Annotated in this window: 53 protein-coding genes, 1 tRNA gene and 2 pseudogenes (2 of these 56 only partly in view); 30 read left to right on the top strand and 26 right to left on the bottom strand. The window is 61.6% G+C overall.

What is annotated here, in order from left to right:
* A protein-coding gene (locus BDK61_RS08300; protein WP_004961919.1) for a bis(5'-nucleosyl)-tetraphosphatase crosses the window boundary here: on the bottom strand, positions 1–29 show its 5' end (the start). The gene continues 403 nt to the left of window position 1, outside the view; the window shows 29 of its 432 coding nt (coding positions 1–29); the start codon lies at positions 27–29; the stop codon falls past the left edge of the window.
* A 95-nt stretch (positions 30–124) separates the two neighbouring features.
* Here BDK61_RS08300 and BDK61_RS08295 point away from each other — a divergent pair, with 95 nt between their 5' ends.
* On the top strand, positions 125–457 hold the full coding sequence (locus tag BDK61_RS08295; RefSeq protein ID WP_007190485.1) for an uS10/mL48 family ribosomal protein: 333 nt from the start codon (positions 125–127) through the stop codon (positions 455–457).
* A 55-nt stretch (positions 458–512) separates the two neighbouring features.
* The gene (locus tag BDK61_RS08290) at positions 513–1,784 is read left to right on the top strand and encodes an amidohydrolase (RefSeq protein WP_121302982.1); all 1,272 of its coding nucleotides are present in this window, start codon (positions 513–515) and stop codon (positions 1,782–1,784) included.
* A 5-nt stretch (positions 1,785–1,789) separates the two neighbouring features.
* Here BDK61_RS08290 and BDK61_RS08285 read toward each other — a convergent pair whose 3' ends face one another.
* The gene (locus BDK61_RS08285; RefSeq protein WP_082229903.1) at positions 1,790–2,242 is read right to left on the bottom strand and encodes a type IV pilin; all 453 of its coding nucleotides are present in this window, start codon (positions 2,240–2,242) and stop codon (positions 1,790–1,792) included.
* A 240-nt stretch (positions 2,243–2,482) separates the two neighbouring features.
* Positions 2,483–3,901 (bottom strand): geranylgeranyl reductase family protein, encoded by a 1,419-nt coding sequence (locus BDK61_RS08280; RefSeq protein WP_004961934.1) that lies wholly within the window; start codon positions 3,899–3,901, stop codon positions 2,483–2,485.
* 185 nt (positions 3,902–4,086) lie between these two features.
* On the opposite strand from BDK61_RS08280, the gene BDK61_RS08275 reads away from it, so the two are divergent.
* Both BDK61_RS08275 and BDK61_RS08270 read left to right on the top strand, forming a co-directional pair.
* Complete coding sequence (locus BDK61_RS08275) at positions 4,087–4,419, top strand: 2Fe-2S iron-sulfur cluster-binding protein (protein WP_004516873.1); 333 nt, start codon at positions 4,087–4,089, stop codon at positions 4,417–4,419.
* 195 nt (positions 4,420–4,614) lie between these two features.
* Entirely contained in the window at positions 4,615–5,217 is a 603-nt protein-coding gene (locus tag BDK61_RS08270; protein WP_004961939.1) for a DUF7110 family protein, read from the top strand.
* Between the two features lie 81 nt (positions 5,218–5,298).
* Here BDK61_RS08270 and BDK61_RS08265 read toward each other — a convergent pair whose 3' ends face one another.
* Both BDK61_RS08265 and BDK61_RS08260 read right to left on the bottom strand, forming a co-directional pair.
* Positions 5,299–5,916: a stage II sporulation protein M gene (locus BDK61_RS08265; protein ID WP_121302981.1), complete on the bottom strand. Its 618-nt coding sequence runs from the start codon at positions 5,914–5,916 to the stop codon at positions 5,299–5,301.
* 55 nt (positions 5,917–5,971) lie between these two features.
* On the bottom strand, positions 5,972–6,607 hold the full coding sequence (locus tag BDK61_RS08260) for an IS6-like element ISH14 family transposase (protein ID WP_011224772.1): 636 nt from the start codon (positions 6,605–6,607) through the stop codon (positions 5,972–5,974).
* 146 nt (positions 6,608–6,753) lie between these two features.
* Between BDK61_RS08260 and BDK61_RS08255 the strand changes: the two genes are divergently transcribed.
* Together BDK61_RS08255 and BDK61_RS08250 are read left to right on the top strand one after the other, a co-directional pair.
* Positions 6,754–7,731 (top strand): phosphoadenosine phosphosulfate reductase family protein, encoded by a 978-nt coding sequence (locus BDK61_RS08255; protein ID WP_004961944.1) that lies wholly within the window; start codon positions 6,754–6,756, stop codon positions 7,729–7,731.
* 702 nt (positions 7,732–8,433) lie between these two features.
* A complete protein-coding gene (locus tag BDK61_RS08250) occupies positions 8,434–9,624 on the top strand; it encodes an MFS transporter (RefSeq protein WP_049938807.1) in 1,191 nt (396 codons plus the stop codon).
* Here BDK61_RS08250 and BDK61_RS08245 read toward each other — a convergent pair whose 3' ends face one another.
* Both BDK61_RS08245 and BDK61_RS08240 read right to left on the bottom strand, forming a co-directional pair.
* Positions 9,625–11,646: an AMP-binding protein gene (locus BDK61_RS08245; protein WP_121302980.1), complete on the bottom strand. Its 2,022-nt coding sequence runs from the start codon at positions 11,644–11,646 to the stop codon at positions 9,625–9,627.
* 144 nt (positions 11,647–11,790) lie between these two features.
* Positions 11,791–12,660: an SDR family oxidoreductase gene (locus tag BDK61_RS08240; protein ID WP_121302979.1), complete on the bottom strand. Its 870-nt coding sequence runs from the start codon at positions 12,658–12,660 to the stop codon at positions 11,791–11,793.
* 246 nt (positions 12,661–12,906) lie between these two features.
* Here BDK61_RS08240 and BDK61_RS08235 point away from each other — a divergent pair, with 246 nt between their 5' ends.
* The 3 genes and pseudogenes from BDK61_RS08235 to BDK61_RS08225 form a co-directional block, all read left to right on the top strand.
* The gene (locus BDK61_RS08235) at positions 12,907–14,256 is read left to right on the top strand and encodes an ABC transporter substrate-binding protein (protein ID WP_004961961.1); all 1,350 of its coding nucleotides are present in this window, start codon (positions 12,907–12,909) and stop codon (positions 14,254–14,256) included.
* Between the two features lie 9 nt (positions 14,257–14,265).
* The gene (locus tag BDK61_RS08230) at positions 14,266–15,210 is read left to right on the top strand and encodes a branched-chain amino acid ABC transporter permease (RefSeq protein WP_004961965.1); all 945 of its coding nucleotides are present in this window, start codon (positions 14,266–14,268) and stop codon (positions 15,208–15,210) included.
* A pseudogene (locus tag BDK61_RS08225) lies at positions 15,210–16,043 on the top strand (branched-chain amino acid ABC transporter permease); the annotation flags it as partial. The gene BDK61_RS08230 and the pseudogene BDK61_RS08225, both read left to right, overlap by 1 nt.
* A gap of 26 nt (positions 16,044–16,069) precedes the next feature.
* Here the strand turns inward: BDK61_RS08225 and BDK61_RS08220 are convergent.
* A complete protein-coding gene (locus BDK61_RS08220) occupies positions 16,070–16,921 on the bottom strand; it encodes an IS5-like element ISHma10 family transposase (protein WP_121302978.1) in 852 nt (283 codons plus the stop codon).
* Between the two features lie 53 nt (positions 16,922–16,974).
* Between BDK61_RS08220 and BDK61_RS08215 the strand changes: the two are divergent.
* The 3 genes and pseudogenes from BDK61_RS08215 to BDK61_RS08205 form a co-directional block, all read left to right on the top strand.
* A pseudogene (locus BDK61_RS08215) lies at positions 16,975–17,301 on the top strand (branched-chain amino acid ABC transporter permease); the annotation flags it as partial.
* A gap of 1 nt (position 17,302) precedes the next feature.
* Positions 17,303–18,058, top strand: a complete 756-nt coding sequence (locus BDK61_RS08210) for an ABC transporter ATP-binding protein (RefSeq protein ID WP_121302977.1) — start codon at positions 17,303–17,305, stop codon at positions 18,056–18,058.
* Positions 18,051–18,788 (top strand): branched-chain amino acid ABC transporter ATP-binding protein, encoded by a 738-nt coding sequence (locus tag BDK61_RS08205; protein WP_121302976.1) that lies wholly within the window; start codon positions 18,051–18,053, stop codon positions 18,786–18,788. Before BDK61_RS08210 ends, BDK61_RS08205 begins: the two co-directional genes overlap by 8 nt.
* Positions 18,789–18,813: 25 nt before the next feature.
* Here BDK61_RS08205 and BDK61_RS08200 read toward each other — a convergent pair whose 3' ends face one another.
* Positions 18,814–19,518: a helix-turn-helix domain-containing protein gene (locus tag BDK61_RS08200; RefSeq protein ID WP_007190498.1), complete on the bottom strand. Its 705-nt coding sequence runs from the start codon at positions 19,516–19,518 to the stop codon at positions 18,814–18,816.
* A gap of 107 nt (positions 19,519–19,625) precedes the next feature.
* On the opposite strand from BDK61_RS08200, the gene BDK61_RS08195 reads away from it, so the two are divergent.
* Positions 19,626–20,210 carry a GNAT family N-acetyltransferase gene (locus BDK61_RS08195; RefSeq protein ID WP_121302975.1) on the top strand — a complete coding sequence of 195 codons (585 nt, stop codon included), beginning with the start codon at positions 19,626–19,628 and terminating at the stop codon, positions 20,208–20,210.
* Positions 20,211–20,232: 22 nt separating this feature from the next.
* Here BDK61_RS08195 and BDK61_RS08190 read toward each other — a convergent pair whose 3' ends face one another.
* Entirely contained in the window at positions 20,233–20,706 is a 474-nt protein-coding gene (locus tag BDK61_RS08190; protein ID WP_004961980.1) for an FKBP-type peptidyl-prolyl cis-trans isomerase, read from the bottom strand.
* A gap of 130 nt (positions 20,707–20,836) precedes the next feature.
* Here BDK61_RS08190 and BDK61_RS08185 point away from each other — a divergent pair, with 130 nt between their 5' ends.
* Positions 20,837–22,519 (top strand): acyl-CoA mutase large subunit family protein, encoded by a 1,683-nt coding sequence (locus BDK61_RS08185; RefSeq protein ID WP_121302974.1) that lies wholly within the window; start codon positions 20,837–20,839, stop codon positions 22,517–22,519.
* Positions 22,520–22,601: 82 nt separating this feature from the next.
* Positions 22,602–22,991 carry a methylmalonyl-CoA epimerase gene (gene mce / locus BDK61_RS08180; RefSeq protein ID WP_121302973.1) on the top strand — a complete coding sequence of 130 codons (390 nt, stop codon included), beginning with the start codon at positions 22,602–22,604 and terminating at the stop codon, positions 22,989–22,991.
* Between the two features lie 19 nt (positions 22,992–23,010).
* On the opposite strand, the gene BDK61_RS08175 is transcribed toward mce, so the two are convergent.
* Positions 23,011–23,658 carry an NUDIX hydrolase gene (locus BDK61_RS08175; RefSeq protein WP_121302972.1) on the bottom strand — a complete coding sequence of 216 codons (648 nt, stop codon included), beginning with the start codon at positions 23,656–23,658 and terminating at the stop codon, positions 23,011–23,013.
* Positions 23,659–23,742: 84 nt separating this feature from the next.
* Between BDK61_RS08175 and BDK61_RS08170 the strand changes: the two genes are divergently transcribed.
* Positions 23,743–24,711, top strand: a complete 969-nt coding sequence (locus BDK61_RS08170) for a sugar phosphate nucleotidyltransferase (protein ID WP_004961990.1) — start codon at positions 23,743–23,745, stop codon at positions 24,709–24,711.
* Positions 24,712–24,739: 28 nt separating this feature from the next.
* Here the strand turns inward: BDK61_RS08170 and BDK61_RS08165 are convergent, their stop codons facing one another.
* From BDK61_RS08165 to BDK61_RS08150, 4 genes are read right to left on the bottom strand one after another with little or no spacing between them, the layout of a single operon-like run.
* Entirely contained in the window at positions 24,740–25,459 is a 720-nt protein-coding gene (locus tag BDK61_RS08165) for a diphthine--ammonia ligase (protein ID WP_121302971.1), read from the bottom strand.
* Between the two features lie 35 nt (positions 25,460–25,494).
* Positions 25,495–26,616: a DUF373 family protein gene (locus BDK61_RS08160; RefSeq protein WP_121302970.1), complete on the bottom strand. Its 1,122-nt coding sequence runs from the start codon at positions 26,614–26,616 to the stop codon at positions 25,495–25,497.
* Between the two features lie 41 nt (positions 26,617–26,657).
* On the bottom strand, positions 26,658–27,653 hold the full coding sequence (sppA, locus tag BDK61_RS08155) for a signal peptide peptidase SppA (RefSeq protein ID WP_004961999.1): 996 nt from the start codon (positions 27,651–27,653) through the stop codon (positions 26,658–26,660).
* Positions 27,653–28,426, bottom strand: coding sequence for a proteasome assembly chaperone family protein (locus BDK61_RS08150; protein ID WP_004962003.1), 774 nt, complete (start codon positions 28,424–28,426; stop codon positions 27,653–27,655). The genes sppA and BDK61_RS08150 overlap by 1 nt, the downstream gene beginning before the upstream one ends.
* Before the next feature lie 51 nt (positions 28,427–28,477).
* Between BDK61_RS08150 and BDK61_RS08145 the strand changes: the two genes are divergently transcribed.
* A complete protein-coding gene (locus tag BDK61_RS08145) occupies positions 28,478–29,389 on the top strand; it encodes an RsmB/NOP family class I SAM-dependent RNA methyltransferase (RefSeq protein WP_007189852.1) in 912 nt (303 codons plus the stop codon).
* A complete protein-coding gene (locus BDK61_RS08140) occupies positions 29,386–29,886 on the top strand; it encodes a DUF7122 family protein (RefSeq protein WP_121302969.1) in 501 nt (166 codons plus the stop codon). The genes BDK61_RS08145 and BDK61_RS08140 overlap by 4 nt, the downstream gene beginning before the upstream one ends.
* A gap of 32 nt (positions 29,887–29,918) precedes the next feature.
* On the opposite strand, the gene BDK61_RS08135 is transcribed toward BDK61_RS08140, so the two are convergent.
* Complete coding sequence (locus tag BDK61_RS08135; RefSeq protein ID WP_121302968.1) at positions 29,919–31,727, bottom strand: ABC transporter ATP-binding protein; 1,809 nt, start codon at positions 31,725–31,727, stop codon at positions 29,919–29,921.
* A gap of 148 nt (positions 31,728–31,875) precedes the next feature.
* On the opposite strand from BDK61_RS08135, the gene BDK61_RS08130 reads away from it, so the two are divergent.
* The 4 genes from BDK61_RS08130 to BDK61_RS08115 all read left to right on the top strand — a co-directional run bounded on the left by BDK61_RS08130 (position 31,876) and on the right by BDK61_RS08115 (position 35,146).
* On the top strand, positions 31,876–32,172 hold the full coding sequence (locus BDK61_RS08130; protein WP_121302967.1) for a PqqD family peptide modification chaperone: 297 nt from the start codon (positions 31,876–31,878) through the stop codon (positions 32,170–32,172).
* Positions 32,153–32,590, top strand: a complete 438-nt coding sequence (locus BDK61_RS08125; RefSeq protein ID WP_121302966.1) for a lasso peptide biosynthesis B2 protein — start codon at positions 32,153–32,155, stop codon at positions 32,588–32,590. Before BDK61_RS08130 ends, BDK61_RS08125 begins: the two co-directional genes overlap by 20 nt.
* Positions 32,591–33,014: 424 nt before the next feature.
* Complete coding sequence (locus BDK61_RS08120; RefSeq protein ID WP_121302965.1) at positions 33,015–33,929, top strand: phosphoenolpyruvate carboxykinase (ATP); 915 nt, start codon at positions 33,015–33,017, stop codon at positions 33,927–33,929.
* Entirely contained in the window at positions 33,923–35,146 is a 1,224-nt protein-coding gene (locus BDK61_RS08115) for a nucleotidyltransferase domain-containing protein (RefSeq protein WP_121302964.1), read from the top strand. Before BDK61_RS08120 ends, BDK61_RS08115 begins: the two co-directional genes overlap by 7 nt.
* Positions 35,147–35,223: 77 nt before the next feature.
* Here the strand turns inward: BDK61_RS08115 and BDK61_RS08110 are convergent, their stop codons facing one another.
* The 3 genes from BDK61_RS08110 to BDK61_RS08100 form a co-directional block, all read right to left on the bottom strand.
* Positions 35,224–36,789, bottom strand: coding sequence for a DUF790 family protein (locus BDK61_RS08110; RefSeq protein ID WP_121302963.1), 1,566 nt, complete (start codon positions 36,787–36,789; stop codon positions 35,224–35,226).
* Between the two features lie 78 nt (positions 36,790–36,867).
* Positions 36,868–38,139 carry a TIGR00341 family protein gene (locus BDK61_RS08105; protein ID WP_121302962.1) on the bottom strand — a complete coding sequence of 424 codons (1,272 nt, stop codon included), beginning with the start codon at positions 38,137–38,139 and terminating at the stop codon, positions 36,868–36,870.
* A 137-nt stretch (positions 38,140–38,276) separates the two neighbouring features.
* The gene (locus BDK61_RS08100; RefSeq protein ID WP_121303917.1) at positions 38,277–39,611 is read right to left on the bottom strand and encodes a DEAD/DEAH box helicase; all 1,335 of its coding nucleotides are present in this window, start codon (positions 39,609–39,611) and stop codon (positions 38,277–38,279) included.
* Between the two features lie 149 nt (positions 39,612–39,760).
* On the opposite strand from BDK61_RS08100, the gene BDK61_RS08095 reads away from it, so the two are divergent.
* The 4 genes from BDK61_RS08095 (at position 39,761) to BDK61_RS08080 (ending at position 43,880) form a co-directional block, all read left to right on the top strand.
* A complete protein-coding gene (locus BDK61_RS08095; protein WP_121302961.1) occupies positions 39,761–40,846 on the top strand; it encodes a right-handed parallel beta-helix repeat-containing protein in 1,086 nt (361 codons plus the stop codon).
* A gap of 95 nt (positions 40,847–40,941) precedes the next feature.
* Positions 40,942–41,012, top strand: a tRNA-Pro gene (locus BDK61_RS08090).
* Positions 41,013–41,298: 286 nt separating this feature from the next.
* The gene (locus BDK61_RS08085) at positions 41,299–41,616 is read left to right on the top strand and encodes a hypothetical protein (protein ID WP_148709129.1); all 318 of its coding nucleotides are present in this window, start codon (positions 41,299–41,301) and stop codon (positions 41,614–41,616) included.
* A 422-nt stretch (positions 41,617–42,038) separates the two neighbouring features.
* Positions 42,039–43,880: a hypothetical protein gene (locus BDK61_RS08080; RefSeq protein ID WP_121302959.1), complete on the top strand. Its 1,842-nt coding sequence runs from the start codon at positions 42,039–42,041 to the stop codon at positions 43,878–43,880.
* Positions 43,881–44,122: 242 nt separating this feature from the next.
* Here the strand turns inward: BDK61_RS08080 and BDK61_RS08075 are convergent, their stop codons facing one another.
* Entirely contained in the window at positions 44,123–45,115 is a 993-nt protein-coding gene (locus BDK61_RS08075) for a transposase (RefSeq protein WP_121302489.1), read from the bottom strand.
* 92 nt (positions 45,116–45,207) lie between these two features.
* Here BDK61_RS08075 and BDK61_RS23005 point away from each other — a divergent pair, with 92 nt between their 5' ends.
* Positions 45,208–45,687 (top strand): hypothetical protein, encoded by a 480-nt coding sequence (locus tag BDK61_RS23005; protein ID WP_148709128.1) that lies wholly within the window; start codon positions 45,208–45,210, stop codon positions 45,685–45,687.
* Between the two features lie 178 nt (positions 45,688–45,865).
* On the opposite strand, the gene BDK61_RS08065 is transcribed toward BDK61_RS23005, so the two are convergent.
* Positions 45,866–46,078 (bottom strand): hypothetical protein, encoded by a 213-nt coding sequence (locus tag BDK61_RS08065; protein WP_121302957.1) that lies wholly within the window; start codon positions 46,076–46,078, stop codon positions 45,866–45,868.
* Positions 46,079–46,564: 486 nt separating this feature from the next.
* Here BDK61_RS08065 and BDK61_RS08060 point away from each other — a divergent pair, with 486 nt between their 5' ends.
* Entirely contained in the window at positions 46,565–47,641 is a 1,077-nt protein-coding gene (locus BDK61_RS08060) for a tyrosine-type recombinase/integrase (RefSeq protein ID WP_053967950.1), read from the top strand.
* A gap of 154 nt (positions 47,642–47,795) precedes the next feature.
* Here BDK61_RS08060 and BDK61_RS08055 read toward each other — a convergent pair whose 3' ends face one another.
* A complete protein-coding gene (locus tag BDK61_RS08055; RefSeq protein WP_011223101.1) occupies positions 47,796–48,077 on the bottom strand; it encodes a hypothetical protein in 282 nt (93 codons plus the stop codon).
* 60 nt (positions 48,078–48,137) lie between these two features.
* Entirely contained in the window at positions 48,138–48,416 is a 279-nt protein-coding gene (locus BDK61_RS08050) for an ArsR/SmtB family transcription factor (RefSeq protein ID WP_004516907.1), read from the bottom strand.
* 334 nt (positions 48,417–48,750) lie between these two features.
* On the opposite strand from BDK61_RS08050, the gene BDK61_RS08045 reads away from it, so the two are divergent.
* Both BDK61_RS08045 and BDK61_RS08040 read left to right on the top strand, forming a co-directional pair.
* Positions 48,751–50,217, top strand: a complete 1,467-nt coding sequence (locus BDK61_RS08045) for a DUF4397 domain-containing protein (protein ID WP_121302956.1) — start codon at positions 48,751–48,753, stop codon at positions 50,215–50,217.
* A gap of 107 nt (positions 50,218–50,324) precedes the next feature.
* Positions 50,325–51,575: a mandelate racemase/muconate lactonizing enzyme family protein gene (locus BDK61_RS08040; RefSeq protein WP_121302955.1), complete on the top strand. Its 1,251-nt coding sequence runs from the start codon at positions 50,325–50,327 to the stop codon at positions 51,573–51,575.
* A gap of 81 nt (positions 51,576–51,656) precedes the next feature.
* Here the strand turns inward: BDK61_RS08040 and BDK61_RS08035 are convergent, their stop codons facing one another.
* The 3 genes in view from BDK61_RS08035 to BDK61_RS08025 are tightly spaced (at most 54 nt apart) and all read right to left on the bottom strand, a layout consistent with a single transcriptional unit that may run on beyond the window.
* The gene (locus BDK61_RS08035) at positions 51,657–53,528 is read right to left on the bottom strand and encodes a hybrid sensor histidine kinase/response regulator (protein WP_121302954.1); all 1,872 of its coding nucleotides are present in this window, start codon (positions 53,526–53,528) and stop codon (positions 51,657–51,659) included.
* 54 nt (positions 53,529–53,582) lie between these two features.
* Positions 53,583–55,226 (bottom strand): AMP-binding protein, encoded by a 1,644-nt coding sequence (locus BDK61_RS08030; RefSeq protein ID WP_121302953.1) that lies wholly within the window; start codon positions 55,224–55,226, stop codon positions 53,583–53,585.
* On the bottom strand, positions 55,219–55,514 hold the final stretch of the coding sequence (locus tag BDK61_RS08025; RefSeq protein WP_121302952.1) for an alpha/beta fold hydrolase. The gene runs 559 nt beyond the window's last position; only the last 296 of its 855 coding nucleotides appear in the window; its start codon lies off the right edge, out of view; the stop codon is at positions 55,219–55,221. The genes BDK61_RS08030 and BDK61_RS08025 overlap by 8 nt, the downstream gene beginning before the upstream one ends.

The following is a 55,514-nucleotide window of genomic DNA, read 5'->3' as shown; positions in this document are numbered from 1 at the left end:
ATGGCTCCCGCGCTCGTGGCCTCTATCATTATCGGATTTTATGACACCGCTACTTAAGAGAATATCGGAGACACAACGGAAACAGATGGCCTTTTGTCACTCGCGGCTGAGTGTTCGTCTACAGATGCCCTTCGTCACAACGCTGACTTTCACCAGTGGGGACCGACACCGCCTCGAAGACACTGTCACAGAGATTAAACAGAGTGCCGAGCAGAAGGGAGTTGAACTCAAGGGCCCGCACCCGAAGCAACCTCAGGAGTTGCGGATTCCACAATCGAAATCGCTGGGGCCAGACGGTGGCCGCTTCGACTCCTGGACACATACCGTCTACACTCGGACCATAGAGATTGTCGGGTACGAGGAGTTCGCCCGGGACGTTACCCAGCGTACTTTCCCGAATGCAATCCACGTTGAGGCCGGCGTCGAACAGCGGACGCAGGTCGGCAGCGGGTCGTAGGGCCGCCGTCCGCTCCTGTGGATTCTTATAAGTAACTGTGACCCGTTTCGCCGACATGAACGAGGCCCAACAGGAGCGGCGCAGGTCCGTCCGGCGTGACCTACACAGCTGCCCTGAACCCGCGTGGCGGGAGTTCTACACTACCAGTCGCATCGTTGAGGAAATCGAGCGAATCGGCGTCGACCAGTTGTATATTGGTCGGGATGTCGTGGACGGCGATGCGCGGATGGCAGTCCCCGACGGCAATGAACTCGAAGACTGGCAACGGAAGGCCCGTGACGCCGGTGCCCGCGAGGACGTGCTGGAGGCCGCCGCCGGAGGATTTACTGGGGCTCTCGCTGTGCTCGAACAGGGTGAGGGACCGACCGTCGCGCTCAGAGTCGACATCGATGCGCTACCGATAACGGAGTCAGACAGTGTGGCACACGCCCCAGCGACGGAGGAGTTCCGTTCAACAAACGAGGGGTACATGCACGCCTGCGGGCACGACGCCCACGCGACGATTGGCCTTGGCGTGCTGGAGGCAGTGAAAGAGAGTGATTTCAAGGGGACGTTCAAAGTCGTCTTCCAGCCGGCCGAAGAGGTCATCGGCGGCGGGAAGGCCGTCGCCGAGAGTGGACATCTGGATGACGTGGACCACTTGCTGGCGATACACATCGGTCTCGATCATCCGACCGGAGAGATTGTCGCCGGCGTCGGCGGCTTCCTCGCCGTTCGGCAGTTCCGGGCGGCCTTCACCGGCGAGACGGCGCACGCCGGCGGGCATCCGGCACAGGGACGGGACGCTGTGCAGGCCCTGGCGACCGCCGTACAGAACCTCCATGCGATTCGCCGGCACGGTGACGGCGCAACGCGTGTCAACGCCGGGGTTGTCGAGGGCGGCACAGCAACGAATATTGTCCCCGGAGAAGCGACGCTGGAAGGCGAGGTCCGCGGCGAAACGACGCCACTCAAGGAGTACATGAGCGAGCGGGCAGACACCGTCATGTCGTCCGCGGCCGAGATGCACGACTGCGAGGTCGCTATCGAGACGACCGCAGAAGCGCCGAGTGCGGTGAGCGACGATGCGCTCGCGGGTGTGGTGTACGATGCGGCAGACTCAGTTCCCGGCGTCACCAGCCGCCTCCGGACTGACGACCTCGGCGGAAGCGAGGACGCAACCTACCTGATGGACCGCGTCCAGAACCACGGTGGAACGGCGACGTTCGTCGGTATCGGGACTGACCACCCCGGCGGCCACCACACGCCCCTGTTCGATATCGATGAAGACTCGCTGACTATCGGTATCGATGTCGTCACTGAAGCGATCAGCCAACTGAGCGGCTGAATACGCTACGGTGCTTCCCAGCTGGCAAGCTGAATAGATTTGCCGCTGTCCGGCGACTTCCAGTTCAGCGTAACTGCCGCATCCGAGAGGTCAGACGCCTTCGAAAACGTCACACGTGACCCGGCCGTGATTTTTGAACCCGCCGCCGGCGCGCCACTGAGACTTGTGAAATCGTGCTGTCCGTTGGCAGTTGAAGCACCGCTAACGGTGATATACAGATTTCCAGCCTGAATCGAGTCACCGCTCCGGTGTTCGATTGTCAGGCTATCAGGACTCCCAGACTCATAATCGAAGGTAAACGCCGCCTGTGGCGCGTTTTGGCCGAGATTCCCAGAGCCAAAATCTAAGAAGAACGTCGCTGCTGTGGCCGCCAGCAGCACCGTTATTGCAACCATTAGTATAACTCCCACAACTGGTGAGACTGCACTATCGTCGGATTTGAATCTGCGTGCTAGCATGATTGACCCCCACTTGGGCGACGGTCGACACGCTGTCGCCGTCTCGGTGACCCCCCGGTCGACCGACCCCAGTGTGACTTCATTTTGATATCATGTTGTTAAATAATAAAACTTGTTGTTCAAAACTATATTTTACGAATTAATCAACCACTATCCAGATTGCCGTCAAAAACGATAGTTCCGCCGCTGACAACAGGACCAGTATATCAGAATCAGCCGAAAACGCAACGAACTGTCGAATCAGTACTTCGGCTCTGCGCCAGTGACCTCGTAGATATCGTCCATAATCGAATCACGCTCGCGTTGCCAGGCCTCGAAGCCGCTACGGTCGCTGGGGTAGGATTCGTAATGCTCCAGCAGCCGGTCGGCGGCCTTTTTCGTCTGGTAGAGGTCCCGGATAGTCCCGAGGTGGCCGATGCTCTTGACGGCCATCTTGAGTTTGAGTCCGAGCCCGATACTGGTCGAACCGCCGTACAGCGCTTCGGCGAGCTTTTCGCCGGGCAGCGCGGCCAGCAGCGCCATCAGGTCGTCGACGTCGTAAGCGGTGGTGAAGATGTTGTATACGTCAAGCGCCGCATACCGGGCGCCGAAGTGGTCCATCACGCGCTCGTTGTACTCCCAGAGGGCGGCTTCGTCGTCTGTCCGTCCGGCTTCGATAGTCTCGATAGCCTGCTCAGCGGCGTAGGTCCCAGCGTAGGCCGCCCCAGCAATACCGCCGCCGGTCGTCGGGTTGACGTGTCCGGCAGCATCGCCAACGGCCATGAATCCGGGCGCAACAGCGGAATCGTACGGCCGGCGCGTCGGCAGTGCAGCGCCGAGTTTATCCTGTACCTCTGCGCCCTCGAACTCGCTTCGGCCCTGAAGGTCGCGTTTGAGGTCGTCGACCAGTTCCATCGGCTCCTCGTTCATCTGGAAGCCGAGGCCGGCGTTGATTTCCGTGTCCGTGCGCGGGAAGTACCAGAGGTAGCCGGCGGAGCGCTCGGTCGGCTTGAACACGAGCGCGTCGTCCCATTCTACCGGTTCGTCGACTTCGATTATCTCGCGGTATGCCGAGCAAAACTGCGAGTACTGGACGTTTGTATCGAAGGTCGCGGCTTCGAGGTCGGTCTTGTCCTGCAGAATCGACAGCGCGCCGGCCCCATCGATGACCATGTCACCCTCGTATGTGACAGGGTCGCCTTTCCGCATGGCTTTCACGCCGGTCACACGGCCACTATCGTCCTGTAACACGTCCTGAACCACCGTATCGTAGTGGAACTCCACACCGCTGTCGTTTGCGCCTTCGATGAGACAGCGACCGTACTCCCAGCGGTCGATGACGGCGAGTTCGCCCGGGACAGGGATTTCGAGAACGGTGTCCTCCTGTGGGATCTCGAACCGGCCGTGGTCGACATCCGTGTTGGTAAACGCCGGTTCGAGCTGGGACTTCGGGATCGCATCGGGGAAGTCGCTGGCTCCTTTTAGTGCGTCCCCGCAGGCGATGTGGCCGGCCTCGGTTTCGTCTTTGCGCTCTACGATGACGACGTCGTAGCCCGCATCTGCGACGGTCGCAGCGGCGTAACAGCCGGATGTCCCGGCCCCGACGACGACAACGTCCACGGACACGGTCCGTGCCGTCGCCGACGCACCGTCGGCGTTGCCGTCCTGATGTGTGGTCATGCACTCTCGTCCTGCCCGGAGAGAGAAAATTATTCCGCTACGGGTTTCAGACGGACTGCTAGAACAATCTTTCGAGATGAACGGCCGACTGCGGGTGCTCGGTACAGCATTGACGGATAGCAGTCCGTTTCGCTCCGGGGCGGCGGTGATAAAGAGTTTTGCTGGGGGGTATCAAAAGGCCGAATATGACCGAGCATACGGTGACATTTGTGGGGACAGGTGAGGAGATCACCGTCTCTGAGAAGGAGACGATTCTCTCGCGGTGTATCGAGGAGGGTATCGCACAGGAGTACTCCTGCCGCGTGGGGATGTGCTTGGCCTGTTCGGCGGAAATCGTTGAGGGGTCGGTCACCCAGCCTGCTGCCCGTGGACTGACCGACCGAGAACGGGAGAACTACGCACTGACCTGCATGGCGCGCCCACAGTCGGACCTGAAACTTGACCGTGGAAAGTACCCGCCCAGTATTGAAGGGGATGTCAGTCCAGAGGACGGCGACCCCACACCTGCGGACGACTAGTAGGAACTGGATACCACTAACATATGGCTTGCTAGATGGTCTGTAAATACCTTTAACATACGCCTCAGATCTGGCCTGATATAGAGCGGTCAAACCGCGAATGAAGGACAGGTCATATAAGCAAGTGGCTCCTATAGAGTGATGACTACAGCGTCAGCGGACGGCCTTCGACGACTGATACACGCTTCCCCAACCATGACCAGCCGCGTATACAGACTTCACTCGACACTTGAACTGCCACTGGAAGACGCATACGATTTCTTCGAGGATCCGGACCTTCCACCTGAAATCGCTGACATCGACATCACCCGTCGAAATAATACGCTAATCGTCAGCGCCGTCGCCAAAGACGACTCCATGAGCAAGTACACCCCGACGGCCCAGCTCAAGGCGAGCGTCACGGAGAACCGGGTGTACGAGGAGGACCCCGACGAGATGGGGCCGCCCGGGGCCGCGAGCACCGGAAGCGCCGGCGGTGGCCCCCAGTGGGGCGCACTCGAAGAGGAAGAAGAAGAGATCGAGTCCGAGCTCGTCGAGTACGCCTGCTTCAAGGGCGACCGCGAGACCGTGCTCCAGAATACTGCACTCCAGTACGCGATGTTCGAGGTCCTGTGTGAGGTCGCGAAAGTCGCTGAAAAGGGCACGCTGACGGCGATTGCTGCGGTTGACGAGGAACTAACGGCTGTTCGGATTGTCGATGGGGAGGAACGACCTGCCGCGATCAACGTTGCAGAGGAGCCTCGCGACGGCGAGGAAGAAGAGGGCGTCAACTGGCGCGACAACGAGTTCATCTCGTAACGCGGTCTGTCACAGCGTCCAGTCACGGATTCAATTTTCTCGAGCCGCAGCCCAACACTGTGTAGCCGACAATCCAAGCCGCTATGCTGGTGTAATGCCTGAGAGGTCGGTATCTGTAAACCGTGACGCAACTTCGATGGTGAGGTTTGCTTCGATGTAGGCCGCAATCACGATGAGCACGGCAGCCGTCGCAAGCAGCCATCCGGCTTCCCGGATATCCTGTCCAGTGACTAGCTCGTTCGTGCGGCCGCGGATGTACTGGATTGTGTGCCACCCGAACCGGAGCCCGACGGCGGCGACAATAAGCAGTGCAGGGATCTCGATGAGGCCGTGCGGGACAATAAGCGCGGCAACGACGACGGGTGAGACCTGCTTGAGTGCGATGCCGACGACGACGCCGATGAGCAGGCCGTTCAAGACGAGCGAGAGCACCGTCATCGAACCGAGCGAGATAGCACCGAGTGCCATCACGAGCAGTGCGCCGAGGTTGTTAATTGTTAGCGAAAGCGTCGTTAGCTCTGCCGGCATAAAGGGAGTATCGCCGGTCGTTCCAGGGTTCTGGAGCCATTCAGCGGGGATCTGGCTGCCGAGTCCGTAGCCGAGCAGGACACTGACTACCAGTATCAACGCGGCCACGGGGACATAGTGCAACAGCCAGCGGTGAAAGAGACGGGCTGGGAGGCTTGGGCGGTCGTCCATACCATACCTTTCGGACCGGCACCAAAAAACCCGAGTGACCTACCGGGGGTAGTGTTTAGTTAGTAGCATTGTGCCAGCGAGCGAAACTCAGCAACCAATTTTCGGCTGTTTCCGGTTCGACATGGCTAAAGCAATTCGAAAACGACGAGGTTCGTCGCTTTAGTTCTCGAAAAATCCGTTCGACAGCGTTCCGATTTCCGTGGCGAGACATCTGAAATCGGAGTCCAGCTCGTTGCAGTGCAGTTTGAAGATGTTGAGCGCCATCGACGAGAAAGACGGCAGTTTCGACGTCGTGTTTTTGCCGAAGTTCGCGCAAGAAAATTTCTGTGAGAGTGGTCGTAGTCGTCGCAAATAGCCGGATGTGAAGCAGTTCGTTCGACTGCGGATCGGCCGCGGCGTACAGCCAGAACTGCTGATCGTTGATCCGAATCACTGTTTCGTCAAGCGCAATCTGATTCGGAGATTTTCCAGAGTCGGGCTGTAGATCGGCTTTCTGCACCCAATCGTGGACGGCTTTGCGACTGCGTTGGACACCCAGATCTTCGAGTAATTCAACGGTATTCGATAGCGAGAGGCCCGCAACGTGCGATTGAATACCCAACGCCATCGCTGGCTCGGGTGTCCGCTCGCGCTCCACAAAACCCAAATCAATCCAGTCTCTACATCCGCTGAGGCGCGTGATTTCTGCCATGGACAGCTGAAATCACTCTCGCCTCACTTTTCACGCTTAACTAAACACGACCCTACCGGGTGTCCGCAATTTTATTTGCCACCGTCTCACACACCTGTCTATCATCCAAAAAGTACTTGGCATTCGTAATTATATCTCATTACACTATGTCCGAATCAGCAGAGTTCCCGGACTATCTGGACGTTGATTACACTGACGGGGAAGGCGAAGACCCCGCTGAGTACCCAACTGTCAACCACAAGATCGAGAAGGCTATCGAGGTCACGAAGACTGGCCTCGAAGAATACGAGAACCCTGTCGTGATGTGGACCGGCGGCAAGGACTCGACGCTGACGCTGTACTTCGTCAAGGAAGTCGCCGAGCGCTTTGACCTCGAAGTACCGCCGGTTGTCTTCATCGACCACTACCAGCACTTCGACGAACTCATCGACTTTGTCGAACACTGGGCCGACGAGTGGGACCTCGATGTCATCTGGGCTCGCAACGAAGACGTGGGGAACTATGTCGACGAGAACGGTCTCGAACCGGGCGACGACATCCCCGTCGACGAACTCTCCGAGCACAACCAGCACCACATTCGGAACATCCTCGAATACGAGGAGGACACGTTCCCGTTCCTGCTCGACACCTACGTCGGCAACCACCTCCTGAAGACGGTGGCGCTCAACGACACTATCGAGGAGCACGACGTCGACGGCATCCTCTCCGGCATCCGCTGGGACGAGCAGGAGTCCCGCGCCGACGAGACGTTCTTCTCGCCGCGTCACGACCCGGACATCTACCCGCCGCACGACCGCATCCAGTCGATTCTCCAGTTCGCGGAAGCCGACGTGTGGGAAGCCTTCTGGAACTTCGTCGTCCCGGACACAGTCGAGGGCTACCCGGACGAGGGCTACGTCCCGCAGGGGCAGGACGACCTGCCTGAGGGTATCGAGAAGGAAGATGTGCCGGTCTCGCCGAAGTACTTCGCCGGGTTCCGCTCGCTCGGGAGCGAGGTCAGCACTGACAAGTCCGCCGAGGAGCCCGCCTGGCTGCAAGACATGGAGAACACGACCGAGCGCGCCGGCCGCGCCCAGGACAAGGAAGACCTGATGGAGCGCCTGCGCGACCTCGGCTACATGTAAGCGGACGCGGAACGACGCCGGTTCCGTGTCGGTGTTTCTCTTATTGACCCAGTAGCAACGTTCGCCACGACAGACAGTAAGCACGCTGCCGAATCTGCCTGTCGACCGGGACGAGCGGTCTTCAGTAGCTGTCCCCCGGAACTCAGAACCGTCTAACGATGTTCCGTATTATCGATCTAACACTTCGACAGGAGTCGATGGAGCCTGCGCCGCCAGCAATCTCAGGGCCAGTGCGCTCGAACGCACAGAGTGGCCACGCCTGTCGGTACGGACGCAGCAACGGCTACAGGCGTCGACCGCCACCAGTTAGGGAGCCTTGTTCACCCGTACTGAACGATGTAATTATCCGTCCCACAAACTGGTAGAACGCAGTCTAAGCCTCGGTACTCCGTATAAATCGGTCCAAAAAGTGCTATAGACAATTGTCGAGAAAAGGTTTAGGTAATGTCGAACACTACCAGTAGGTGAATGAGTTCAGACCAGTACAACTGTCCGAACTGCGGGGCGGAATTGAGCTACCAGACGACGAAGCACAACGGCTGTTCGAACTGCGGTTTCGTTCCACCACACAGTGCTGAGTAACGCGGATTGGGCTGAGTTAGCGGACGCGCTGTTCTGTCGTCGGTAGTTGGCGTGTTCTACGAGTAGCGTGCCGTATTTTGGTCCGACATCTATTTTTCTCGGCTCGCTGTAGCATTGCCTGTGACGGACCGCACAGACCGGGGCGTTCTCGCGGGTGTTATCTTCGCCGTGTTACTGGCGCAGGTCTTGCTGTATCCGGGTGTCGACAGGCTTGTCCAGTCGCTTGGTGCGACGACAGACCTGAACGCGAGTATGTGGTTTCTCGCCGCTGAGTTCGGGGCGTTCGTCGTCTTTGCTGGTGTGTGGGGCGTACTCAGCGACGCCACCGGGCGGCGTACACCGTACATTGCCGGCGGGGCAGGCGCAGGTGCAGTGCTGTACGCCCTCATCGCGTGGCTCCCTGGAGCGGTTTCGCTCTCCTTTGTTGGCGTGCTGGCCTTACGAGTTCTTCAGGGTGGGGCCACTATCGCCGCGTTCTCGCTGGCAATGACGATGCTGATGGACCTCGGCGGCGGCCACGGCAAGAACATGGGTGCGGCAGGCATCGCTATCGGCAGTGGGACGGCGCTTGGGGCGCCACTCGGCGGCCAACTCTACGAAATCCAGACGACGCTCCCGCTGTATGTGGCGAGTACATTGTCGCTTGTCGTCGCAGTGGCCGCGCTGCTCGTGACCGACCGCGCACCGTCGGACGGGCGGTCAGGCCTGGCCGCGACCGTGTCCGGGCTCAAACAGCGACCGACGCTCGGCGTGCCGTACGCTTTCGGGTTTATCGACCGGCTCACTGCGGGCTTTTTCGCGCTTGTCGGCACGCTGTATTTCAGGGAGACGTTCGAACTGGGCCCCGGCGAAACCGGTGTCATGCTGGCGCTGTTTTTCGCTCCGTTTGCCCTGCTGCAGTATCCCTTCGGCGTGCTCTCTGACCGCATCGGTCGAACCGCTCCTATCGTTGTCGGGTCGGTGCTGTACGGACTCACTGTTGTCGGCGTCGGGCAAGCGCCGACGGTGGCCATCGCCGGTGCAGGGATGGTACTAACCGGCGTTATCGGGGCACTGATGGCCCCTGCGACGATGGCGCTCGTTTCGGACCTCGCCGTCGAGACGGAGCGTGGGACCGCTATGGCCGGCTTCAACATTTTCGGTAGCGTCGGCTTCCTCGCCGGCATCCTCGTCGGCGGCACTGTCGCCGGAGCCTTCGGCTACCCCGTTGCGTTCCTCGTCGCCGGCGGGACAGAGGTCGTCCTCGCAGTGCTGGCGCTGCCCGGACTGCTACGACTGGAGAAGCCGACCGAGGACGCCGTCGGCGGCTGACTACGACGCCTCGCGAACCTCGTCCAGCGCCGTGGGGTTCTCGATGCTGGACATATCGCCAAGGTCCTCGCCGCGGTAGACGCCAGCAATTGCTCGGCGGATGATCTTGCCGCTCTGGGTCTTGGGGAACTCATCGACGAACAGCACTTCGCGGGGCCGGAACGGCTTGCCAAGTTCCTCGCCGACAGCGGCGCGGATATCGTCCCGGAGGTCGTCATTGGATTCGTAGCCGGGTTCCAGCACGGCGTAGAGGACGACGGCAGTACCGGTGGTGTCGTCCGGCACACCGACGGCGGCGGCCTGATTGACGGCGTCGTGCTCCATTGCTGCGCCCTCGACCTCCGCCGGCCCGACCTTCCGCCCGGCGACGTTGAGCACGTCATCGGCCCGGCCATGGAGGAACCAGAGCCCGTCCTCGTCTTTCTGGGCCCAGTCGCCGTGGTCCCAGACATCGTCCCAAGTCGACCAGTACTCGTGCAGGTAGCGGTCGTCACCCGACCAGAGCGACCGGGTCATCGAGGGACAGGAGTCCTTGGCGACCAGATAGCCGCGCTCGTGTGTGTCGGCGATTGATTCGCCGTCGGAATCGACGATATCGATGTCCATTCCAAGCCCTGGACCGCCAAGTGTGCAGGGTTTGAGCGACTGAATCGGCATCGGCATGAGGAAACAGCCCATGATCTCGGTTCCGCCGGAGATGTTAATGATAGGACAGTCCTCGTCCCCGACGTGCTCGTAGAACCACTGCCAGCTCTCGGGGTCCCAGGGTTCGCCGGTCGAGCCCAGCAGCCGTAGACTGGAGGGGTCATGCCCCTCCAGCCACTCGTCACCTTTCTTCCGGAGCGCCCGAATTGCGGTCGGCGAGACGCCGAACGTGGTGATGTCGTGCCGGTCGATCATCTCCCAGAAACGGTCCGGCTCCGGGTGGTCCGGCGCGCCCTCGTACATGAAGGCGGTCCCGCCGAAGGCGTGGTTACCGAGCAGCGTCCACGGGCCCATCATCCAGCCGATGTCGCTCACCCAGAAGAACCGATCCGACGGCTTGTGGTCGAAGCCGAAGTAGATCTCCTTGGCTGCCTGCATGAGCGCGCCGGCGTGCGTGTGGACGATGCCCTTCGGTTTCCCGGTCGTCCCGGAGGAGTACAGCAGCATCGACTCTTGATTGCTCGGGAGTTCCTTGGCCGCGTACTCATCGTCAGCTGTCGCTATCGCTTCGTCCCACCACTCGTCGCGGCGGGTCCAGCGGATGGTCTCGTCGGGGTCGTCCGCGATACCGAGGCGGTCATAGACGACAGTGTGTTCGACCGGTGTCGTCCCAAGTTCCTCGCCGGCCTGCTTGATGGCCTCGTCGGCACTCTCCTTGAGGTGAACACCGGAGCCCCGGCGATAGAAGCCGTCACCAGTGAACAGGACGGAGCACTCGGCATCGGCGATGCGGGTCGCCGTCGCGTCAACGCCGAACCCGGAGAAGATCGGCACGGCGATCGCGCCGACCTTCAGACAGCCGTACAGTATCGACGCGACTTCGGGGACCATCGGCATGTACAGACCGACGGTGTCTCCGGTGCCGACGCCGACGGATTCCAGATAGTTCGCTACCTTGCTGGCCTGTCGATTCAGTTCGTGGTACGTAATCTCCCGTACGTCGCCGGGCTCGCCCTCCCAAATGAGCGCGACTGTGTTTCGGGTCGGACTGTCCCGTGCTGCGTGGCGGTCTAGGACGTTGTGGGCAGCGTTGATTGTCCCACCGGCGTACCAGTCGGTGAACTGCGGCCCCTCACTGTTGTCCCGGACCTGATCGTATGCGTCGAAGAATTCGATGTCGAGGTACTCCGGGAGCAGGTCCCAGAACCACTCGACGCCCGAGTCGGGTTCCTCGGGCAGGTCTGTGGTCGTTCGCTCGATGAGTTCGTCGTAGTTGTCGATGTCGTATTCCTGCATGAACTCCCAGACGTTCGTCGATTCGACGAACGAATGGCTCGGTTCGTGGACGATAGAGTCTACGTGGTCTTGTTCGCTCATTGCGTCAGTATTCCGTAGTGTTTGCCTGTCTGGTATAAACCCGTACCGCCGCCCAGGACGCTAGACGCGTGGACTGGTCGGGGAACTTGGTTCCGGGCACCTCGTGGGTGTCGGAGAGACAGTGCATATCCGCACACCACCGTCTCACTCGTACGTTTTTGTCATGCCGCCGTCGAACAGCAGGTCCCCGCCGTTGAGATGGTTGGCGTGGGTTGAGAAGCCGAACACGAAGAGGTTCGCCACGTCGATAGGGTCCATCATCTCCTTGATCCGGGCCTGGCCCAGCATCACGTCATCAATGACCTCGTCGACGCTGATGCCCCGTTGCTCGGCGGTGTCGGGAATCTGGTCGACGACCAGCGGCGTCTTGACGTAGCCCGTGCTAATGGAGAACCCACGGAGGCCGTCACCGCCCTCGGCGGCGATAGACTGTGTCAGCCCCCGAAGGCCGAACTTCGAGACGTTGTAGGCCACCTTATCGGAGGTGACGTAGTGGCCGTGGACCGACGCCATGTTGCCGATAGCACCCACGCCGTCGTCGGTGCCGCGGATGTGCGGGATGACGCGCTTCGACAGCGCGAGCGGGGCACGCAACATCACGTCGTGCATCTGGTCGTACTTCTCCATCGGGAAGTCTTCGATGGCGTCGATGTGCTGGAGACCGGCGATGTTGGCGAGGTAGCGCACGGTGCCGTGAGAAGCCGCGGTCTCGACGATAGCTTCGATGTCCGCGTCGTTCGCAAGATCGCCGGCCACGGTCTCGACGGCCCCATCAAGGTCGAGGTCCGCCGCCGTGTCCGCGACCTCTGCGAGGCCGTCCGCGTCGATGTCCGTGGCAACGGCGGTCACCCCGTTAGCGGCCATCGCAAGCGCCGTCGCCCGGCCGATGCCCGACCCACCACCGGTCACCAGACAGACGGTGTCGCTCGTGTAGTGGTCGTCGTCGGCGAACAGGATCGAGGACTCGTCGATGGGCTCGACTTCGAGCCGTTCGTGAGAAGTGCTGGATGCCATTCAGTCACACGTTCTTCAGACATCTCCGAATAGGGGCGGGTTGACATGTATACCCGACTGACTGCTGTGGTGCTGTCGCAGCCCGGCGCGAGAACGCTGTTCCGCTGCCTCACCGGCGACGTGGTTTACGTGTAAACCTCCCGTTATTCGGGGGTTACGTCGGAAGAATCAGTCATCCCTGTGAGCGTGGCACATACCGCGTGACCAGACAGCCCGGGCTTGTCCGGGGCGTATTGGGACACACCTATGCAACAAACGACAACGGACCATGACACTGGTGGCATCGGCAGGCGACAACTGCTCTCCGCCGTCGGCGGCTCGGCCGTCGCCGCAGCGCTCGCTGGCTGCTCGACGCTGCTGAGCGACGGTGAAACAGCGGATCAGGGCGAGCAGTCCGGCGGTGAGATTTCCGACGAACCGATACAGGCCGGGTTGTTGACGTTCACACGTGGCGCACCGGGCGTACTCGGGATTCAGGCCCAGCGCGGGGCCGAACTCGCCGTCCAGCGCATCAACGAAGCCGGCGGTATCGGTGGACAACGCGAAATCGAACTGGACGTCGTCAACGAGGGGTCGAACCCGCTCGACAGCTACAACCAGTTCATCGAGGAGGGGAAAGAGGTCACCTTCGGCCCGATTTCCAGTGGCACACACAGCCAGATCGCCCCTGAGGTCGAGAAGAACGGAATCATCAACGTCAGCACTGACGGGACGGTAACGACGCTCTACGAGGAGACCGTCCCCGACCCGACCTACTCCTTCCGCTTCCAGAACTACGACATCATGGAGGTGGTGACGATGGCCCGGGAAGCTGTTGAACGCATCGGCGCTGACAACATCTCGACTGTCGCCGGGGTCAACCCCGGCTACTCCTTCGGCGAGGACGAGATGCGAGTGTTCACGCAGGCCATCCAGAGACTCACTGACGCCGAAATCGTCTACGAGGGGTTCCCGGAACTCGGGGCCAGCGACATGGCGAATCACATCACCTCGATCAACAACGAGGAGCCGGACGTGACCTTCTCCAGTCTGTGGGGCGGCGACGTGACGACGTTCGTCCGACAGGCGAACGCCAACAACATGTTCGAGAACACGACGGTGTTCGGCACGACGCTGTACAGCGCGGCCGGCGATGTGCCGGGCGACGCGCTGGCTGGGACGGATATCTACTCCGGGTCGCGCAACTACTACTGGGGGAAGCCGGCGCTGGGCAACTGGCAGCCCGGCCGGGAGCTGTTCGACGCCGCGACACAGCAAGAGGGCGTGACGGTCCCGACGGCGCACTACATGAGCGGCTACGGCGCGGTCACCGCGTGGGCGACGGCCGTCGAGAAGGCCATCGACCTGCTGGGCACCTATCCGACTCAGGAGCAGATCGCGCAGGTTCTGGAGGGGCACGGCTTCTTCACGCCGGCCGGCTACCACAACATCGCCGAGGACCATCAGGGCGCGTCGAACTCCTTCGCCGGCCAGATGGTGTATGATGACGACCTCGGGGCGGCCAGGCTTGAAGACGTGAACACATACGCAGCCACCGAGACAGCGCCGCCACCCGGTGTCACCGGGAGCGACTGGCTGGATAGCTGGAGCGCCTGATACCGAGCCATGGCCGTAACACCCACAGCCGCGCTCGTCCAGACGCTCAACGGCATTCAGTTCGGGTTTATCCTGTTCATGATCGCCTCAGGACTCACCGTCATCCTGGGGATTCTGGATGTCCTGAACCTCGCCCACGGGGAACTGTTCTCGCTGGGCGCGTACACCGCCATCGGCGTGTTCGGGTTTATTATCGGCATCATCGGCCCGCCGGGGGGCGGCGTCGTCGGCACCGCCGTGTTCATACTCGCGGTTCTCGCGGCCGTGCTGGTGACGGCAGCCATCCTCCTTCCCGTGGGAACCCTCTTCGAAGCGGTGTTCCTGCGTCAGATTTACGACCGCGACCAGGTGTACCAGCTGGTGCTGACCTTCGCTCTCTTGCTCATCCTCCTCGACGTGAAGAAGTTCATCTGGGGGGACAGTTCGATCCGGACTGACGCCGTCTACAGCGCCATCAACGCGATTCCGACGAGCGAACTCGTCGGGCTGAACTACCCGACTTACAACGTGTTCGTCATCCTCGTCGGCTCGGCCGTCGTCGCGGGCCTGTTCTGGTTCTTCGAGCGCACGAAGACCGGGCGCATCATCAGAGCGACGGCTATCGACCGTGAGATGGCGACCGCGATTGGCGTCAGCACCGACCGCGTGTTCACGCTCGTGTTCGCGCTGGGGGCGTTCCTCGCCGGCTTTGCCGGCGCGATGGCCGTCCCGCCGACATCGGCGACGCTGGAGATGGGCACCAATCCGCTGGTGTTGTCCTTCGTCGTCATCGTCATCGGCGGCCTTGGCAGCCTTCGCGGGGCGTTCGTCGGCGCACTTCTGGTCGGCGTCATCCGAAGCTGGATGATTACGCTGTACCCGCCGGGCGAGATTGCGGCCCCGTTCGCCATCATGGCACTCATCCTGCTGGTCAAACCCGAAGGGCTGTTCGGGACGTGGGGTGAGACGGCGTGATGCCGGAGCGCGTCGACCGCGACGGGACGCCGGCATATCGCGTCCTCGGGGTCGAGGTGACCCGCCGAGAAGCGGCCTTCCTCGTCCTTGGAGTCGTGTTCCTGTTCGTCATTCCAGATATCGCAAGCCTCTCCGACAGCCTCCAGCTCAGCGTCATCCACCAGGGCCTGCTGTTCGGCTTCGCGGCGGTCGGGCTGAATCTCTTGCTTCGGCACACGAAGCTCACCTCGTTCGGCCACGCGGCCTTCTTCGGCACCGGCGCGTACGCGACCGCGGTCCTCGCACGCTATGCTGGCGTCCAGAGCGTCGGCTTGCTGTTGCTCGGAGCCATCGCCGCCGCGACGGTGATGGCAGCCATCATCGGAGTGCTGTCGCTGCGACATACGGGGCTGTACTTCGCGCTCCTGACGCTGGCCTTCGGCCAACTCCTGTACGCCATCGCGCTGGGCCAGAGCGCACTCGGTGGGAGCGACGGGCTCCCGGTCCGGCCGGGGCCGGCGAACCAGCCGCTCCTGTTCGGGACCGCGTTCAGCCCCGACGTGTACCAGATTCTGACGTACTACCTGACGGTGGTCGTCATCCTCATCGGCCTGTTCGTGATGTACCGCATCACGCAGTCGCCGTTCCGCAACGCTCTGGACGCCATCGGGCAGGAACGGACCCGGGCGCGGTTCATCGGCCTGCCGGTCCGCCGCTACGTCTGGGCCGCGTTCGTCATCTCAGGCATCTACGGCGGCGTGGCGGGCGGGCTGTACGCCGTCGTCCGCCAGTACGTCCGTCCGGAGGGGACGCTGTTTTTCCTCCGGTCGGGCGACATCCTGTTCATGGGGCTCAATTGAATCCGGCGAATTTCGGCGTTTCAGAGTTCAATTGCCTGCTCCACGTTGTAAACGCCGGCTATGAGCGTTATCTCCCGGAACTGGCGGAACCAGTCACGCGCTCGGACGGCGGAGCCGTGCGAGCGCTTGATTGAGGAGTTGACGGACTCGGTCTGTGATCGCTGACCATAGAGCTCGTCGTCTATTCGGGCGTTGTGTGCGTGATCGTAAGGAGCGAAAACACGGTGCTTTATCAGCGGACGAATCCCGGCGTTTCGAAGCTCCTCACGGAAGCTCATGTCATCATAGCCTTTGTCAGCGGCCAAGCTTCGAAGGTCGCCCGCGTTCCGCAGGGCGACCTTCGGGCCGATCTTGGTTTCGTCAGGCCACTTCGTGCTGCAGTGTAAGTCAAGAATTGCTCCCTCAGCTGTATCTACGAGAAACGTCGTCTGGATCGTTTTGACGGAACGATCAATCCGTCGCAAGTAGTGAGACGATGCTTGCTGACGGTCGAAGTAGGTGGCATCAATTGCGGCGTGACCATTCTGGTCCAGCAGCTCCGCCGACCGGCGGAGCAGCTGTCGCCAGACAGTCATCGATGCCCGTTTGAACGCCTTACACAGCGTCGAAGGCGCGGGAAACTCCCCGCGTTGAAGATTCAATACCGCTCGAACACGTTCCATCTCTTCGGCCCAGTCGATGATTTCCTCGTACTCCGCGCTCATGTGTTCGCGCAGATAGAGCAAGACTGCGTGCTTCCAGCCGGCAAACCCGTTGCCGGCTGGATCACTCAGTTCCATCAGCGCAGCGTCAGTAAGCTTTTGAGCGAGCGAAGCCACTTGCTTCACGAAGCGGAAGAGGGTGTTGTGCATAACATTACTCTCCCGCTTCATACCCGTGATTCTAACGACCTATCCCGGCGCCGTCTGTGGATTCAATTGAGCCGTTCATGGCGATACTGGGCGGGTTCCGGACGCTGGTCGGCCCGCTCATCGGCGGTGTCGTCCTCGTCTTCCTGCAGGACGTAGGGCAAGACGTGACCCAGTACTACGAGTTCCTGACCGGTGTGGTGCTCCTGATACTCGTGTATGGCTTCCCGCGGGGCATCGTCGGGTCGCTCCGGTCCGGTGGTATCGTCAACACGCGGCTCAGTGAACTGCGTCGTGAGCCGTCCGTCCTGTCGGCGTGGGGCCGGAGCGCCGCGCAGTCGATTGAACGGAAGGTGACAGAGGCGCTGACTAGCCTGCGGATAATCCTCTTTGGAGTCGACTGAGATGCTCGAAGCACGCAATCTGCAGAAGTCCTTCGGTGAACTGGTCGCAACTGACGACATCACACTTGAGTTCGGTAAGGAGGAGGGCGAACTCGTCTTCATCGTCGGTCCGAACGGGGCCGGGAAGACGACGTTCATCAACCTCCTCACCGGTTTTCTCTCACCGGACGAGGGGTCCATCATCCTCGACGGCGACGAGATTACCGGCATGTCGGCAAACGGTCGTGTCGACGCCGGCATCGCCCGGAGCTTTCAGGTCGTCAAGGTGTTCGAGGAGATGACGGTCCGTGAGAATCTCCGGACGGTGGTGCTGACCGAACAGGGCAAGACCTGGAGCCTGTTTTCGATGGCCGACGGCCACGAAGAGGTGGAGGCGCAGGTCAACGAGCTGTTGGAGAAGTTCCGGCTCGGAGACGCGGCTGACACCGTCGCCGAGGAACTGCCCCACGGTGACCGGAAACTGCTCGACGTGGCGATGTCGTTCGGTCTCGACCCGGACTACCTCCTGCTCGACGAGCCGACCTCGGGCGTGTCGACCCGCGAAAAGGAGTACGTCATCGAAACGATTGTCGAGGTCGGCCGGGCGGAGGGCGTGACGACAGTGACCATCGAGCACGATATGGACATCGTCACGGAGTACGCTGACCGCGTCGTCGCCCTTCATCAGGGGGCTGTCCACGGGGTCGGCCCGCCGACGATGCTCGAAACCGACGACGAACTCCGGCGGCTCCTCCTGGGGGTGGGCGAGGATGAGTAGCGAACCGCTGCTGTCCGTTCGCGGGCTCAACGCCGCTGTCGAGGGGTTTCAGGTGACCGAGGATATCGACCTCGACGTGAACGCCGGGGAGGCGGTCGGCCTCGTTGGCCGCAACGGGGCCGGGAAGACGAGTACCTTCCGGGGAATCATGGGTTTGACACCGGTCTGGAGCGGCTCAGTCAGGTTCCGCGGCGAGGAGCTGACCAGCATTCGCTCGGAGCTGATTCCCAAGCGGGGCATCGGTTACCAGCCCGAAGACCGGAAGCTGTTCACCGGGATGACCGTCGACGAGAACTTCCGCCTCCCGATCTGGACCAGCGGGAAGGCCCGGAGTATCGACGACGAGGACGCGGTCATCGAGAGCGTTTACGACGTGCTCACCGAACTCGATGAGCGCCGGGATGCGAAAGTCCAGAACCTCAGCGGCGGCCAGGCGAAGATGGTCGCCATCGGGCGGGCGCTGGCGCTCCAGCCCGATTTGCTTATCCTCGATGAACCGCTGGAGGGATTAGCTCCGGTCGTCGTTGAGAACCTCAAGCGCCACATCCGGGCCATCAACGAACGCGGCATTGCGGTGCTCATCGCTGAGTCCAACGTCACACACGTGCCTGAGGTCGTTGACCGTCTCTACGTCATTGAGCGTGGAGATATCGTCGCCAGCGGTGACCCGGAAGAGCTGGCGGCCGACGAGGACATCCAGAAACTGATGCAGGGTAGCGGAGCGGAGTAGCAGCACACAGCCCCAACCGCTGCTCTCACTCGGTCACGTCGTTCATCGCCGTCGTGACGCGGTCGAGTATCTTCCGCTGACTGCGCCGGAGGTTCTTCGAGATAGCCATCTTGGACACGTCGAACTCTTCGGCAAGTGATGACAGGGTCGCGTCCCGCGGCGTGTCGAAGTAGCCGCCTTCGACGGCCTTCTCCAGCGTGTTTCGCTCTACTTCCGAGAGTTCCCGACAGCCATCGACCAGCCGCTTCGCCGAGTCGATGTTCTGTAGCAGGTCGTAGTAGTCCTCCAGATCGACCGATTCGCGGGACCTGATAGTGTAGTCATTGTCGCGCTCTAGTTCAGACAGGGTCCCTTCCGCGACGCGTTCGGTGTCGAAGCCAACGTGCCAGATTTCCGACCCGTCACGGATGCGAAACGGGCCGGTGATGTAGCCACTGTGGTCGCGGATGACGCTCATCGCGTTCGTCTCATCGATGCGCGAGCGGATGAGCGCCAGGTCGCCCTTCCGGCGGAGAAGCTGATAGGACTCCATGTGGTCGTGCGTCTCCAGTGCGTTCAGCCCGCGGTCCAGCTCTTCCCGGTCCGCGCCGTTGACCATGATCCGTGTCTCCAGCTCCCGCTCGACAGGGTGGAAATCCCACTGCTTGGCCAGAAACGACACCTCGTAGTCCCGTGTCGTGTCGATGTACGGACAGTCGTACTGGACCATGTCCATCTCGAGCGATATCATAAACAATCAATCATGTTGAACTGTCTTAGTGATTGCCTCTCCGCTAGATCGTCTCCAGTCTCAATCACGCCGCAAACCCTTTTGACTGCGGCAGTCAAGTTTAGAGCATGTACGTCCGGGATGCGAAAAACCGCGAGGAAGTCTGGTTGCTCGACCGTATCGAAGAGATGGGGCTGGACGAGACGGCTTTTAGATCCCGGGACTACGTCGTCGCTATCGACGAGGAGAGCCACGAGAAGGCCGGCTTCGGCCGCATCCGTATTCACAAGGGCGGCGACGAGCCAGTCTGTGAACTGACCAGTATCGGCGTCCTGCCCGAATGGCGCAATCAGGGCGTCGGCGCACACGTCATCGAACGGCTGGTCGAGTACGCGGGCGACGAGGGGTTTGACACCGTCTACTCGCTGACGAACGCCTCGGAATTTCTCGCGCAGTTCGGCTTCGAGCGCATCGAGCCGACACAGCTCCCTGACGCGCTCCGGGACCGGCTCGCGACCAAACAGGAGAACATCCAGCCGGACGCGGTGCCACTCCGGGTGGCCGTTGACCGCTTCGAGGTGCCCGGCCACCTCCGCAAGCAGTTCAAGCAGGCCAGTGCCGGCGAGTCGGAGGAACCTGAGCCAGAGGAGGGTCCCGAGGACTTCGGCATCGACCCCGACGAAGCGACCTACAAGTACGACACGGGCGACTGATAATCTGCTGACTGCGGACCGATTATCTGATGTCGACGACTTCGATATCGAACACGAGCGTCTTGCCGGCCAACTCGTGGTTGAAATCCACCTCGACGGCGTCGTCTCGGACAGCAGTTACGTCCCCATGAAGCCCGTTTTCGGCCTCAACATGGGTTCCGACTTCCGGCTCTTTTCCCACCATACCTTCGAACGTTTCGGGGTCGTACTCGCGGACGCGGTCGGTCTGAAACTCACCGTAGGCTTTCGCCGGGGGTACCGTGATAGTGGCCTCCTCGCCCGCGACCATGCCGACGAGCGCCTCGTCAATCCCCTCAATGATTTCTCCTGCACCGACAGTGAAGGAAAGCGGTGCATACTCGCTCACATCGACGCCCTGTGCCTCAATGAGTCCGTGCTCCCTGGCGACTTCGGGACGTGACGTATCGAAGATGGTCCCGTCCTCGAAGCGGCCGACGTACTCGATGGTAACGCCGTCACCCGGTTCGATTGGCATACGCCCTCGGTAGATGGCGAAGATATAAACCCACCTCGGAACAGCGCGCCGCCATACCACGGCGAGACGCGTATTACAAATCGTGAAGGATTTAAGAACCCTTAAGCCTCCGCCGTCCGACAATCCGTCCATGTTTGACCCCGACGAGCTGGAGGAGATACGGGAGTCGAAGGCTCAGTGGGAGGAAGACGACGTCCAGCCCACCGTCGACCGCTTTGGCGAACGCAAGGAGACGTTCACCACGGACACCGAAGGTCACGAGGTAGACCGCCTGTACACCCCGGCCGACATCTCCGATCTCGACTACGAGGAGGACCTAGGGTTTCCCGGTCAGGAACCGTACACCCGCGGCGTGTATCCGACCGGCTATCGGGGCCGGCTCTGGACGATGCGCCAGTACGCCGGGATGGGGACTGCGACGGAGACCAACGAGCGGTTCAACTATCTGCTTGACCAGGGCCAGACCGGGCTGTCGATGGCGTTTGACCTCCCCACGCAGATGGGCTACGACTCCGACCACGCGATGGCCGCCGGCGAGGTCGGCAAAACCGGCGTCGCCATCGACTCGCTTGACGACATGGAGACCGTGTTCGACGGCATCCCGCTGGACGAGGTCTCGACGAGCATGACCATCAACGCCCCCGCGTCGGTGCTGCTGGCGATGTACATCGCCGTCGGCGACAAGCAAGGCGTCGACCGCGAGGAACTCCGCGGGACTATCCAGAACGACGTGCTCAAGGAGTACATCGCCCGGAACACGTTCATCTACCCGCCGGAGCCGTCGATGCGGCTCATCACCGACATCTTCGAGTTCTGTGCCGCCGAAACGCCGAAGTTCAACACCATCTCCATCTCGGGGTATCACATCCGCGAGGCCGGCTCGACGGCCGCTCAGGAAATCGCGTTCACCCTCGGTGACGGCATCGAGTACGTCGAGGCCGCCATCGAGGCCGGGCTCGACGTGGACGAATTCGCCCCGCAACTCTCCTTTTTCTTTGCCTCCTACAACAATATCTTCGAGGAGGTGGCGAAGTTCCGGGCGGCGCGGCGTCTCTGGGCGAAAATCATGGACGAGCGCTTCGACGCCCAGAACCCCAAGTCCAAACAGTTGAAGTTCCACACCCAGACTGCCGGCTCGACGTTGACCGCCCAACAGATCGAAAACAACGTCGTCCGCGTCTCCTACCAGGCACTGGCGGCCGTTCTGGGCGGGACTCAGAGCCTCCACACCAACGGCAAGGACGAGGCCATCGGCCTTCCGACCGAGCAGTCTGTCAGAACCGCGCTGCGGACCCAGCAAATTCTCGCCCACGAGTCAGGCGCAGCGGACACCATCGACCCACTGGCCGGGAGCTACTACGTCGAGTCGCTGACCGACGAACTCGAAGCGGAGGCCCGCGAACTCATCGAGGAAGTCGACGAACGCGGCGGGATGCGCCGCTCCATCGAGGAGCAGTGGGTCCAGCGCCAGATTCAGGACGTGGCCTTCGAGCGCCAGCGCGAACAGGAAGCTGGCGACCGCATCATCGTCGGCGTCAACGAGTATCAGGTCGAGGAAGAGGGCGAGCAGGACATCGAAGAGGTCGACGAGGCCGTCGAGCAGGCCCAGCAGGACAACGTCGCCACAGTCCGAGAGGAACGCGACGACGAGGCTGTCGAGGCGAAACTCGACGCGCTCCAACAGGCCGCAGAAGGCGACGAGAACGTCATGCCCTACATCATCGACGCCGTGAAGGTGTACGCCACGACCGGTGAGGTGTGTGACGTGCTCCGGGACGTGTTCGGCGAGTATCAGCCCGGTTCGTCGATGTAAGGTCAGTCGAACCGCGTGGCCGTCCTGTTTTCGAGCCATCTGTACTCCCAGAATTATAAGCTACCCCGGTGTACGGCCGTCCATGCAATTCGACCACGCCGGTATCGCAACTGACGACGCCGCCCCGCTCGCGGAACTGTTCGCCGAGGCTTTCGGAACACCGGTCGTCCACGAGGAGACGTTCGACGGCCTGCAGGTGACGTTTCTGGAGATGGACAACGGCTACTTCGAACTGCTAGAACCGTTGCCGGACGCCGACGGCGCGATTCCCAGATATCTCGACAGTAACGGACCGGGCATCCATCACGTGGCTCTGGAGACAGACGACATCGCTGCCGCACTAGAGACGGTCAGCAACTGTGGGATCGACCTCATAGACGAGGAGCCACGGCCGGGCGCGTGGGGCCACGACGTGGCGTTCCTCCATCCGAAGACGACCGGCGGGGTGCTCGTGGAGTTAGTTGAACACTGAACGACATCCGGTCCCGGCTTCACTCGTCGTTTCGGAAGGCCGCAAACCGTTCTTCGGCCCCGGGAGTCAGTCGCTCCGGGGGCTCCGCGAACCACGCCGCGCCGACGAGTTCCGATTCGTCCACATCAAGGCTTCCCTTCTTGTACTCCGCTTCGAGGTAGATGTCTAGCGTGTGCACCGACCCCTGCGCGTCAGTGTCGGGATAGTACTTCGAATGGACGACTTCCGCGACGCCGGTAACTGTGCAGCGGATGCCAGTCTGTTCGTTGACGCGGCGGACGGCGGTCCCCTGTACCGATTCGTATTCGTCGCCTTTGCCGCCGCCCGGCAGCGCCCACATATCAGCGCCGCGGCCCAGCACCAGCAAGACCCGGTCGCGGGTGTCGCCGGCCGCCTGGTCGGGTATCTGGTCGCTCAGTTCCGGGAAATCGGTGCCATCACGCGTGACGAACACGACACTGTTCCCGGAGTAGCCAGTCCCGCGGGTCGCAGCGAACACATCAGCGTATTCATCGGGCGATAGCTCGAAGGTCTCCTCGGTGACCGGCACCTTGTCGTAGGCCGCTTCCAGACTCGAAATACGTTCATCAACGTTCGTCTGATTGATTTTCTCCGTGAGGTTCGCATCTCCCGCTCCAGCCTCAGGGCCGTCAGCGTCGTCAGTCATACGAGGTTGTACTCCGGGCCACCGATAAGTGCCGTGGTCCAGTCGATGAAAAAGAACTTGTATTCTGGTTGTCTCCTTCCGGACATGAAAGCGATTGTCCTTGCAGGCGGGTACGCCACCCGGCTCTGGCCTGTCACTAAGAACCGGCCCAAGATGCTGCTCCCTGTCGGTGAAACAACCGTCATCGACCGGATTCTCGGGGAGTTAGAGGAGGACGATCGCATCACTGACGTGTTCGTCAGTACGAACCAGCGATTTGCCGGCGATTTCCGAGACCACATCGCTGCGAGTCGCTTCGAGAAAGCATCCCTGACCGTCGAGGAAACTGCCGAGGAAGACGAGAAGTTCGGCGTCGTCGGTGCGCTCGCCCAGCTAGTCAACCGGGAAGGACTCGGTGACGAGGACCTGCTCGTCATCGCCGGCGACAATCTCATCAGCTTCGACATCGCCGAGTTCATCGATTACTTCGAGCAGTACGACGACCCCACGCTTGCCGCCTACGATGTCGGGTCCCTAGAAAAGGCCAGCTCCTACGGCCTCGTCGAACTCGACGGCGAGGAAATCACAGACTTCCAAGAGAAACCTGACGACCCTAACAGCACCCTCGTCTCGATTGCCTGCTACGCGTTCCCAGCCGATGCGATCCGCTTCGACGAGTACCTCGAAGACGGGAACAATCCGGACGAACCGGGCTGGTTCATCCAGTGGCTCGTCAACGACGGTCCCGTTCGTGCGTTCACCTTCGACGACGCCTGGTACGACATCGGGACGCCCGAAAGCTATCTGGAGGCCGTCGCGTGGGAACTTGACGGGGACAACGTCGTCGCGGAGGACGCTACCATCGAGAACACTACGCTCGGCGAGAACGTCCACATCCTTTCCGGGGCTGAGGTCGTCAACTCCAGTCTCGACGGCACCATCGTGTTCCCGGACACGACTATCCTCGATTCGGATATCCGTCAGTCCATTATCGACCGGGATACACAGGTCGAGAGTTTAGACCTCGCCGGCGCGCTCATCGGTGCGCACACGCAGTTGACGGACGAGAGCTAACGGCCGCCGATTCCGCACGCTCCGCAAGTCACGCCAGCCACGCGTCTTCGATCTGGAGCGTCCCGCGACTGCCGTCCCATTCCGTCTCGTACTCAATTTCGATCCGGCGGTCCATGTGCGGACCATCGGTGACGAGCGTCTCGAACTCGCCGCCTTCCCCGAGGATGTGGACGCCGTACTCGTCGTTGAGCGCCTCCAGTTCGTCGAGCGCGTCGGCGTCGAGCGTGCGACCCAGCCAGGACTCGTCGAGGCCGTAAGCGGCCACGCGGATGATCTGTATCTCGAAGCCAGCATCCAGCATTGCGTCGGCGAGGTCACGGGGGTTCTCCTGCCACAGCGGCGCAAACACGTTGGCTTCGAGGCGGTCGGCCATCGACTCGATGCGAGTCGTCTGGTACTCGCTTTCGACAGCCCCGGCGGTGACACCGCTGATACCGCCGTCAAGTTCGGTGTCGAGTTCGTGCAGTGCTGCTTCCAGCGGTTCGAGTTCGGCATCGCCCTGCTCGCCCGAGTCAGGCACGTCGTCGGCCTCGAAGTCATCGGGCTCGATTTCGACCAGTTGGATGCCGATACTTTCGGCGGCCAGGCGGGCTAACCGGGTCGCCGGAACGTGGTACATGTAGGAGTCGCCCTCTGGGTGGACCGTCACCAGACGCTCGACGGGGTGGCCCCGCTCCAGTGCCCGGTACAACGCCCACGAAGAGTCTTTGCCGCCGGAGAACAGCGAAACCCACGCGCCGTCTGTCATAGCCGCCGGTAGCCGTCGGCGGCGTAAATCGCTGTCTATTCCACCAGTTCGTCCTCGATATCGGTGTGGCTGACGTAGGTCGCCACCCGGACGCCGACGATGCTGATGAGGATACCTGCGAGGATGAACAGCCCGAGGCGGGTCCCCGCCTCCAGTATGAACCCCTGGACCTGAACGATGCCGAGGTTCGTCTCCGGCACCTGAAACGGCTCGAACACGCCACCGCGTTCGAGGAAGTACGCAGAAAAGCCGCGAACGACGAGCCCGACCGCGACCGCACCGAACGGAAGGTTCACGTACGCGCTCCGGACCCCCTCTTGCTGGATGAGTTCGTCCAGCAGGCGGCCCAGCGAGGCGGCCAGTGCCGCGCCGGTCAGCCACGGGACGGACGCGAAGGCAAAGCGGTTCGCAAGCAGGAAGGGACTGATATCGCCGACCGCAGAAACGCCCAGCACGCCGGCGAAGACGCCGACGAGCGAGAGGCCGGCCGCGACGACGTAGGTCACAAGCGACACCTGCCCCGAGTACAGCGCTTCCCGGGTCTGACTGGGGAGTCGCGACAGGTACGCGTCGATACCCAGTCCCTTGTAGATGAGGAAGACGCCGATGGCGGCCGCGATAGCGCCGACGGCGATGGTCGGGCTGGTGACGACGAGCAACAGCGGGAACGCGAGCATGATGATGCCGACGGGGACCAGCACCGTCTTGCGCAGTTCCTCGTCAGCCAGAAACTGCTTGAGCAGGTAGTACGTAGATTCGATGTCACGGGCCTGGCGAACGACAACGCGGTCGACGGCATCGACCTGAACGCGGCTCTCGATGATGGGAACCAGCCGCTCGTCGTCGGCGCTGTCGACGACGACGACCGCGGAGTCCGGGTTGTGCTCGGCGACCAGACTGTCGATCTGGCTGGCGATCTCCCGGTCCGAGCCGACGCTGTCACTCCCGCCACCGACGACGGCGAGGACCGGCGCAGACTCCTCGGCTTCGAGTTCATCCGCGACTGCGAGCCCTTCGAGGAGGCAGTTGACCCGGCTGTCTTCCGGGTCAACGACTCCTGTCTGCGTGATGAGTGACTCGACGGCGTCGCGGCCGACGACGGGACACGCGGCTGTGGCCGGACTGTCCCTGTCGATACACACCACCAGCGTGGTCACACTACCGCGAAGGCGGTCCCCGGATAAAAAACCTCCCGAGGCTATCGACGGAAGGAGAGGCCCTCGATATCGCCGTCAGCGACGCCGGCGATACCTGCTCCCAGCGCGAACGCGACCTGCTGTGCGCCCCCGCGGAGCTTGCCCGTCAATCCGCGCTCGGGCTCGTACTCCTTGATCGTCACGTCCTCGCCAAGGCGTTGCTCCAGGCTCGCCTCGACATCGTCTCGCGTCCCGAGTCGGTCGACGAGCCCACGTTCTTCCGCCTCATCGCCGAGGAAGATGCGCGCTTCGGTGTCTTTGAGCGCCTCGGCGTCCATCTCGCGGCCTTCGGCTACGGTGTCGATGAACTGGTCGTAGTAGTCGTCGACAATACTCTGGAGATACTCGCGCTCGTCCGCAGTCATCTCCTTTAGCGGGACGCCGGCGTCTTTGTACTCGCCAGCGGTGAACTGCTCGTAGGAGAGGCCGACTCGGTCGGCCAGTTCCTTGGCGTTGACCCGCGAGCCGACGACGCCGATGGAGCCGACGATAGAGCCCTCACGAGCCCATAGCTCGTCGCAGCCGGCGGCGATGTCGTAGCCGCCACTGGCACAGACATCCGTCGCATAGGCGATAGTCGGGCCGTCGAACTGCTCGGCGGCGATGCGGATGTCCTCGCTGGGGACGATTTCGCCGCCCGGCGTGTTCAGCTTCAGAAGCAGTGCCTCCGAGCCCCGGTCGGAATCAGCGCGCTCGATCTGTTCGACGATGTCGTCGGCCGACGCACCGACCGGCGGACTGGTGATGCCGCCACCGCCGTCACGACTGATCGGCCCTTCGACGGCGACTTCCGCGACGTTGTGTGCTGGGAGGAGGGAGCCGGCGATGTTGCTGCCGATACGGGCTGTAGCAACGGCGACAGCAACGACCAGCAGGACGCCGAACAACTGAGCAAGGTTGTCGGGTGTTCTGACAAACAACACCCACCCCAGGACCGTGCCGATACCGACGACAAGCACCACCAGCAACCCACGAACGATGTCATCTGCGCCCGCCATTACTGATACATCCCGAGCGGCTGTGCGCTCGTGCTTTCCTCCTGGTTTTCCTGGAGTTGCTGTGCGAGCTGTGCCTTGGCGCGACCGATTTCTTCGGCCTGCTCGACCAGTGCCTCGGTATCGATATCAAAATCGGCCAGTGGGCTGATCGCTGTCTGCAGCAGGGCTCGCGCCGCTTCGGGGTCGGGGAACCGCTGGTCGGCTTCGACGATGAGTCCGACACTCGTCAACCCGGTTCGCTGTGATTCATGGACTAGCGCGCCGGTTGGCCCGGTAATCGCGCCGTTCTCCGAGGGCGGATCTACGTCCGCCTCCGCAAGCATTGCCGCCCCGTCGCCCGTCGAGATGCCGTACACGTCCGGAACGCCGTCTTTCTCAGCGGGACGGCCGCTGAGGTAGACCGGCGTTGCATCGTTGGCCTCAAACCAGCTAACCATACAGCCGGCGAACTCCGTCGCGCCGGACGGGGAGATCGGGGCATCGCTCTGGAGGACGAGCAGGTCGCGGTCTTCGTCCGCGTACAGCCGGACCGGCGGGCGAACCTCTGGGTCGTCCGTTCCGTACACGGCGATTTCTGGCAACCCTTCGCAGTGGGCCGACGCGTAGTACTCCATGTCGTAGACATCGACAAGATGGTCAGCGGCTATCTTGCCGACGAGTCCGACCCCTGGGAGTCCCTCGATCAGTGTCGGTGAGTCGAGGGACATATCCTCGCGGTGGACCTGTATGTGTGCCATACCTCGGATATCGTCCGCCGACGGCTTGAAAGCCATGGGCCGATGCCGTTCGAAACCCACAAACCGACCGCCAGCGAACGCCGGACAATGGAACCACTCGACCGCTACCGGCCCATCATCGACGACTTCGAGGCGTTCATCGACGCGTGTGAACGCCCGCTGCCGTCGGCTATCAGGGTCAACACGATCAAAGCCACCGTCGAGCGGGTCCGGACGGCGCTTGCGGATGCAGACATCGCCTACGACCCCGTCGACTGGCACGACGGCCTGTTCGTCCTGCCCGAGGACTCTCCCGGCGCGAACTGGCCGTACTTCCACGGCTGGATTCACGGTCAGGAGGAAGTATCCGTGATTCCAGCGACCGTACTGGACCCCCAACCCGGCGAACGAGTCTGGGACGCCTGTGCGGCACCGGGGAGCAAGACGACCCAGCTCGCCGCCCTGATGGAGGATACCGGCGAAGTCGTCGCAACCGACAACAATCTCGGGCGGATTTCGGCGCTGCGGACCAACACTGAGCGGCTGGGTGCGACGACGGTCGCCGTCACCCACGAGGACGGGCGCAACCACTCGCTCAAGCCCTTCGGCGGCGAGGGATACGACCGTGCGCTCGTCGACGTCCCTTGCTCCTGTGAGGGGACCATCCGCAAGAACCCGGATACGCTGGAAGACTGGTCGCTCTCGCACGTCGAGGGCATCTCCGGCGTGCAGAAGGGTATCCTCAAGCGGGCCGTCGAAGTGACCGAGCCCGGGGGAACCGTCGTCTACTCCACCTGTACGTTCGCCCCGGAGGAAAACGAGGCCGTGCTGGACTACGTGCTTGACGAGGTGGCCTGTGAAATCGTGGACTACGACCTCCCGCTCAACCACGCACCGGGAATCACCGACTGGGAAGACGAGAGCTTCGACCCCAGCGTGGCAGACGCCAAGCGCATCTACCCGCATCACAACGACACGGGCGGGTTCTTCTGTGCGAAACTGGAGGTGCCCGCAGAATGAGCGACCAGAGCACGGAGTTCACGCGGCTCCCGGAGACAGATGAAGAGCGAGACGACCCCGAGCGAGCGACCCGCGAGGAAGTGCTCGACTTCTGGGCGGACCGCTTTGGCGTCCCTTCGGAGACGTTCGAGGGGTACACCTTCTGGGAACGGGGCGCTGGCAAACTGTGGCTGTATCAAGGCAGCCCGCCGTCGCCGGTAGACATCGAAGGACTGGGAATGACGTTCCTGCGAACGCGCCAAGAACATTGGAAGCCAACGCTGGAAGCCGTCCAGCGGTTCGGCGAGCACGCCAGCCAGAACGTCATCCATCTTGACGAGGACGCTGCCCGGGCGTTTGTGGCCGGCGAAGACCAGGAACTCGACTGGGACGGCGACTGGGGATATTTGGTCGTCACCCACGATCTTGCTGGTGCGGCTGAACCGGTCGGCGTCGGCCTGTACGTCTACGGCGAACTCAGGTCACAGGTGCCGAAAGGGCGCCGTCGAGACGTCTAACCCGAGGACCCACCCGTCCCACTGAGAACCGATTAGCCACTGGAAGACTGTGCGGCTGCCGTTCCCTGCATCGCGTACAGCTCCGCGTACGTCCCGTTGTCGTTGAGCAGCTCGGCGTGGCTGCCTCGCTCTGTGACCTGCCCGTCCTCAACAGTGTAGATCCGGTCGGCGTTTGAAACCGTCGAGAGTCGGTGGGCGATCGCGATCACAGTCTGGTCCCCGTCAAGCGTCTCAACGGTTCGATGGATTTGCTGTTCCAGATTCGAGTCGAGGTCGCTGGTGGCTTCATCAAGCACGAGTACCTCCGCATCGGCCAGAAGCGCGCGAGCTAGTGCGACGCGCTGGCGCTGCCCGCCGGACAGTTTCACGCCGTCGTCGCCCAGTACCGTGTCGAGTCCCTGCGGAAGGTCGTCAAGGAATTCGAGGATGAGTGCCTTCTCAGCGACTTCATAGAGCGTTTCCTCGGTGATATCCCGGCCGGCAGTGAGATTGTACCGCAGCGTATCGTTGAAGATATGTGGGTCCTGTCGAACCATCGCAACAGCCTCACGCCATTCCTCAAGCGCATAGGCCGAAATTGGCGTCCCGTTCGCCAGAACCTCACCGCTATCCGGGGTATAGAGTCGCGTGAGCAGTGAGACGACCGTCGATTTGCCGCCGCCGGACTTGCCGACGATGCCGACGAACTCCCCTCGGTCGACGGCCATCGAAAAGTCCGCAAGCACTGGCTCGTCCTCGTAGGCGAACGAGACGTTCTCAAACACGATTTCCTCAATGCTGTCCGGGACCGACTGCCCGTCAGTTGGTTCCTGCTGGGCTTCGAGGCGGTCGATGAACTGGTGAGTTCGGACCAGATGTGGGAGTTCTCCCTCGATCGCGTAGATGGTGGAGCTGAGCGAACTCAGCCGGGGGGCGAGTCGGAGCATCGCGAACAGGAACACGCCGAGTTCCGCGATAGACAGCGCCCGGAAACTGATGGCGACGTAGACGAGGCCAAACAGGAGCAGCGAGACCGAGAGCCGATAGAGGCTTCCGATTGCAACCTGGTTCCGGCGAACGGCGACGCTAGTCGAAGTGTACCGGTCGAGTGTGGACCGGAACTCGGCAAGCAGCCCGTCGCGCATACCAAACAGCTTCACGTCACGGATGCCTTGCGTCCCCGCCTGTGTTGTCTCCTGTAGCTGTTCGTTTGCCGTCGCCACACGGTCGCCAACGGCGTACCCGGGCTCGATGCCGTATCTGATGATCGCCGTGACACCGCCGAGAGCGACAGCTGCACCGACTGCCAGCACCGGAGCGATAGCGAGTGCGATCCCGATATACACCAGACAGAGGATTGCCTGCTGGAAGAACTGGATAATCCGGCCGATGACACGCCCGGCGTAGCGGGTCTGTGTCAGAATCGTGTTCATGATGTCGTCGGACCCCTTGTCGTCGTAGTAGGCGACTGATGCGCCCATCGCCAGTTCGTAGGCCCGGTCTTTGAGGTCACGCTCGTACGTCTGTGTGAGTTTTGCTGCGAGCCATTTCACCGTAAACGACGCTGTGTACCGGACGACCATCACGCACGCGAGGCCGACCAACAGGAATTCGAGTGTGAGCGGCAGTCCGGCAGCGACGTACACGGAAAGAAACCGGCCGGTGACGCCGTCTGCCTGAAGCGGAAGGCTCTGCCCGGCCTGTGCGGCGTCGAGTATCGGAAACAGGAACGAGAGGCCAACACCTTCGAGTAGCATTATAAAGAGGCTGGCGGCAATGATACTCCCCGTCAGCGCCGGCCGATACAGCGCCACGCGGCGCAACGATGCGTATTTTTCACTGACGGAGGGAGTAGCAGCCATTGTTCGGGATGCGGTTTCTATGAGGCATAGTTACCGACTTACTACGGTCGGTTCGTTCTGGAGCGAAGGGCACGTCTAACGGCAGTCAGAGTTACCACGGGGGCGAAAAGAGGCTATAACAAATAGTACGAGTATCGCCGATAGCCACATGGTCGCGATAGATTTCGAGTCGGCTGTTGTCGCAACTGACGACTGTGTCACTACGACTATCGACGGGGAGATCGTGTTGCTCAACAACGAGACGGGGCGGTATCAGGGCCTGTCAGGGGTCGGCCCGGATATCTGGGAGCGAATTCAGGAACCGACTGAGCCAGTGGACATCGTCTCGGCGCTGGTCGGGGAGTACGATGTCGAGAGAGACCGAGTGGCAAATGATGTGGAACGCTTTCTGAAAACGCTTGCCGCGGAGCAACTCATCAAGGTCGATGCGAGCCCGACTCCGTGAGTTCAGGGCGTTGTCACGGGCGCAGAAGCTATTACTCTGTGAAGCAGTGGCACTGATCGTTGCGAGCAAAGTACTGCTTACAGTCGTTGGGCTGGAGGACGCAGAGCGCTGTTTCGGCACGCTCTCTCAGTTCCTCCCGTGTCATCGTCAGCCTGAAGCACCGAAGTCAGTACGCTGGGCGGTTTTAACAGCAGGGTCGCGTCTTCCGGGCACTTACGATTGTCTTGAGCGAGCACTCACCGGGAGTACCTTGCTGGAGGCGAGTGACTTCCCACATTGTCTCCGCTTCGGTGTGGATACACAGTCCGATACGTTCGAGGCTCATGCTTGGGTCGAGTCAAACGGTGATGTCCTTATCGGGGATGTCGACGACTTTGGGCGTTTCCGTGCACTCACGGAACGCGAAGTACGTGGCTAACAGATAGTAAACACCACATTCTGTGGAAATTCAAGAGTAATAGATAATATAACAAATACAATAATATTTGAAAGCAGGCGTGGAGGTAACCAATGAAGGAATACGAAACGCCGTCGGTCGAAACGTACGGAACTGTTGAAGAGAAGACGAACTGGTGGGACCACGACGACGGATACGGGAAGTGGAGTTAACCTCCACAGCCGGTTCACACATCTAACTGATCCCTCTTTTATCGGTCCTCGACACTGGTACCGTGCAGTGGATACATCGCGATGGTTTCGTGGCTGTGTGATGGAAGTAGAGAGCGCATTCTTATCCACCACAGCAGTCAAGCGCTCTGGTATGAATCAGGGGTGTCGTAGATGGGCTGTGTTTCAGGATGGACGGAATAGATGGACAACTACGCAAGGGGGAAACTAGCAGGATGGCGACGGCAAACACAGCCACGTACGAAGCCTTTGGATTGACAGTCCGCTCGGCCTTCGACGTACCAGAGCTTCCGTCCGCTGAGACAGCGCCTGACGGGCGGGCTGATGTCACCATCACTGAGGAACGGATTCCTCGCCCACTGTCTGCTGCGTCCGGGTCGACCTTTCACGCGGTAACCGAGCGCGAATACTACCTTCTATACGACGCCGCAACGGTCAGAATTCTCGACGGCAAATCCATCGCTGTAGACCCGGCTCCGGACGTGCCAAGCGAAGTTCTCCGCCACGTACTGGTCGGCCCGGCGTTGAACCACCTGCTGGATCAACGGGGCTACTTCGTGCTGCACGCCAGTACCGTCAGTATCGACGGGCGTGCAGTTGCCTTCGTCGGAGAGTCGGGGGTCGGAAAAACGACGACTGCGATGGCCTGCCTGCTCGACGGACATCGTATCCTGAGCGACGACGTGGCTGCGATAGCGCTGGACGATTCGGGGCCGGTCGTCCGGAGCGGCTACCCGTCGATGAAACTCGATCCGGAGGCAGTTGAAGCATTTGACCCTCCGGTTGAACCGCCGGAACAGGTCCACAGCGGACGCCCTCGACACTTCTACGGACTCAGGCACGACCAGCCCGCAACCCCGGTGCCGCTAGAACGGATTTACCTGCTCGAAGACGGCGAGACAATCGAGGTGGACGCAGTCAGGCCGGACGAGCAGGTCATGGCGCTCGTGGATAATACGTACACGCTGGGCGCGCTGGAGGCCGACGGCCAGGCCGTATCGAATTTCACTGCCTGCGGTGAGATTGTCGATATGACCGAAATAAAACGGCTCCGCCGGCCGCGCACTCTCGATATGCTTCCGGATGTCGCAGCCCGAGTTCAGTCTGAACTCAAGAGTGAGTCATGCTGACGGAGGCTGAACCCGAACTTCAGGTGGTGGTCGACTGTGCTCGTACCGCGATCGTCACCGACGCCGCTCCCGACCCGCCCCCGATTGATGACGCGCCAGACTGGGACCGTGTCGTTGCACTCGCCCGGTATCACGGCGTCGTGCAACTCCTCTACGAGGGACTGGAAGCAATGGCACGCGAGAGTGGTGATGAGTTCACCGTGCCGGCAGCCGTGTTGACACGACTTAGCAGCATCGTACAGGGAAAACGGATGCGGAATCTCGCGTTCACGACCGAGCTACAGGAGATACTAGAACGCTTCGAGACACGTGGTGTGCGTGCGGTACCGTTCAAGGGACCGGCGCTGTCCGTCGCTGCTTACGACGACGCAACGGTGCGTGAATATAATGACCTGGATCTGCTCGTCCATCCGGAAGATATCCCCGCCGCTGCGGATATTCTCGAAGAGCGAGGATACGAGTGGCGCGGGGGCACGCCGCGGTTGGATGATGCCGCGCTGTTAGGCGGTCCTGTGACGAAGGCTATCGTTCACGAGTACGAAATGCGCGGTCCGGAGTTCGACGTGGAACTTCGCTGGCGCGTTGGCGATGCCGAGCGACCGTTCTCCACATCCTTCGGTGAACTCTGGGACCGCCGCGACACCGTATCGGTCGGCGGCCAACCGCTTCCGGCGCTTGCACAGCCAGATCGGCTACTCGTATTAGCGTTCCACGGCACCAAGCACCGCTGGTATCTCCTGAAGTGGCTCTGTGATTTCGTTGCGGCACTGGAGGCAGCGGAAACCGACTGGCCACACGTCCTCGTTCGGGCGCGGGAAACCGGCGTTGAGCGGAACCTATTACTCGGGGCCGCGCTCGCCCGTGCTGTCTTCGGATACGCCCTCCCAGCGCCGCTCCTGGACCGCCTTCGCTCGGACGGCCGCGTCTCCGAATTAGCTGAGGCCGTCGTTGAGTCGCTGGCCGCTGGGACGCCACAGGCACCCACGCAGTTTGAGGCCGCTCGATTTTACCTGGCGGCCAGCGATTCGATGACTGCGCTGGTACCGCTCCTACTGTTGCATTCGTCACTTCACCCGACCTACTCGGAGTACCAGTTTTGCCCGCTTCCCGGCCCGATGCACCCGCTGTACTACGTCATCTGGCCGCTCCGACTCCTCCTCGAAACACCACAGTGGCGGCGACAGCTTTCCGAGGAGCGACGTGACGAAGCGACCTGAACGACGATTGCTCGTTTGATAGCGATGTGGAGATGCTGTATCTGAGACCGGGTTCCCCACCGTTTCTCACAGACCACTCACTCCCGTGGCTGGATTGTCCCCTTCCCAAGTCCTTCCCAGGCGACGCGGTAGCCAAGGTGTGCGAGCGCAGCGCTGTCGTCCTCGATTCCGTGCGCCGAGAGCCGGTCAATCGCCGCCTGATACGCCATTTCGGGTTCAATCTCCTTGGCCAGTTCGTCCAGCACAGCTGGGTCGATAAGCGTGCGGCCGACGCGCTCGTGCGCCGGAAAGGCCACGTCTTCCAGCGCATCCTCGCTGACACCGTGCTCCGCGGCGAGGTCGGTGAGCGAGATAACGTCAGCGTCCGGCCGCAGTTCGTCGGGTATCTCCGCAACGCTCTCACGCACGAGTCGCTCCTCGTAGGGTCGCAGGGCGTCCCGCACATCTTTTACTCTGACTGTGCCGGAGTACGGAATTGCCCGGTTGTCCGTCGCCTCGATTTCCTCGCCGACGCCAAGCGATTCGTCGACGGCGACCAGCATCTCGACATCCTCCAGTGCGTCGAGGCGGGTGAGTTTCTTCTCGACATACTCCGGCGTCCAGAACCCCATAATTTCGAAGAAGATGCGGAAGGGTGTGTCGCCGTCGGTCCGGTCTGTGCTCTCTCCACGTCCCGTGTCTTGAACACCGGTGTCAGCGCCGGGCCGCCACTCGAATGCGAAGTCCGGAATGACGACGTGTTCGCCGGCCGCCAGCGGCTCCGGTTCGCGTATCAGGTCCCAGTCGAGGTCCAGCGCGGCGAACCGGCCGGCGAAGTCGGCTTCGACGCCGCTATCGTAGCTGACCTCTGTTACGGGCTCGGCGCCCGGCACGGAGACATCTCCATCTAAGAGCGTGAGTTTCCGCTCGGTGCCCCGGTCATCGACGGTCGCCGTCAGCTCCCACTCGTTCGCGGTCGCGACCGTTCGCAGGAGGCGAGCGAAGCGGGTGCCGTACCGGCGCGTGTTCGAGAACAGCGCGTCGGGTCCTGTAACGACGACTTCCCGGCCGTTCCCTGTCCGGCGAATCTCGTACATCAGCCGGCAGCGTTTGACCGCCGAGACGAGCGCTTTCGGGTCCGACGAGCGGACTCGTACCTCGGTGGCATCGAACAGCGCTGTCTGCGCCAGTGAGAGGTTGTACTGGGTCCGCAGTTCGGCCGGCCCCCAGCGAGAGTCCACCGCAGTAAGGACCTGTCGAGAGTCCCGGTCGGCGTACAGCGTGTCGGCTAGCGACGCGGCGTCCGTTCCGAAGTGATCGGCCGCCTCGGCGAGTGCCTGCTCGCGTTCGGCTTCGGTCACGACGCCAACGTCCGAAGCGGCTTCGAACACCCGCCGACGGGCTCGAACAGGGTCGATCGGGGCTTGTGTCTCAAATGTTGCCTCCCGTTCGACGAGTTTCGCCAGCCCGCGGACCAGCTTGAAATCGTCGGCTTCCTGTTCGACATCCGCGAGTGCCGTTTCCAGCATCTCTCGGGACTCGCCGACGTGGCCCTGATAGATACCGAGCACGCGGGCCGCCAGTCGCTCCGCGTCGGCGTCGGCGAACTGCAGGTGATAGCCGCCGCCAGCGCGGGACACCCGCAGGAGGTCTTTCGTCAGCACGCGCCTATCTCCGCCACGGAGCAACAAAAACACGGGGAGTGACGACGCCCCCGGTCGAGACGCCCGTAGCAGCCAGCATCATTCCGTCGGATGTCTGTCCTCGAAAGTGACTTCGACAGTTGTGTCGTCCGCTATCGACCGGCCAACGGCACGTTCAAGGTCGGAGACCAGAGCCGGATACGGCCGGTCGGCGGGCCGACTGACCGTAACGGTGACCACCCGGTCAAGCCGGTACACCGAGACGCCGCCGAACCGGGTCTGGACCGACTGTAATCGGAGCCGTTCGTATGATTCGTTGGATAATGCTTCGGTAACAGCGTTGTTTACAGACGTTTCGACCTGCATCTGTTGGGCGGTGACCGTCCCGGCACCGGCGAACGCGACCAGCAGCGTTAGGACGGCGACGACGGTCGGTGCGTACGTCCGGACCGTCTCGCTCGGCGGGCGGTCAGCCGCCCAGTTTAGCGGACGGAATCCGAGCCCCCAGAGGACGAGAACGCCGGTGAGGTTGATTGACGCGATGTTGACCAGCAGGAGAATACCCGCCCCAAGTGCGACGGCCGGCAGTCCCCAGGCGATACCGACCCCGATGGCCGCGGCGGCAGGAATGAGCGCGGCGGCAATCATCACACCGACCAGTGAGACCGGTAGCGCCGTTGCCAGTCCAAACGCCCCGGCGGCTCCCGCACAGAGGCCGACCACAAGCGAGAGAAACCCCGGTGAAATACGCTGGGCGATCTGCTGGACTGTCGTGACACGGAGCTGTCCGGGGACAAACCCGCTGTACCGGATGACCAGTCCGAACAGGGCCGCGCTCCCGATGGCGACAGCGAGCCCGAGCAACTGGTCGCGGACGCCATCGACAATGAGCCGGCGGTCGCTGAGCGTCGTCCCGACGCTGGCGATGAGCGCGGATCCGACCTGTGGTGCGATGACCATCGAGCCGACGACGATAGCCGGAGAATCGAGGAGCAGACCCGCCGTTGCGACGATCGCACTCAGGACCGTCATTCCGTAGTATGTCCCTTGTCCGGGGTTCATGCCGACCGCACGACCGCGGAGTTCGTCGTGGGAGATGCGGTCCTCGTGGCGGCGGGCGGAGTTCGACTGGTCTGGCCGGGCGGTCTCGGCGTTCCCGACAACAGTGTACCGGTCGGCGTCGAGCCCGGTCGCTTCGAGGTCGTCGAGTACCTCGTCGACGGCTTCCGGCGGGAGCGGAAACTGCAACAGCCACGCCGCCTCGTCGTCGCTCGTCTCCTTGGTCCGAACGTAGCTGATGTCACGGTCGTCCAGCACGTCGCGGACGCTGTCGAGGACGGCATCGGGAACACGGATGTGTATCAACCGCACTTGGACGCACCTCGCGACCCGCAACACTGGCGATTAGCATCGAACATTTCTCCGCTTCTCGCCGGGGAGAGTCATAGTTATCAAGGAGGTAATCCCGCTCAGCGTGGGAGAACGCTTGGACAACGACGGACCGCCTGCTATCTGCGTCGCCTGGCGACTCGCTCCTCCGCGGTTTCCTCAGTCACAAGTTCGTACAGTAGTGCCCGCCCGCCGTCGGCTTTCGGTCGGAGAACACGGCCAAGTCGCTGGGTAAACTCCCGCTCCGAGCCGCTCCCAGAGAGGAGAACGGCGACGTTCGCGTCGGGCACGTCCACTCCCTCGTCGAGGACGTTCGCGGTTACGACCCGGGAGTACGTCCCGTCGCGGAACCGCTCTAGTATCTCCCGGCGCTCGCTCGCGCCGGTTTCATGCGTTATCGCCGGAATGAGAAACCGCTCGGAGAGGCGATACACGAGGTCGGTGTGGGCGGTGAAGACGATGATCCGGTCCTCGCGGTGGCGGTCCAGAATCGTCGCCAGCCGGTCAACCTTTCGCTGGGCATTCATCATCACCTCGCGGGCGCGCTGTTTCGCCAGCAGCGCCTCGCGGGCCGCCGGGTCGTTGCCGGACCGCTTGACGAGTTCCTGATAATCGCTGCCGGACCGGAGCTGGATATTGGATTGTTTGAGGTAGTCGGTGAACGTCCCCTGATGCTCTTCGTAGCGGTCCCGTTCGTCCGGCGTGAGTGAAACTTCGAGCCGCTTGATATCGTAGTCAGCGAGGTGCTCGCCAGCCAACTCGTCGACGCTGACCCGCTGGACGAGCGGTCCAACGAGGTCCGCAATGGCTTCGTGGGCTCCGTCCGGCCGCTCGAACGTCGCTGTCAGTCCGAGCCGCGACGGCGCAGCGAGCAGTCGAGCGACATCCCGATACCCTTTTCCACCAAGATGGTGGACCTCGTCGAAGACCACGAGTCCGAAGCGGTCGCCGAGTTCGTCGGCCCGCAGGTACGCCGAGTCGTACGTCGACACCGTGATATCCTCGACGCGCTGCTCGCCCCCTCCCATGCAGCCGACGGGCCGGTCGAACTCCCGCTGTAGCTCGCGCTGCCACTGCTCCAGCAGGTCGATGGTCGGGACGACGACCAGCGTTGGCGTCCCCAGTGCGACCATCGCCGCGATGCCGATGACGGTCTTGCCGCTCCCGGTCGGTAGTTCGAGACAGCCCCTGTCCTCGGCTTCACGCCAGGCGTCCAGCGCTGCCTGCTGGTAGTCTCTGAGGTCGTACGCCGTCGAGAGCGACAATGACGGGAGCGAACAGACGTGGTCCTCATACGCCACCTCACGATCGTCAAGCGCGCTTCGGAGGTCGGCGTACCGGTAGGCCGGCGCTCGCCCTGTCTGTGAACGCCGGTCGTACTCGACGCCGGGCAGGTCCGACGGCAGGTCTCCCGACACGCGAATGGTCCCTGACTCGTACGTCAGCTCCAGCACACTCCGGGGTTCGCCGGTCCGGCCGATAACGCTTTCGCGGGCTGTATCGCTGTGTGTCGCCGGGACTCTCAGCTTCATCTCAGCGTCACGTCGCCAGCAGGTGAATGAACACTACAGTTTACATCTATTCGCCCCCTACACCTCCAACTATGGACGACGCCCGAACGACATTGCCTGCCCTCTTGCTGTCGCTAGTGTTGACGCTGGCTGTCGTGCCAGCCGGCGTGGCCGGAACACAGACGGCGCAGGACACACTGACCGTCGATAAAGGCGGGAGTGCCGAGTACCAGTCAATACAGGCCGCTGTGAACGCTGCCGACAGCGGTGACACCGTCGAGGTCCGGCCGGGCACCTACCGCGAAGAAGTCCGAATCAACGAGAGTATTACCCTCGTCGCACCCGACCGGGCGATACTGGACGGTTCGCGGTTCGTCAACGGAACCGGCGTCACGGTGGCCGGCGCAGCCGACGCGAACGTCACCGGATTCACCGTGCGTAACTACCGCTTTGGCGTCGCCGCCAACGAAACCAGCGGTGACTGGACAGTCACTGACACGACTGTTATCGCTGCCGATGTCGGGGTCTACGCGCCGAATACGGCTGGAAACTGGACTATCGAGGACGCCGCCGTCGCCAGCACAACCTACAGCGGCGTGTTCGTCCGCGGCACCAGCGGCGACTGGACGATTCGCGACACCCGATTCGTCAATGTCGGTGGCGACGGCGTCGATGTCCGCAAGTCCTCCGGTGACTGGACAGTCGCAACGGTTGTCGTCGACCGGTCCGGCGCAGACGGCGTCGACGCCTCCGGGACAACTGGCGACTGGACGGTCCGGAACACAGAGGTCCGCCGAAGCAACACCGGCGTCAAAGCCATCGACAGTGGCGGCAACTGGACGGTGACTGACCTGACGGTCCACCGAAGCGACACCGGCCTCGTAACCGCCTTCTCTGGAGGTGCGTGGACACTTGAAGATTCTACCCTTGAAACCCGAGACATCGGTGTCTTCACCGCTCGAACGACCGGAGCATGGACTATCCAGAATACGGCCATTGAGAGCCAACAGCAGGGAATCCACGCCGTCAACACGAACGCGTCATGGACTGTCTCCGAATCGACTGTCTCCGTGACCGCAGAGCAAAATGCCATCGGTGTCGACGCCCGGTCCGCAAGTGGGGACTGGTCGCTTACCGATGTCACCATCGAAAGCCCCGGCATCGAAGTTGCCGAGTGACGGGACCACGCTGGCGGTGTCTTCCCCGTCACAGGCTGCCAATCTCGTCACCAAAGCGAAGCCCTTAATTAAAACACCCCCCTCTCCCAGAGTGCGGGACCGTGGGGTAGCGGTATCCTCGGCGCATGGGGTGCGTCGGACCTGAGTTCGAATCTCGGCGGTCCCACTCAAGCTTTTCCCAGATGCCGACACCTGTACGCTTAGGTATGCGAGCGGTCAACTTCCTTCGCGAATTCGGCTGAAATTTAGTCGTTCTTTAAATACCACTGAGAACCATAAGAATCCTGTCAAGAAGCTACGGCTTCTGATCGAAATTCGGCGTCGTCAGCAGTGGCCGTATCCACCCTGTGCGTTCGTCCCTGCAAGCCGACTCGTCGAGGATGGCGCGACTGATGCAGAGGTGCGCCGTGCAGTCCAAGAGGTCGACGACGAACTCGCGCGAGGTGGTTCCGATGAGTGACGCTGAGCGCCACGTAGATCCCGCTGAGGAAAGCGACGAGAGCGAGGTACCGAACTCTGGTCCAAGTCCAGCAAGACGTGGCTCAACTCCTGAAAACCTGCCAGAGGAACACAGGCCGGACCTCCCACACGTCGCGGATGGCGAGAGTACCGACTGGTCGCAGTATACGGCCTATCGGTGCTGCATCTGCCAAGACAACTGCATCAACAAGATCGACTCGGACTACGCCCGGGCGAGAGAGTGTCGCCACTGCTACGCAGTTCCGACATTCGACCGACACAGCGTCGACGATCCGGCGCTTGATCGGTAACTCCTCTGTCCGACGATGTGCCGAGGAGAGGACAGGGGAGTACCCGCCGTAGGTAGCCGACCCACCGTCCGACCAACCCAGTGTGTCGGCGGCTCGACCCCACAGGTTCGCGTTCCGGGAGAGGAAACCCCCCTTGCGGGGGTTGACTCGACCTCTCAGCCGCGCGTCTCTGCCAGCCCCCACAGCCCACCGAAAGCGAGGGCGCGGGAGAGCTGGCACGCCCGGCAGCGCAGCGGAGCGAGCAGCCCGGACCGGGCCGCGAGCGCCAATCGCGGCCCGCACCTGCTCGACCAGCCGGAAGCGACCCTTCACGGGTCGACCCGGAAGCCCGAGCGTTTCCCCCGAACCCGGCGGGTGAGGGGAATCGTTACCGCGTTCATCTGTCCGACCAATGCTGTTCCTGCCTGCGCGGGGTCCCACACATGACGAGCCGCGTGGAGCCGCCGGGACACCTGGGCGGCCTCGACCTCGCTGATAGATGTAACACTCCCGTTTTAGCGGACCTTCTGGAAGAGCGTGATCTCCTCGGCCACGGCCAGTTGCTCGACGGAACACTGACCGAACGCGACGAAGACCGCGTACGCATTGCGAAGTTCGTTGCGGCGCATCCGGAGGGTACGCCGCTGTCGCACGTCGTTTCGTACGCAGTGAAGGGAGTGTCGCCTGAGACGTGCGAGCGCGTCGACGGTTCGGACCCGGACTACCAGTTTGCATACCGCTTCATCGACGACCTCGCAGCCGATGACGACCCGTACGTGCGGAAATCCCGCTCGTCAGGCGTCCTTTTCGTCACCCCGACACTGCGGCTTCTTGACTTGATTACAGAAGGCATTACTCAAACAACCCAGACAGAGGGTCTGACGTATGATCGTGAGTTCCTGCGTAATTACCTCTCTCGCGTTGATTCTGTAGACGATGACCTGCGGGAGCTACTGAAGGACGGTTTTACATCCTACCTGAACCGCATCAAAGATTACAAACTGCTGTTCGATGTCCACTTCGTCGACCGACGCGGCGGCGAGTCCACACAGCGGATGACGAAAGACTACAAGACCCGCTTCAACGACCAAGGCCGCGTTTCCAAGCAGTTTGCCCGGTTCAATGACGCGCTGGAATACGGTTACGAGAACGCTGAAAACGCCGTGCTGGTGACGTTGACGACCGACCCGAAGCGCCAAGACTCGCTGCTCGACGGGATAGATTCGATAAACGAGAACTTCAACCGGTTGTTGTCGTATTTCGACTCGGACCCGTCGACGAAAGCCGATACCCGCGACCCGAGCGTTTCCGGCTGGCGACCCGATCTCGACGACGATGTGACTGGGCGACCGCGTGACCGACCGGACTACATCAAGGCGCTGGAGTTCACGGAGAAAGGATACCCGCACCTGCATGTGCTGTTTTTCGACGTGCCGACTCGCCAGCAAGACGGATTGCCGTGGCTGTGCGACAAGCCGGAAGTAGCCGAGAAATGGGCCGACTACGGCCAAGGCGAGATCGTCGACGTGTACCCGCTGACGTACCGCGACGACCTCGACGAGCTGGAACCAGAGTTCCAGAGTGACGAAGGCTTCGTCGACTGGTACAGGTTCGGTGACCACGATCACGGTGAAGAGTGGGTTCGAGAACGAACCCGCTCGCACGAGTTGATCGAGTTCGGCGACGACGGACATGAAATGGAGTCGACCGCTGGCGCGTATCTCGGCAAGTACCTGAGTGCGACGTTCGGTTCGCTGCTCGACGCTACCGAGTCGTTCGAGCTGGGCGACGACGACCGGGAGACGTACGCTGACAAAGCGGCGACGTGGAAGCTTGCGCTGTACTGGGCGACGAACCGGCGGTTCTGGTCTTGCTCGGAGTCGATTACGGAAGGAATCGACCCGAACGATCATCTGCAAGACCCGGACGTGCGCGAAGCCGTGCGCTGGTGTTCGCTCGACTCAGTACAAGCAGCGAGTGAGAGCGAGATACGCGACGACCTGGCGCGTCGGCAGTGGGACGACCTCGACGATCTCGACGCTGCCGTAGAACGGGCAATATCCGATGTGGAACAGCCGCAGGTGCGTTCGACGCTGCCCGAGGAAGCTACTTTCCGCTGTATCGTCGACTACATCGGTGCGTATGCGTACTGGGATCTCCCTAGTGATGAGTTGGGCGTTCGTCAACAACACCTCGAAGTTGTCCAAGACTGCGCTGACGACGGTGACGACGTGCCGGTCGTAGACCGGGAGAAGGACCCGCCGATTGTCGACGTATGGTGCTAACTTTTCGGTGAAAGTCACTAGTTTATAAATATATAAAGAAACGAGTCAGTTCTAAGTGATGGGTAGCAGTTTCACTAATCTTGTTCTGCCTGTCGTTGTAGCTCTTGGGTCTGTTTTTCTTACTTTCTGGTTCCGAGAAAAACAGACGACATTATCTGCATTGAGAGCAACAAAAACCGAGCTGAAGCACAATGATGATTTGGCAGAGAGTATGGTACATGGAGCGTGTCATAGAATCCATCTCATAGCATCTCACAGCCCGGCTCGTTTCCTCGCTCGTAGTTGGTGATTGCAACGACGAGCCGTAGGCAGAGCGCAACGAACACTTCTGTTCGAGCGTGGACGCGGCCTCGGGCGCGGACGTGCCCGAGGCCGCAGTCCTTGACGGCATCGTTAGTTCGTTCGACTCCTATCCGGTGGTTGTACGTCTCGTCCAAGATGGACTGTTTGAGCAGAACTTCCTCACTGTGTTCGGTGATACGATCTTCGACCCTATACTCGATATCGAGCGGATCGTCGGTATTTCGCGGGTTGTACGGGGCAATTGGCACGACCCCTGCGGCCAGCAGGTGGTCGTGCCAATCGAGGATATCGTATGCGCTGTCTCCAAGCATCCAGATGGGTGTATCGACGGCGAGCGCGTCACACGTGACGCGCATCGCCGTCTCTTGATCCGCTTGTTTGCTCTGTGTGAACTCCGCTGCTATCGGAATCTTTGGACCGGTCGAGACGATCGTACAGCCGAAGCCGTAGTAGTGTTCCTCAGCTGTTGGGTCGTAGTTCCACGAGGCGGCGTCGTTGTACTGGACCGCTTCGATGTGGGTTGAGTCGATGGAGTACGTCGAGTCGAGCAGGCCCCGGCAGGCGGCCTGCTCGACGAGTCTCTTGAAGACATCATCGATGACGTGTTCGAGATCGGTAAGAAACCGGTCAACTGTGTCTCTGGATGGTGGTTTGTCGAGTCCGCAGTAGTACCAGACGAGGCTGTGCTGGAGTTCTCGTGTGACTGGACGTGTGCCGTATACATCCTTGTAGTAGCAGTGTAGAAAGCCGCGAAAGAGGTCTGGTGGCTCATGGACTCGTGTTCGCCCCCGCCCCGAGGGGGCGAACACGTCGTACTCCAGCAGAAACTCGAACTCAAGATGCTCGAACAGCGGTACTGTCTCGGTAGCCGCCGCATTCAAGAAGTCGTTAACCGAACCTACGTCCTGCAGGGTCGCGGTTGTGTTGGACACACTTTCCGCACCCTGCTGCTTTGCATGTGGCGCTTTCTATGACACGCTCACATGACTTATTTTCAAATCGACCGAATAGCTTGCAAGACTTGTTGACGATTGACACAGTTCCTCTACAGACATCAGCTTTTGACAATTTTGTGAATTCTGGGACTGCGACAAAGATACCTGATGATACTGAAGATGCGATTTGGTATCACTATCTGGTTGTTCGGATGATAAACAGAGATATAGAAAATAGATTGGATTCTGTAGACAAAAGTGAGCTTGAGAAGATTGATGACCGCATATTGAATCGCTTGATATACCTTTGTGACACCACACGTCTTGAGGTGATTAAAGAAAACGTTCAAAATAATAATAGAGTTGAGGAAGAAATTCAAGAGGCTATTCCAACTCATCAGACTTGGGAAAGTAGCCAAAAAGGTCAGATCCACTGGTTTACAGGAGTTAGATCACTGATAGATGAAGAAATTGAACGTAAGCATTGGATTCCGACATTTGTTTTTAAGATCCGAGACATTATTGCGGAGAAATATAACACGCACATAGCAGGAGAGTTCGGCGTGTGAGTACCTGACAAGAGTGCGACCAGAGATCCCGTCCGTCGAACTAATCCCCGATGTGCTGACGGCGACCGAGTCCCCGACGAGAGAGTGAACCCCGGCGCTTCGGGTCGTGCCTGTGGAGTGTTCGGTGAACGAGTCCCCGATGTGAAACCGACGACCGAGTCCCCGATGGGAGAGCGTACTATTCGTCGTCAACCCACCAGACCCAGCTACGACCGGCTTGCTTACCGTTGATGCGCCCCTCGTCGTGGAGTTCCTTGAGTCGCCGAATCGTGGCCTTGTCCTTGATCGGCAACTGCTCCGAAACCTCGATAGTCGATAAAACGTGTTCGGACGTATCGCGTAGGACCTTGACGATCTCGTCGTCAGTTACGTCTGGTTTCCGTCCAGCCATTACCGTATTCAATCGAATGTTTTGCTTATAAAATCCCACCAGAGACGTTGTACGTATATTGCTTGCTACATCTTTGGAAACTATTAATAGAGTCCAGTATTATTATTCGCCACGGAGGTCACTCGGACTGCTGGAACAGTTCGGAAAACGCGGACCCGGTGCTGGAACACCGGCCCGCTGTGGCTTCCGTGACCATCCCACGGAAGCATGTTAGCAGACACAACCGCGAGGATTAAACCCCTCGCTCGACCCCGCCGGAGGTTGTCCGGCAGTCGTGTTAGTTTCTCAAGAGTGGATTCAGAAAGCCGGATAAACGCAGTAATCAGTGGGCCTAGCCCCACGGTTCCACTTTCACCCAACCGAGACGGTCCGGTTTATACGTGCAATCAGCAGTCAGGAGTGGATGACTGCCCCGTCAAATCTGAAATCGGATTCGCTCGTCCGCCCTCGAAACAGAACCGGATGCCCCATCCGAGAGGGACACCGATGAGTGACGATCTCCAACCGCTTGCCCCCCGGCAAGCACTGGAGATGTGGATAGACCGGCAGAAAGCCGAGAAAGCCGACGAGACGGTCCAGAGCTACTACTACCGCGTTCGGCAGTTCGTCGACTGGCTCGACGAAGAGGGCATCGACAACCTGAACGACCTGACCGGGCGCGACGTGTTCCGGTACGACTCCGACCGGCGTGCTGACGGGCTAACGAAGAACGCCCTGAACACGCAACTCGGGACGATCAAACTGTTTCTGGACTTCTGCGTCGACGTAGAAGCAGTCCCGCCGGTACTGCCCGCGAAAGTCGACGTGCCGACCCTCTCGAAGGCAGAACGAGCGAACGAGGAGAAACTGACGGCGAACCGTGCCGAGAGGATTCTGCACAAACTGGAACAGTTCGACTACGCCAGCCGCGACCACATGCTGTTCGCGCTGGCGTGGCATACTGGTGCTCGACTCGGTGCGCTTCGTGCGCTCGACCTGGACGACTGCTACCTGACCGACGACGATCTCGACCGACTGGCCCACCGGGACGGACTCTCCGACGAGGAACTCGGACAGTTCGACGTTCCGTTCGTCTACTTCTGCCACCGGCCTGAGACGGATACGCCGCTGAAGAATCAGGAGGATGGTGAGCGACCGGTCGGCCTGTCGGAAGAGATCGGGCAGCTGCTCGAAGACTACATCGAGGTGACGCGCGTCGAGGTCGAGGACGAACACGGGCGCAAGCCGCTGTTCTCCAGCAAGCGCGGGACCGGTCGGATGTCGAAGGGTGCGATTCGTTCGCGGTTCAATATCATCACCCAGCCGTGCCGTTTCGAGACGTGTCCACACGACCGCGATACGGACACCTGCGAGGCGCTGGAACACGGCTACGAATCGCGTTGCCCGTCGGCCCGATCTCCACACCGGATTCGGACTGGCTCGATCACGCATCACCGTGACGAAGGTTGGCCCCCGGAGGTGCTGGCCGAGCGTGTGAACGCGACCCCGGAGGTCATTCGCACGCACTACGACCAGCCGGACCTGCTGAAGCGGATGGAATCGCGCCGTAGCTACATCGACTAACCGCAGTTCACAGAGTACCCATGAGTCACAACCACGGCAACCCACGGATGAACGATTCTAGAGACGAACCGCGGCACTCGGCGGTCCCACTTTTCACGAAGCGAAACGAGCGACGGAGTCGTTCAAACAGGCAATCAATGAAAGCTGCCACGCGTCACTTCCAGGTGAAGTACGTCAGCACGCCGATACCAATCGTTTCGAGCATCTGGAGCACCATCATCACCTGAACGGCAATCGCGGGCATCGCCGGTGCGGTGAAGTAGAAGTACAGGGCAACGGCGTTTTCGGCCAGCAGGAACGACGCGAACACGATAGAGCCAAGCGTCAGCGGGGCACGGATTTCCCGGTACGTCTGCACCCAGATGCTGATGAGGACGCCCAGCAACAGGATGTTGACTGCGGCGGCGATACGAGCCCCGTTCAATACAAGACTCATGGTGCGGGCTCCTGTCGTTGGTCAGTGGCCAACTGTCGGCGATGTGGTGTCGTGCTCATGTCAATCGTCCACCTGTGTGAGGATTTGTTCGACCGTGTCCCAGTGGGTTCTCGCGCGCTCGCTGGGGAGATAGATAACGCCGTAGTCGGCATCGCTGCTGGTGATGACGCCGTTGTCTTCGAGGACATCGAGATGGTATCGGACTGTGTTGTACGCGAGGTCAAGGTCATCAGCGAGCTGGTTGGCGTTTCGCGGCTGGTCGGCCAGCGCGCGAAGCACGCGGGCACGGTTGGGTCCTCCGCGGGTACCTGCAAGCGTTTGCCAGAGGACCGTCTCCATTCTGGTTCCATTTCCGGACGGGGTGGCAAGAATCCACCGACATGGGGCACGACCGGCCGCGCACGGCCGGAGATTGCGCCCCACGGCTGAGTGGGCGGCAGCCAGGGTGGAAAACACCACCGTTTGGCCCAGGTCTGAGAACCGTCGCCGCACCCAGCGCGAGAAACCTGTTGTCCATGTTGCAAACGTCCGGGAATGTTCGATAAAACAGTTTCGGGAAATTCGAGCAAACGGCGGGCTCGAACTCTCTAGCCGGATTTGAGAGAGAATTGAGAGAGAGTCACGCCCGAGTCACGAAATGTACTATTTAGCTGACAATCCCAGCAGATGATGGATGTCATCAGACACGACCCGACGACGGATCTTGCTCGGTATCGGAACCGGTGTGACAGTCGGCATCGCTGGCTGTAGCGGCGGCGGTAACGGCGGTGCCGAAGAGCCAGACACCGAGACGGACAGCGGCATGGACACGCCGATGGAGACCGAAACAGACACTCAGACCGAAGCGGAAACCGATCCGGGGACTGCGGCGGTCCGAGTGGCGCACATGTCGCCGAACGCCCCGAACGTGGACGTCTATCTTGAGGGCGATGCAGTCCTCGAAGACGTTCCCTTCGGTGCGGTGAGTCAGTACCTCGACGTGCCCGCGGGAGAGCGGTCGGTCGAGATAACCGCCGCTGGTGATCCGGACACGTCAGTGTTTTCGGGGCCTGTTGCGGTGGAAGCAGACACAGCGTACACCATCGCCGCAGTCGGTGAAATCGGCGATGACGCCGACCAGGCGTTCGAACCGCTGGTCCTGGAAGACGACAACAGCGATCCCGGCGGCGACACCGCACGCGTCCGCCTGGTCCACGCTTCGCCCGACGCGCCGGCCGTCGACGTGACCCTCGCGTCGAACGGAGATGCGCTGTACGACGGCGTCGAGTACGGCGGCTCCGGCTACGTTGAAGTGCCTTCAGGGGACTATACGCTCCAAGTACGTGGTGACACGGAGAGCAACGACGGCGACGTCGCCGCGGAGTTCGACGTGAGCCTGTCCGGTGGCGAGGTGTACACGGCCTTCGCAGCAGGCTATCTCACGCCGGACGACGACCCGGCGGACGCGCCCTTCGACCTGCTCGTGACACAGGACACTGGCGGCGGCGCTACGGAAACTGAAACAGAGTCCGAGCCAGCGAATGTCCGGGTGGCACACATGTCGCCGAACGCCCCGAACGTTGACGTGTACGTCGACGGGTCGGCCGTGCTCGAAGACGTGCCCTTCGGCGCTGTCAGTGACTATCTGGAGGTCCCCGCTGGCGCGCGAACGGTCGAAATCACTGCTGCCGGCGACCCGGACACGTCGGTGTTCGAGGGTGACGTGACCGTTGAGGGCGGACAGGCGTACACCGTCGCAGCGGCCGGCGAAATCGGCGACGATACCGGTGACCCCTTCCAGCCACTCGTGCTCGCCGACAATCTCACCGCACCCAGCAATGGGACAGCCCGCCTCCGACTGGTTCACCTCTCGCCCGATGCCCCACAAGTCGACGTGACAGTCGGATCGAGCGGCGACGTGCTGTTCGATGCTGCCGACTTCCGGGAATTCGACAGCGTCGAGGTGCCAGCGGGTGAGTATACGATACAGGTCCGCGGAGCGACACCTGACAACGATGGGGACGTTGTCGCGGAGTACGACCTTAGCCTGGCTGGCGAAACCGGGTACACCGCCTTTGCGGCGGGCTATCTCACGCCGGACGACGAACCGGCAGACACACCCTTTGATCTGATTGTCGCACAGGACACCGGTGGAATGTAGCGGCCCGCGGGACGCCGTGGGCTCCCCGCAGGTATCGACGCAGTCGACTGTGTCGGAACGAGACCGATTTCCTCTACACTTTTGTGACGCCACTAGCAAGCGGGGGTATGGGAAAGGCAAACGACGTAGACTACGCTGACCTGCACGACCCGAACGCAGAGTACACCATGCGGGAGCTCTCTGCGGAGACAATGGGTGTCACCGCCAAGCGCGGCGGCGGTCGCGACGTGGAGATCACCGACGTTCAGACGACGATGGTCGACGGGAACTTCCCGTGGACGCTCGTCCGAATCTACACCGACGCAGGCATCGTCGGCACGGGCGAGGCCTACTGGGGCGCTGGCGTCCCGGAACTCATCGAGCGGATGAAGCCGTTTGTCGTCGGCGAGAACCCGCTGGACATCGACCGCCTGTACGAGCACCTCATCCAGAAGATGAGCGGCGAGGGGAGCGTCGAGGGTGTCACCGTGACGGCCATCGCTGGCATCGAGGTCGCGCTACACGACCTTGCGGGCAAGATCCTCGAAGTACCGGCATACCAGTTGCTCGGTGGGAAGTACCGCGACGAGATGCGCGTGTATTGTGACTGTCACACCGAAGAAGAGGCTGACCCCGAGGCCTGCGCCGAGGAGGCCCGTCGCGTCGTCGACGAACTGGGTTACGACGCCCTCAAGTTCGACCTCGACGTGCCAAGCGGCCTAGAGAAAGACCGCGCGAACCGACACCTCCGCCCGGGTGAAATCCGGCACAAGGCCGAGATCGTCGAGAAGGTCACCGAGGAGGTCAAAGACGAGGCTGACGTGGCCTTCGACTGTCACTGGACGTTCTCGGGGAGCTCCGGGAAGCGCCTCGCGGAGGCCATCGAGGAGTACGACGTCTGGTGGCTCGAAGACCCCGTTCCGCCGGAGAACATCGAGGTGCAGGAGGAAGTCACCAAGTCCACGACCACGCCGATCACCGTGGGCGAGAATCGCTACCGCGTCACCGAGGAGCGACGGCTTATCAAGAACCAGGCTGTCGATATGATCGCGCCGGATATGCCGAAAGTCGGTGGAATGCGCGAGACGCGCAAGGTTGCCGACGTGGCGAACCAGTACTACATCCCGGTTGCGATGCACAACGTCTCCTCGCCGATCGCGACGATGGCGAGCGCACACGTCGGGGCTGCAGTCCCGAACTCACTGGCCGTCGAGTACCACTCCTACGAACTTGGTTGGTGGGATGACCTGGTCGAGGAGACTGTCATCGAGGACGGTTACATCGAGATTCCGGAGGAGCCGGGTCTCGGGCTGACACTCGACCTCGACGCTGTCGAAGAGCACGTTGTCGAGGGCGACACCGTCTTCGACGAGGCGTAAGGTTCGACCCCCATCGTTGGTGTTGACTGGGGCGGCACCGGGTGACGTGGTGGTCACCCGATAGTACTCACGACGGCACAGTTACGCCGTCTCGAACTCGACGCCGGTGATCTCGAAGCGAGCACCGCCGGCGTCGCTTTCTGTGACCGTTATCGACCAGCCGTGGGTATCGACGATCTCATCGACGATTCTGAGGCCAAAACCGGGACCCGACGCCAGCGAGTAGCCACCCTCAAACACAGTGTCGCGCTCCCCGGCCGGAATCCCAACGCCGTCGTCCGCGACGTAGAAGCCGTCGTCCAGTTCGCCAACAGTAAGCGTCAGGTCAGCGGCTGGTCTCTGCGACTGTGAGAGAGAGGTCGTCGCACGCTGTTCGCCGGCGTCGTCTTGTCTCTCGGTGTGTGGCGTCTGTCCGTGTTCCACGCTGTTGCGGATCAGGTTCCCGAAGAGTTGCCGGAGCCGGCTTGGGTCCGCCCGCACCACAGCCGAGGTCTGTAGTTCCAGTGTCGCGTCGCCGGTCTCGACAGTTTGCCAGCACTGCTCGACGACTGTCTGGAGCGGCACCGGCTCGCTGTCGAGCGCTGTCTCACCGTTCTGGGCCAGCGTCAGGAGGTCATCGATGAGCTGTCCGATACGGCTGTGGGCTCGCTTGACCGCGTCGAGGTGGTCGCTATCGTGCTCAATCTGTGCGAGTTCTAGCTGGCCCCGGGCAACGTCCAGCGGGTTCCGGAGGTCGTGACTGACGACGCTGGCAAACTCTCCGAGGCGCTTGTTTTGCTGTTCAAGCGCCTGTTGGCGGCTTTCGCGGGCGGAGATATCCCGTCCGATACCGACCACGCCGAGCGGCGAGCCGTCAGCAGCTGTTATCCGGCCCCCAGTGAATTCGTACGGCACTGTCGTGCCATCGGCGGTTAGCAGATCGGCCTCGAACGACGTTTCACCGGTCGCAAAAGCCGTCTCGATGCCCTGTCGAACGGTTTCACGATCTGATGGGGCGAAGAGTGCTGTCAGCGACATCGGCCCGAGATCAGCGTCTGTATATCCGGTAGCTGCCGCCAGTGCATCGTTCCAGCGAGCCAGCTCGCCGTTCTCATCGAGTTCATAGAACAGATCCGGCACTGCATCGACCGGTGCGTCAGGGCGGTCTATTTCCGCAATATGTTCGGACTCGCATCGCTTCCGCTCGGTGATGTCACGCGAGGCACCGACGATTCTGGCGACCGTGCCATCTTCAACAATGGGCTGTGCCTTGGCTCGCACCCAGCGCTGCTCGCCATCCGGTCTGGTGATTTGGAATTCGAGTTCGACGGATTCTCCGGCTGAGACGCGCTGCATCGACTGGATGACTCTATCCTGATCCGTGGGATGAATCGCTGTCATGAACTCATCGGGGCTGGTCTGCAACGACTCGACGGAGCGGCCGTAGAGCGTTTCGTATGCCGAATTGACGAACTGTATCTCGGTCCAGTCCCCGGAGAACACCCACAGCAGTTCGCTCGACTGTTCTGCCAGTTCTGTGAGTTGCTGTCTAGTCCGACTCGCGAGTTCTGTCGACCGGTGATGTTCGACGAGTAACCGAATCCGATTGGAGAGAAGGTCGCGACGGGCAACAGCTGTATCTCTTCTGAAAACGTCGGTAACCCCGTTCGAGATTGCGTCGCTGGCGACGGATTCCGGCTCGGTCAGCAGCAACACCGGGACATTACTGTCCCGCTCGCGGACTATCTCAGCGAATTCACGGCCGGACCGGTCCGGGAGGTTGTCGGCGGCAACGATACCATCGATAGCGGTGCCTTCGAGACGGTCGAGCGCACTGTCTGCCCGGTCGGTCGTCGTCAGCGTCAGCGAGTCCGGGCCCCGACTATCCGGGAACTCGACAGTCTCGTCGAGTAGCGGCCTGTCGTCTACCTGCAACACGTGCATCGAATTCGCAGCCGCATATGTGTCAGACATATTGTGTAAATAGAAATGCATCATTCCTCTTGAAGCTACGCCTGCAGTGATACATTACGCACCGAAGCGGTCTGAAACTGCACCCCGATCAATCTTGTCTGGGCCGCTGGTCGGCATCGCCTCGACGAACGCGATATCGTGGGGGTGTTTGTACCGTGCCAGGCGGTCGTCGAGGAACGTTCGGAGGTCGTCAAGCGTCAGCGGTCGGTCGCCAGCCCCGTCGGTCACAGCAGTGGATGCGGGCTCGATGACAGCCTTTCCGACCTGCCCCCATCTGTCGTCGGGGACCGGAATCACGACGACTTCACCGACCATGGGATGGTCGGCGATAGCGTCCTCGACCTCCGCGGGAAAGACGTTCTCGCCGCCGCTGACGAACATGTGCTTGGTGCGGCCCTCGATGTAGTAGTAGCCGTCCGCGTCGACGCGGGCGAGGTCGCCGGTCGACACCCAGCCGTCGCCAAATGTCTCGGCGGTCGCGTCCGGATTGTCGAGGTAGCCCGCCGCGGCGTGGGGCGAGCGCAACTGGAGTTCGCCAACGGTGCCGGGGTCGACCGGGTCCCGTGAACCGGCGGGGCTGCCTTTGTTGTCACGGTCTTCGGGTTCGACGACTCTGGCGTCAACGTGCAACACCGGCTTGCCGACCGAACCGGCCTTCTCGTGGGGCCAGCCCTCGGGCATCGCGAAGTTGTTCGGCCCGCACTCGGTGAGGCCGTACCCCTGCGAGAGGTTGACGCCACGGTCCCACCACGTCTCCATCACGCTTTTGCGACAGGGGCCGCCGCCGGATTTGGCGAAGCGGAGCGACGAGAGGTCCGTCTCCGCCCAGCGGTCGTGGTTCGCCATCATCCGCAGGATTGCCGGGACGGCGACAAGGACAGTCCCGCTCTCCGCGTCGATGATCTCCAGTACGTCGCTAGGGTCGAACGCACGGGCGATGACCACTGTCCCGCCCATGTGCCACAGGGGGACGGTGAGAACGTTCCAGCCACCGGTGTGAAACATCGGAAACACCATCGGCGTCACGTCGTCCTCGCGCAGTCCCCAGGCCGTAATCGTATTCAGAGAGTTCCAGACGATGCCGCGGTGGGTTAGTTCCGTCTCCTTTGGCGTTCCAGTCGACCCACCGGTGTGCAGGAGGAGATGTGTGTCGCCGGGGGCCGGCGTTGCTGTCTCGACGGGTGTGTCGTCCTCGGGGAGGGCCGAAGCGTAGGGCGTGCTGTCGAGCGTGGCAGCCGAGGACGCGCTGTCGGCGGCGGTTCCGAGATGGATAAGCTGGGGAGCCGCCGTATCGGCTGTCTCCAGAGCAGTCGAGACAGTCTCGGCGAAGGAAGCCTCGACAACGAGGAGTTCCGGGTCCACGCGGTCGAGGAGTTCGGCGAGTTCCGGGGGCGCAAGCCGGTGGGACAGCGGAGCCAGTCGGCTCCCGGTCTTGGCGGAGGCGAAGAACAGGTCGACGACAGCTGGGCGGTTCCGCGAGACGACGGCGACAGTACCGGTAGACTCACCACTGTCGCCGACGCCGTACCGCCGAAGCAGGCGAGCGGTCCGGTTCGCTCGCCGGTCCAGTTCGGCGTACGTGAACCGCTCGCCGGTCGTCGCATCCACCAATCCCTCGCGGTCCGGGGTGAGCGCGGCCCGGCGCTCGCTCCAGGCACCGACCCACTTTTGTGGGGTACCGGGGCCGAGTTCAGACATCGTCGATAAACTCCTGTATCTGTGTGTTGACGCGCTCGTACTCCTCGATGAACAGCAGGTGCGGGCCGCCGTGGACGGTGATGAAGTCGGCGTTCGGGAGCCCGCGTGCCAGTAGCTTCCCGTTCTCGTAGGGGACCACCTCGTCGGCGGTCCCGTGGATGACGAGGGCCGGGACTGTGATTTCACCGAGGCGGTCCGACGCGTCGAACGCCTGAACCGCCGCGCCTTGCCAGTCTAGTGCCTGGTCGCTGGCGTCGCTGTCGATGCGCCAGTCGATGATGCGCCCGA

Source organism: Haloarcula quadrata (assembly GCF_003634715.1).
GTDB lineage: Archaea > Halobacteriota > Halobacteria > Halobacteriales > Haloarculaceae > Haloarcula > Haloarcula marismortui.
The sequence above is the reverse complement of the archived record's forward strand: the minus strand, read 5'-3'. Positions and strand labels throughout refer to the sequence as shown.

What these genes read in the sequence shown, in the direction of transcription:
- mce (WP_121302973.1), top strand. Translation starts at nt 22,602, where the DNA reads ATGCAATTCGACCACGCCGGTATCGCAACTGACGACGCCGCCCCGCTC.
- BDK61_RS08065 (WP_121302957.1), bottom strand. Translation starts at nt 46,078, where the DNA reads ATGGCTGGACGGAAACCAGACGTAACTGACGACGAGATCGTCAAGGTC.
- BDK61_RS08055 (WP_011223101.1), bottom strand. Translation starts at nt 48,077, where the DNA reads ATGAGTCTTGTATTGAACGGGGCTCGTATCGCCGCCGCAGTCAACATC.
- BDK61_RS08275 (WP_004516873.1), top strand. Translation starts at nt 4,087, where the DNA reads ATGACCGAGCATACGGTGACATTTGTGGGGACAGGTGAGGAGATCACC.
- BDK61_RS08270 (WP_004961939.1), top strand. Translation starts at nt 4,615, where the DNA reads ATGACCAGCCGCGTATACAGACTTCACTCGACACTTGAACTGCCACTG.
- BDK61_RS08195 (WP_121302975.1), top strand. Translation starts at nt 19,626, where the DNA reads ATGTACGTCCGGGATGCGAAAAACCGCGAGGAAGTCTGGTTGCTCGAC.
- BDK61_RS08235 (WP_004961961.1), top strand. Translation starts at nt 12,907, where the DNA reads ATGCAACAAACGACAACGGACCATGACACTGGTGGCATCGGCAGGCGA.
- BDK61_RS08245 (WP_121302980.1), bottom strand. Translation starts at nt 11,646, where the DNA reads ATGAGCGAACAAGACCACGTAGACTCTATCGTCCACGAACCGAGCCAT.
- BDK61_RS08040 (WP_121302955.1), top strand. Translation starts at nt 50,325, where the DNA reads ATGGGAAAGGCAAACGACGTAGACTACGCTGACCTGCACGACCCGAAC.
- BDK61_RS08290 (WP_121302982.1), top strand. Translation starts at nt 513, where the DNA reads ATGAACGAGGCCCAACAGGAGCGGCGCAGGTCCGTCCGGCGTGACCTA.
- BDK61_RS08170 (WP_004961990.1), top strand. Translation starts at nt 23,743, where the DNA reads ATGAAAGCGATTGTCCTTGCAGGCGGGTACGCCACCCGGCTCTGGCCT.
- BDK61_RS08035 (WP_121302954.1), bottom strand. Translation starts at nt 53,528, where the DNA reads ATGTCTGACACATATGCGGCTGCGAATTCGATGCACGTGTTGCAGGTA.
- BDK61_RS08135 (WP_121302968.1), bottom strand. Translation starts at nt 31,727, where the DNA reads ATGGCTGCTACTCCCTCCGTCAGTGAAAAATACGCATCGTTGCGCCGC.
- BDK61_RS08265 (WP_121302981.1), bottom strand. Translation starts at nt 5,916, where the DNA reads ATGGACGACCGCCCAAGCCTCCCAGCCCGTCTCTTTCACCGCTGGCTG.
- BDK61_RS08205 (WP_121302976.1), top strand. Translation starts at nt 18,051, where the DNA reads ATGAGTAGCGAACCGCTGCTGTCCGTTCGCGGGCTCAACGCCGCTGTC.
- BDK61_RS08240 (WP_121302979.1), bottom strand. Translation starts at nt 12,660, where the DNA reads ATGGCATCCAGCACTTCTCACGAACGGCTCGAAGTCGAGCCCATCGAC.
- BDK61_RS08045 (WP_121302956.1), top strand. Translation starts at nt 48,751, where the DNA reads ATGTCATCAGACACGACCCGACGACGGATCTTGCTCGGTATCGGAACC.
- BDK61_RS08095 (WP_121302961.1), top strand. Translation starts at nt 39,761, where the DNA reads ATGGACGACGCCCGAACGACATTGCCTGCCCTCTTGCTGTCGCTAGTG.
- BDK61_RS08145 (WP_007189852.1), top strand. Translation starts at nt 28,478, where the DNA reads ATGGAACCACTCGACCGCTACCGGCCCATCATCGACGACTTCGAGGCG.
- BDK61_RS08130 (WP_121302967.1), top strand. Translation starts at nt 31,876, where the DNA reads ATGGTCGCGATAGATTTCGAGTCGGCTGTTGTCGCAACTGACGACTGT.
- BDK61_RS08200 (WP_007190498.1), bottom strand. Translation starts at nt 19,518, where the DNA reads ATGATATCGCTCGAGATGGACATGGTCCAGTACGACTGTCCGTACATC.
- BDK61_RS08220 (WP_121302978.1), bottom strand. Translation starts at nt 16,921, where the DNA reads ATGAAGCGGGAGAGTAATGTTATGCACAACACCCTCTTCCGCTTCGTG.
- BDK61_RS08230 (WP_004961965.1), top strand. Translation starts at nt 14,266, where the DNA reads ATGGCCGTAACACCCACAGCCGCGCTCGTCCAGACGCTCAACGGCATT.
- BDK61_RS08165 (WP_121302971.1), bottom strand. Translation starts at nt 25,459, where the DNA reads ATGACAGACGGCGCGTGGGTTTCGCTGTTCTCCGGCGGCAAAGACTCT.
- BDK61_RS08210 (WP_121302977.1), top strand. Translation starts at nt 17,303, where the DNA reads ATGCTCGAAGCACGCAATCTGCAGAAGTCCTTCGGTGAACTGGTCGCA.
- BDK61_RS08185 (WP_121302974.1), top strand. Translation starts at nt 20,837, where the DNA reads ATGTTTGACCCCGACGAGCTGGAGGAGATACGGGAGTCGAAGGCTCAG.
- BDK61_RS08085 (WP_148709129.1), top strand. Translation starts at nt 41,299, where the DNA reads ATGAGTGACGCTGAGCGCCACGTAGATCCCGCTGAGGAAAGCGACGAG.
- BDK61_RS08120 (WP_121302965.1), top strand. Translation starts at nt 33,015, where the DNA reads ATGGCGACGGCAAACACAGCCACGTACGAAGCCTTTGGATTGACAGTC.
- BDK61_RS08080 (WP_121302959.1), top strand. Translation starts at nt 42,039, where the DNA reads ATGACGAGCCGCGTGGAGCCGCCGGGACACCTGGGCGGCCTCGACCTC.
- BDK61_RS08175 (WP_121302972.1), bottom strand. Translation starts at nt 23,658, where the DNA reads ATGACTGACGACGCTGACGGCCCTGAGGCTGGAGCGGGAGATGCGAAC.
- BDK61_RS08060 (WP_053967950.1), top strand. Translation starts at nt 46,565, where the DNA reads ATGAGTGACGATCTCCAACCGCTTGCCCCCCGGCAAGCACTGGAGATG.
- BDK61_RS08150 (WP_004962003.1), bottom strand. Translation starts at nt 28,426, where the DNA reads ATGGCTTTCAAGCCGTCGGCGGACGATATCCGAGGTATGGCACACATA.
- BDK61_RS08030 (WP_121302953.1), bottom strand. Translation starts at nt 55,226, where the DNA reads ATGTCTGAACTCGGCCCCGGTACCCCACAAAAGTGGGTCGGTGCCTGG.
- BDK61_RS08260 (WP_011224772.1), bottom strand. Translation starts at nt 6,607, where the DNA reads ATGGCAGAAATCACGCGCCTCAGCGGATGTAGAGACTGGATTGATTTG.
- BDK61_RS08280 (WP_004961934.1), bottom strand. Translation starts at nt 3,901, where the DNA reads ATGACCACACATCAGGACGGCAACGCCGACGGTGCGTCGGCGACGGCA.
- BDK61_RS08255 (WP_004961944.1), top strand. Translation starts at nt 6,754, where the DNA reads ATGTCCGAATCAGCAGAGTTCCCGGACTATCTGGACGTTGATTACACT.
- BDK61_RS08140 (WP_121302969.1), top strand. Translation starts at nt 29,386, where the DNA reads ATGAGCGACCAGAGCACGGAGTTCACGCGGCTCCCGGAGACAGATGAA.
- BDK61_RS08115 (WP_121302964.1), top strand. Translation starts at nt 33,923, where the DNA reads ATGCTGACGGAGGCTGAACCCGAACTTCAGGTGGTGGTCGACTGTGCT.
- BDK61_RS08050 (WP_004516907.1), bottom strand. Translation starts at nt 48,416, where the DNA reads ATGGAGACGGTCCTCTGGCAAACGCTTGCAGGTACCCGCGGAGGACCC.
- BDK61_RS08285 (WP_082229903.1), bottom strand. Translation starts at nt 2,242, where the DNA reads ATGCTAGCACGCAGATTCAAATCCGACGATAGTGCAGTCTCACCAGTT.
- BDK61_RS08295 (WP_007190485.1), top strand. Translation starts at nt 125, where the DNA reads ATGCCCTTCGTCACAACGCTGACTTTCACCAGTGGGGACCGACACCGC.
- BDK61_RS08190 (WP_004961980.1), bottom strand. Translation starts at nt 20,706, where the DNA reads ATGCCAATCGAACCGGGTGACGGCGTTACCATCGAGTACGTCGGCCGC.
- BDK61_RS08125 (WP_121302966.1), top strand. Translation starts at nt 32,153, where the DNA reads ATGCGAGCCCGACTCCGTGAGTTCAGGGCGTTGTCACGGGCGCAGAAG.
- sppA (WP_004961999.1), bottom strand. Translation starts at nt 27,653, where the DNA reads ATGGCGGGCGCAGATGACATCGTTCGTGGGTTGCTGGTGGTGCTTGTC.